The following is a 57,671-nucleotide window of genomic DNA, read 5'->3' on the forward strand; positions in this document are numbered from 1 at the left end:
TTGTGGAAGGCGAAGGACGCAAGAAAAAATACGTGGGCACACCGCCCGAGGAGTTCGTGGAGAGCAGGCGCCGCTTTTTCCACCGGACCTTCGACTCCCTTGAAGAGGGCCTCAAGCAGCTCCCGGTCAAGGTCGATGATGTCTCCTTCATCTGGAACATCACAGAGTACGACTTTCTCATCGACAAGGCCGAGCGGATGATCGAAGGGGCCAGTGAAAGCCTGTTGCTCTCCACCTGGCCCGACGAAGCGGGCACCCTGGAACCCGCCCTGTCCCAGGCCGAAGCCCGTGGAGTCCGCATTGCCACCGTTCACTTCGGAGAGATTAAAACAGCGGCGGGCCGCATCTTCGAACACCCCATCGAGGACACCCTCTTTGAAGAGAAAGGGGGGCGGGGGTTTGTGCTGGTGACAGACGCCACGGCGGCCATTGTGGCCACCATCACCAACACCAACCGCGTGGAGGGGGCGTGGAGCCTCAACCAGGGATTCATCACCCTGGCCGAGGACTACATCAAGCACGACATCTACATCATGAAGATCGTCCATCGCTTTGACGAAAAACTCCACAGCACCTTCGGAGACCGCTATCACCACCTGCGGGATATCTTTAACGACGACGACTTGACGTAAGGAACGATACAAAAGCGATGCCTCCGGCGGCAAGGTGAGCAACCTTGAAAGCTGGTTTCCGCTACCCTTTAACAGACCCAATCAAAAACCAAGGAGACTTCCATGCAGATATACATTGACGGCAACTGGGTTGGCAAAGAGGACGCAAAAATCTCGGTCTTTGACCATGGGCTGCTTTACGGAGACGGGGTCTTCGAAGGCATCCGCATCTACGGCGGAACAATTTTCAGACTGAAAGAGCACGTACGAAGGCTGTACGACAGCGCCCGTGCCATCCTGCTCACCATCCCCATGGAAGAAGAGGAGATGGCGACCCTCCTCTGCGAGGCGGTGGCCAAAAACAACAAAACCGACGGGTACATCCGCCTCGTCATCACACGGGGGATGGGCGACCTCGGTATCAACCCTGCCACCTGCAGCACGGCATCGGTCATTGTCATCGTGGATGACATCAGCCTCTACCCCGAAGAGCACTACACCAAAGGCATCAAGGTAATCACCGCCTCCACCAGACGAAACAGCCCGGATGCTGTGGACCCGAGAATCAAATCCCTGAACTACCTCAACAACATCATGGCCAAGCTGGAGGCCCAGCAGGCCGGATGCCTCGAAGCCATCCTCCTCAACCGGGAAGGCAAAGTGGCCGAGTGCACCGGGGACAATATTTTCTACCTCCGTGACGGCGTTCTCTTTACCCCCGCATCCGATCAGGGAGCCCTCAAGGGCATCACCCGGGATGCCGTCATCGAAGCGGCGGAAGGCATCGGCATGGAGACCAGGGCAACCCCCACCACCCAATACGATCTCTACACCGCCGATGAGTGCTTCCTCACCGGAACCGCCGCCGAAATGATCCCCGTCACCACCATCGACGGCCGCAGCATCGGAGACGGTACCCCCGGCCTCGGCACGGCAAAGGTTCGGGAGGCCTTTCAGGCCTTGATACAAAAAGAGATCTAACCCGGACATTTTCAAAACACAAAATGTAATCCACGGTTTTCGGTTCGATCCCCTCACCCTTCGGGCGAGCCGGGTGCATCCATTTTCTGCGTTATCAGAGCGTTGAGGTAAGCCACATCATCTGCAGCTCTGATGCCTTGAAAATGGGGGCACTCGACTCGTAAAACGTCCGGGTTAGAAACGCCGCATCGTTTTGAATGTGGGCAGCCGAAATCAAAACTGACGATCAACCGCCCTGCTCTTTTCCGTTGTCGAAAAGGCGAGAAGCACATACGCACTGCGCAATGCGTTACACAATCCATTCCATTACCCACCATATTGTGTAGACAATTACACAACCCCTAACCCCATCCCCACGCTAATCAATCCTAATCATAGACATATTTCAACCACCTGACATGGCATATATTTTGCGGATTAAGTAAACTCGAACCAAAGACAAGGCCTCCTATAATCAATAAGGGAGGCCTTCAGCGTTTGCTACCAAGTCGTCAAAAGTAACAATGACAGACAACTACCCCGGATATTTCAGGAGAGAATGACCATTCCAAGGCAATACTATTTCATTACGAATAGTTACTGCGAAAAATCCAGATATTTCAAAAATACAAAATGTAACCCATGGTTTTCTGATCGTCTCACCCTTCGGGCGAGACGAGCGCACTCGACTCATGAAATATCCGGGCTAAAACCCGTTCAGCGGCAAAAGGCAGCAAGACACGCTGCCTTTGCCATCACGTCAAAAACAGCCTGAGCGTGCTTATGCGCACGCTCACTCCCCCCCTTACCCCATGGTCAAATAAAGGAGCCATACCCCCATGAACAGACCGATCCGGATTTTATGTTTCATCGCTGCGCTCTTGATTGCCTGCGGCTCAGCGTACGCAACGCCCTACACCTTCGAAATGGGAGGAGAGTCATCCATTGACGTCACAAAAACAACTCAAGGCCTGTCCATGTGGACGGACATATACCAATCGGTTTCATCCCAGGCGTTTTTACTGGATGTAGGAGACTCCTTTACATTCAAATTTGCACGGATGGGAACCGACGAGAGCTGGATCAATGAGGACGACCTCAAACCCATGGAGGTAACGGCGTACCTGGACTTTGACATGCCGGACATAACCCAGGATATTTCCGGAGAATCCACTGGGTTTTCGGGAAAATTCGAGTTCAATCAAGGCTGGCAGGTCATCTGGGATGACCCTGTGTATGTGGGCTTCGGGGATGGGGGGCGATTCGCCATCGAACTAAGCGACGCCACATTCTCAAGCTCCATGTGGACAGGCCCCCACGGCCCCTGCTGGAGCGAAGGCGACGCCGACATCTTTGCCACGGTCACCCTGGAAGCAGCACCTTCACCGACAACGGCCCCGGTTCCCGAACCGGCCACCGCTGTTCTCCTCGGCCTTGGAGTAGGCCTCCTGGGGGTAACCCGGCTTAAAAGAAAAAAAGCGTCCGAGAACTGATGCCTTTTAAGGGTACAACGACTCCGTAATAAAAAAGCCTCCGGCAAAACTGCCGGAGGCTTTTTTATTTGTGCGGTTTTACAACCACGCCTACCCCGTGCCCGCACCTCCCGGGCGATTGAGCACCAGCTGAAGGTTGGCCAGGGACCGTTCGGCAAACTGGGCTTCACAGCAGGCAAGATAGAAAAGCCACTTGCGTTTGAACACCTCATCGAACCCCAGCACGGCGAGCTTGTCGGCATTGACCAGAAAGCGTTCGCGCCAGGCCTTGAGGGTTCGGGCGTAATGGGGCCCGATGTTTTCAAGGTGCTCCACGATAAACTGCGACGATCGGGTCATGGCCTTGCTGAGCACAGACAGGGAAGGCAGGTGGCCCCCGGGGAACACATGACGCTGAATCCAGTCCTCGTGGGTCCGGTACGCCTCATACCGCTGGTCCGGTACGGTAATCACCTGCAGCACCACACGCCCCTCGGGCGTTAAAAGCCTGTCGCACTGCCTGAAAAACGTCTCAAGGTACTTGTGCCCTACGGCCTCCAGCATCTCAATGGAAACAATCCTGTCAAACCTGCCGGACATCTGCCTGTAATCCTTGATGAGCAGTGTAACGCGATCTTCCAGTCCCGCCTCCTTCACCCGTTGCAGTGCAAAGGCATGCTGGGCTTCGGACAGGGTGATACCCGTCACCCGACATCCGGTGCGCCTTGCCGCCTCCACGGCAAAGGAACCCCACCCAAACCCAATCTCCAGTATATGATGGTCCTTTGAAATCTGAGCCTTGTCGATGAGGTGGTGTAATTTGGCCTTCTGGGCCGTCTCCAGGCTCTCCTGTGGATCACCCCCATGGAGTGCCGCCGAGTACGTCATGGTCTCGTCCAGAAACAGGGCAAAAAAATCATTGCTCAAATCGTAGTGTTGCCGGATATTCCTCCGACTGCCCGTCAAGGTGTTGTGGCGGGCCCTGTCCATAAAGCGCCCCACCCCATGGGCCAGCCAGGCAAGGGGCAGCTGAGAATCCGTTGCCGTATCCATATTGCGGATAAGAATCCGTATCAAATCGGAAGGATTGTCACTTGTCCACAATCCCTCCATGAAACTCTCCCCGAAACCGATGTCACTTCCGAAGACCACACGGGAATAAAACCTGGGATCGGTGATCACCAGATTTGCCTGAAGGGAAGCCGAGGCATCACCAAAAACCTTCTGCACGACGGGTGAATTGCTTTTCGAAGGCCCCGGGAACCGCACCGTCACGCACCCGTTGGTGATGCGGTGAAGCAACCCCATCACCTGTTTTTTGCAAAGACGCTCCATCAGGGACCCGCCCCTGTGGCGGATGGTCATGGGGCTTTTCGGGGCTGGCCGATCGAAAAACGTCAGCCCCTTGACCACAAACAGGCGCAGGGCTTGTCCGAGAATACGGGGAACGGTTTTCCACGGTACCACAGGGTATCTCACAAGTGTCAACAGCTGGTTTTTCGGTGTCAAGGGCATGCTCTCTCCCTGGAGAGAGGCCTTCAAAACCGTCTCCCCACCACGAATCAGGTAAATCCGAATAGACAGCTTTCCTTCAGGGGCCGAGATATAAAACCGATACGTTCCCTCCATGTTGTTGAAGGGAGAGACATGAAAATCCTTGGGGGCGGTGTATACAATGGGGAACCCTGAGCCGGGATTCCTTGATTCGGTGGCGACCTCTTCGCTCCTGGTCAGCAGATACAGGTGCCTGTCGCCAAAGGTGTTGTTGACCTCGGCAACGGTGCACACAGGGGAGCGGTCTTCTGCAAGGCAATAATAAAAACTGACGGGGTTGAACACACGATTGAAATAACTCGGCGACGTGATGAGCATGACATGCCGCACCTTGTCATGGCAGCCCCTGTCTTTGAGAAACCGAAACAACTTCTCCTTTACGCTCCCGGGCTCGTCATGCAGATATCGCCTGTCATACAGGGAAACCGGTCGAAAACGATTGTACCCGAACAAGGGCAGGCGGCGATCCAGATCCTCCAGCTCATCCAGGTCAAAACAGTAAAGGTACACAGGAAACCGGAACCGATGTTCCACCGGTCTCAGGCGTGCATGCTCAACGTATCCCTTGATGATGGCGGAATTCACAGCGTCCCCCCCAAGGCAGCGGCCACATCCACGGCGGAACGGACAGCATCCTCGTGGAAACCGTAGCCGAAATAACTCCCGCAGAAATAGGTATGCCCTTTACCGTTCAACCCCTTGAGCCCCTCCTGTGTGGCCACGGATTCAAAGGTAAACAGCGGATGATCGTAGATCAGCTCCCTGTGGACGGACGGGGCAGGGATCTCCCATGCGGGATTAAGGGTGACGCACCAGGTATGCCGGGTCTTCAGGTGCTGCAGCCGGTTCATAAAATAGGTCACGGTGATGGGCTCCCCATCCCCGGTGGCTTCATCTCGGATATAGTTCCAGGACGCCCTGGCCCTGGGTTGTGAAGGAAGCAGGGATGCATCGGTGTGAAGGACCACCCGGTTGGCGGAGTAGCGCCATGGAGACAGAAGCCGCGTCTCTTCCCGGGACGGATCTTCGAGCATCTTCAGTGCTTCATCCGCATGGGCGGCCACCACCACCCGGTCAAAGGGTTCCGGATGCCCTCCTTCCGTTTTAACAAGCACCCCGTCCTCCGTCCGCTGAATGCCCGTCACGGGCGTCCCTTCCACCACCCTTCCGCTGAAACCATTCAAAAAAGCCTTCACATAGCTGTGGCTGCCCCCGGACACCACCGACCACTGTGGGTGCTCCGTCAAGGTCAACAACCCGTGATTTTCATAAAACCTCGCAAAGGTTTCCATGGGAAAAGCGGCCATCTTGGCATCCGGGGCCGACCAGATTGCCGCGGCCATGGGAAGGACAAATCGATCTGTCACCTCACGTTTTACCCCTTCACGCGTCATGTATTCTCCCAACGTAATCCCGGCGAGCCGCCCTTCGGCCAAATCCATACGCATGCGCTGCATCAATGACCGCACGCCCAGTAAAAAACGCCAGAACGCAGGCCGAAAGATGTTCTCCCGCTGGGCAAAGAGGGTGTTGAGGTTGGTGGAGGCGTACTCCAGACCGGTACGTCGGCAGGTGTAACTGAAGGACATGTCCGTTTCCACAAGGGGCACTCCAAGGCGGGAAAGCAATCGGGTAAACAGGGGATATGTCCTGTTATTCATCACGATAAAGCCTGTATCGACGGGAGTTCCCTCATCGGGCCCCCGGTCAATAACCACCGTATGGGTGTGCCCTCCGATATACCCGTTCTTCTCATAGAGGGTAACCTCGTGATGATCTTGCAAAAGACAGGCTGTCGTAATCCCTGAGACACCGGCACCGATGACGGCAATTTTTAGCGGAGATTTCATGGGAGGGTCCTTTCTCGAAGGCAGGAAGTTGAATAATTCTAAATCACTGTCTTCAAAATTGCAACAACAGGACCCAGAAAAACCCTCCCCACAACAAAACCCTGCCCCAAGGAAAGCAGGTTGCATCTCATATTCAATCAGGGATATACTTTTCTAACTTTACTGTATATAGCCATACATGAACTCGCCTTGAGAGCCCGTGTCGCTCAGATTGATAATCGGATGATACCCCCGGCTCCGGCAGAAGGAAACATTACCCTCAACTGATTCCCATCAGGGAAAACACCTAACAAGACGGAAAAAAATGATGCCGCAGGGGCAAGGTGAGCCACCTGCGACGGCAGGGTTGCGCATGCAGTGCCTGGGGAAAAAATACCCCGGGAGCCAAGTGATATGGAAAGAAACAACTGTGCAAGGCAAAGGGTGTTGCCGTCTCACCACGTCGATAGAACGGCCCATTGCCAACAAAAGCAACACCTGCCCCTGAACGACTCAATGATACCCGGCCCCTTCTCCCCCCCGCTGCCGGCTATCATCATCACACCTGAAAAACGATCGTCAACACATCCATCGTTTCGAACTCAACCTGATTTCGATTTTCCGAATACTGCTTTCGGGATTGTTCTAAAAACTATTTTTTTACCCATTCCCAACGTGGTGGACACGTCCGGACGTAAAAACTCGACCGAAGCATGGAGCAGTTTAAGCTTCCCCTCCCAGCGTCATTACATGAGCGGCGTGAAGAGACATACGGAAACTCAACTACGGCAATTCAAAACCTTGCATTACCGGCTGGCCTGTTTACGGGGTGTTTTACAATCGGAAACCGTACCAAAGCGAATGCGTACATCGCGTTGGGGTCGATTCATGAAAAAGGAGAACGTACCATGACCGCATCGCAAGCTGCACTGAAAATCTGCCAACCGTCACGCCCCGAACCCCAAGACTCAGCGTTCCTTACGAAAGGAAAAGAAGTTGGCCGAAAACACCTGATCAATGCTCTTAACCACATCAACTTCAAAGAAAAAAACGTCATCCTGGTGTTCCAAAGCGTACACGGTAATCCGTCAATGGAAATCGAGGCATTTCCCATGCCTGTATTGAGCGACTACCCCACCTTTCGCTTTTTAAAGCCCCTGCCCGACAACCTGCGCAGCACTGATTTAACCCGACTCATCATCCCCGACGGTCCCGGCGAAATCCATGCAATCCCCCAACTCAGAGCCATGAATTCAAAGGGATTGAGCGTCAACCTTCCCGAAACTGGCCGTCGCATCCAGGGGGCTCTGCGAAATATCAGGGTTCACTTCCAGCAACAAGGAATCGCTTTCAAAGGAAGCTTGACGTCAATTGAGCCCGATGTCATTGAGGTCCAACTCTCTCCACTGAGTTCCCATTATTTCATGGCAACCTCACCGAAGGCGGAACTGAACCTGACCTTCCTAAAAGAAAAAAACCGACTTTTTGAGACCAAGGCCCGGGTGGTCAAACAGGAATCCCATCGCGATAGCGTCATACTACACTTAGAACCGATAGAATCCATACCCACCAACCGCGAAAGGCAACGCTTTGGTAAAAAGGCATTTGAAATGATTCCGGCACCTGATTTTGTTTTTCTTCACCCCTTGACCGGAACCAAATGCACTGTCGTCATTGAGTCTCTGTCAGCAATTGATATGAAATTAACCTTGCATCATGAAATGATACCACTTATTCCAGGTATGAAACTGATGGATGCATCAATTACTCTCGGAGACCTTTACACACTACAATTAACTGCTCAGGTAACGAGATGCAGTACAATAAAGAATAAAAGGGGAGACAAGATTGAATATTGTCATATTTCAATTCTAAACATGTCATCTGAAAATCACCGAAAACTACAAACCATTGTGCACAAATCCGAGAACAGAGATATTCGTGTTTGTAACTCGATAGAAGAAGATGATATGTGGCGGTTTTTCTTTGAAACAGGATTCATTTATAAAAATAAATACAGACTGTTTTTAGAAAACAAAGATAAAATAAAAAAAACCTACGAAACGCTCTATTCGACCCCATCAAACGTTACTTGCCATATGGCTTACCAAGAAAAGGGAAGGACCATGGGGCACATTTCCATGCTACGATATGCAGAAAGGGCTTGGCTTGTTCACCACCACGCCGCTCTCAGGGGAGCATCCATAAGGGTTGGGCTGGGTGTCCTCAAACAAATGGGTAACTATGTCATGGCGTCTCATAACCTCGACCCAAATAGTTTCAAGTATCTACTCTGTTATTTCAGGCCTGAAAATCATTTTCCCAATTACTTTTTCAGTGGATTCACCGAAAAAAAAAAAGATCCAAAAATATGCTCTTCAGACTTGTTCGCATACGTTTACTATAGAGCCGAAAAAATAGGAGATGCCAAATTTCCCGACGGGTGGGTACTTGAGGGTGCATGCGAAACAGATCTGGTCGCACTGGAAACATGCTACGATGCGACATCAGGCGGCATGCTAATAGATGCATTAAATCTTTATGAACGGCAAGCTCCATTCGAAGTTCTCAGCGAGAGATATCAAAAGGCAGGTTTAAAAAAGGAGCAACAGATCTGGGCCATTCGCCATAACGACCTCACGGTAGCTCTATTTATCGTCAACACCTCCGATGTCGCTCTGAATATGTCAGAACTATCCAACTGTATCAAGACCTGCATCATTCGGCCCGACATAATGAATAAACAAATACTTACAAGGGCATTAGATCAATTAAGCGAACATTTTTCGACACACCGAACGCCGGTCCTTATCCACCCGGTTGACTGGGTTAAAAACACGGGGTTTCATTTTCAAAAGCGGTATCACTTGTGGATTCTAAACACCCACTTTCTTGATGATTTCATGCAGCACCTTGATGATAGTTCCAATCTATCGCGTAAAACTAACTGAACCGACAGGCAACGCAAAAAGACAGGCATGAAAGCCCCAACGCATGGGCCACGAACAGAATCAAATACTCTATTATTTAAATAATATAAGGAACAAGTCGACCATGAAAAAGCAGAAACAATGTGATTGTATCCGTATTCAAGCGACTACACTTGAAATCCCCCTAAAAACGACAGTGCGCCATGCCAGTGCGTCACGAAAAAACGGCGAAAGCATCTGGGTACAGGCATGTAAAGGAAATCTTACGGGTTACGGTGAGGGATGTCCACGAGCTTACGTGGCCGGTGATGACCTGACATCGAGCCTGTCCTGGGTTAACAAAATTTTCTGCAGTGAGCCATGCCCCATAACCAATCTCAACAAACTGATCCGATGGGTCGAAGAGAACAAATGCCTTATAGATACGTACCCTTCTGCTTGGTGTGCAGTAGAAACTGCTCTTCTTGACCTGTTTGCAAGGGAGCAGTCCATCTCAATTGAGGCACTCCTTGACCTTCCTGAAGCCAGACGAAGCAGCAGGTACTCAGCAGTTTTGGGCAACGAAAAGCCTTGGAAGTTCAAGGGACAGGCCGACTTGTATTTCGTCAAAGGCATGACGGATTTCAAAGTAAAGCTCTGTGGGGAATTTGCCAAAGACCAGGAAAAACTTATAAATCTTGAAATCCTTGCAAATGACCACCGTGCAAAAAACGTAAGGATACGACTGGACGCGAACAACCTATGGCAGGAAGACCTCACAGAAGCCGTTGCCTTCATCAGAAACCTCAAGGGCAATTTCTTTGCAGTTGAAGAGCCTTTGAAAGCTGGACATGCCGAAGCGTTAAGCAACTTTTCCGTTGAGACCGGCCTTCCTGTGATTCTGGACGAAAGCCTGTGCACGACCCAGGACCTTGAGAAGTTTCGCGATCGTCCCGGACGATTTATCGCCAACATCAAAATTTCCCGTGTAGGAGGGCTTCTCCGGGCCCAGTCTCTTATAAATACGTTGAAATCCATGGGCTGGGATATCATCATCGGGTGCCACGTTGGCGAGACCTCCCTTCTAACCCGGTGTGGCCTTGTCGCCGCCGCCATGGCAGGGGAATCCCTTATCGCCCACGAAGGAGCCTTCGGCTCCTACTTGCTTGACCTTGAGCCGACTTTTCCTATGCTGACGTTCAGCCGTGAGGGTTCCCTGAACTTACAATCCCCATACTTTCTTAAGACAATTCGTGGCCTTGAGTGCGTCACCCCCGAAACATGGGGTACGGGGTTAGGTATGAAATGTCGGATGCCGGTCCAGCCTGATGATGGGGCCCCAAAGATCGCCACCCTTACCATGCCAGACGATTACCCAATCCACTACCGGGTCTGGGGAGAAGACAAAGGGGAGGATGTCATACTCATCCTCCATGGTGGAATGAGCCACTCGGGCTGGCAAGCCCCCCTAGCAGAATCGTTACGAAATCGCCGCGATAACATAACCGTGATGGCAGCTGATCGCAGGGGATGCGGCCTCAATCCAAATCGAGGCGACCTCGGGACTATGCACCAGGTCATCGATGATGTGGTCCGGCATGTAGAGTATCTACAGACCTGTTTTGAGCGGGTCCACCTGGCGGGTTGGTGTCAGGGAGCACAATACGCATCCGTGGCAGCAACAAGGCTCGACAAAAAAGCGGACAGCCTGGTTCTTTTGACCCCCGGGTTCTTTTGGAACGAAAGATTTCGTTCAGTGATCTCTATCTCCGAGCATGTAATGATGGAGATGATCTCTGAATTTGACCTCAAACCTGAACGAAACCGAGCGTGCATAATCATACCAATGGAACCTGCTGATTTTACCTTAGATGAAGCCTGGTTGGACTACATTGACACTGACGATCTCAAAACAACAAAAATCACACTTAAATCGGCAAACATCATGGATGAAATACAAGAACTCTCGGTATTTGCAATCAAGGCCAATACATGTCCAACACTTGCAATTCTGGCAGATCAAGACCGCATTGTTGACAACAAAAAAACCATTGAAGTCTTAGGGCATCAATTCTCTGGCTCGAGTTCAAACACCTTGGAATTTATAGATACGGCCCATGCCGTTCAGTTTGAAAAGCCGGAAGAAGTTGCTGAATATATCGATCGTTTTTTAAATACAATCTAACCATATATCCTAAACCCTCCTGCAAATGGCCTTCTGTCCTTTGCAGGAGGCATGTTGTCACGTAACCGCCCTGGGGTGAATCATAATCAGCCCTGCAGTCCAAAGCCACATTATTACAGGTAAGTATGCTAAAATTTGGATCAACCCATTATCATTGGACAGACTCGCAGTATCGCATAATGCCTAAGACAATAACAATTACACAAGAAAAACTTGACTGACAGAACGAATACTCATAAATATAAAAATTACTGTCCTCCTGCAGGACATGATATTGCCAACCCTTTATAGAGCGTTATTAACAGAGTAATATCCAGACAACTTCAAACTTGGGATGCCAACCTATAAATTTACACCTGAATAATAACCCGCACGGCAATTTTATACCCCAGAATATTCATGAAAAACTCCGTGTGTGGCGGTAGAACCGGTTTTGATTTTGCTCGGAGCCTTTCACTATAATAAATCTGGATGAACTCAACGAATGGTTACGAAATATTATGTCGAAACATGATAAAGAGTTAGAGTTTAATCTGACAAAATCAATTTGCCCGCACACAGGATTAACAACATACACTTGCCCTGAATGGACTGAAATAATCTTCGGAAAAGATTACTTATTTTCATTAAGAATTATCGGGGATTGCATTTTATTTGTCAAAATAAACGGATTCTCATCGCTCGATGTTGTTGCCGAGTCGACGGATTTCACGAAAAGTATCATTCACAAATATTTACCAAAAGAAAAAGAGCTTTTCTATATTGGAGATTTTACAGGTGTTACCGGAGTCACAAAAGAAGCCAGAAAATACTATATAAATTACTTAAACAATCTTAGACAACTTAAAACATTTATACTTTGCTCTCCATCTCCTATCATGATGCTTGCAGCCAACCTCACCAGACAGTTTAGAATTATTAAATTTGGGTTGACTGTTGAAAAAAGCTATTCAGCGGCTGTCAAGCAAGCAGCTTGGAGAGCTCAGACATTTCCCGACACAACAGATAAAAAAAATCCCCTTGAGACCTTTCGCATCCCAGATGCTGCCGACCAAATCACGAGGAAACAAAAATTAAAACAAATACTTATTTCGGGGCTTCCATTCCTTCAAAAAAATAAAAAAGACACCATTTCACTGAAACGTTTTACCCGAGATGATTGGGAAGCAGAATTCTACGGTTACTCAGTGCGTTATGAACTGATTAACGACAACATCATTCACAAAATCTCAAAAGGGTACCTCAGTGCTGAACATGTCAAACCCGTTTACGATCTTCAGGAACAAATTCTCAAAAGCTGCGGCCTCTCAGGGCACCCTTATTACATTGTGAATGATATCAAGGAACTTAGGGGATCTTCTCTGAAAGCAAGAAAGAAACATTCCCGACTGTTCGCGGAATGGATCGAAAAATACCCTGAACTCTGCCAGGTGGTTGTATATGGTGCAAATCGCTTGCTTCGTGCAGGACTAAGCGTAGCAGTCTACAACAGTCCATTCTCATTTGTTTTTTCCGAAAACTTTGAAGAAGCCATGGACAGTGTCCAAAAAAATAAAGAGAATAAATCTTTTGTCAAATCAGGATTTATTCCAAAAAAAATACGTCGCAGGAATTCAGTCAAGCACTATGCGGATGAACTGAATTGTTTTCTTGGCAACATAAACTGGGAAGTTGAAGGCAGTGAGGAACTGGCAGAAACAAAAAGTGATGAGCACCCTTTTAAATCGGTTTACGATGCCATTGCGCTTATCAAGTCGGATATCGACGAACTCTTCCGTGACAGGACAATAGCTCAAGTGGCCCTGCGGGAAAGCGAGGAGGTTGCCAGGGCTCTTCTAAACGCCACCAGTGATCTCGCTCTATTGATTCAATCCGACGGCACCATCATCTCTGTCAACCACGCGTTTACTACTTTTCTAAAACGAAACCAAACCTCCTTGAAAGGTGCCAGGCTGGCAGATTTTTTCCCGCCGCCTGTTGTGGACCGAACCACCACACACCTCAAAGGGGTTCTTATGACTGGAAAACCGGCCCTGTTTGAAACACAGTTAGACGGCCAGTATTTCCAGAACACCATTTACCCTGTTTTCAACGCAGATAAAAAAGTGGATCGTCTGGCTCTTTACTCACGCGATATCACGGGCATAAAGCTGGCCCAAGAGCAGATTCACCTTCTCACACAGGAGCTTATCAAGGCCCAGGAAAACGAGCGGCGGCGAATCGCCAGGGACCTCCACGACAATGTGGCCCAGGACCTGGCGTCCCTCATCATCCGAAGCGATACCCTTTTTGAGGACCACAGGGACATCCCGTGGGAAGTGAGAAAACGAAACAAAAAGTTTTCAGATATCCTGAAAAAAACCATCGCCTCAATCCGAGACCTTGTCTATGATCTAAGGCCACCGGGTCTGACGGACATCGGGCTTGTAAAAACCATCGACCAGTACTGCGTAGAATTCACTTTAAAAACAGAGATAAAAGTCGATCTTTACACGGCAGGGCTTGAAAGAATCCAACTTGACACCGACACGAAAATTAACCTGTTCCGGATTATCCAGGAAGCGTTGAACAATGCAGCCAAACATGCCGAGGCTACCCTTATCAAGGTTCGCCTCTTGGGCTCCCACCCCGACCTGATCCTTCGAATTGAAGACAACGGCTGCGGATTTGACCCGGAGGAGAGAATGGTGTCTGCCCTCAAAGAAAAGCGGATGGGCCTGAAGAGCATGGAGGAAAGGGTCAACCTCCTCAGCGGAAGCCTGACCCTTCACTCCCGGGAGGGATCCGGCACGAGAATCGTGGTGAAATTCCCATCCAATCGTGCCATTCAGGAAGAAGAGATGGAAGTAGAGAGCCCCCTTCAAAAGATCCCCTGAAAAAAAGCGGGAACGACCTTTGTTTAACGATCGCTCCCGTCTCCTGAGAACCAGATGAAGGGATTTACATGTGAATGAAACAGCATGCGCCCTTCCCTTCGTTTCTTGGTGCCGCTGCAAACTGCCAGAAAATCCAAGGCCATGTAAAAACACTCACCTTACCATGGCGGTTGTTCCACACACCAGGAAGCAGGCTCTTCCTGATGCATTGCCAGGTTAGGATTCGTCAGAAGGGGTCTGTTGGGGTGCCTCAGGCATCGGGTTGCGGCCAAAGCCGGCTCCCATGCCACCTCGGCATCGCCCTCCCCCGCCACCGCGTCCGCAACCGCCGCGACCACCCTGGCCACGACCGCCCTGACCGCGTCCCCCTTGAGCACCGGGGCCACCGAATCCGGCCCCTCCTCCCGTCTGCGGGTCCACTTGATTGTTACGTGAGCAAGGGCCGGTTCCCCAGCCGGTTTGCGGTCCTTGTCCCATGGGTCCTGTTCCATTACCTCGAGGCATGGCGTCCTCCTTTGCATTGATGTTGTCCTTTTCCGCGTCCGTCCCTCCTGCGTCGCCTCCTGCCGCAACCCGGCATCCGAAAATGTTCCGGTACCGTTCCGGTGTCGAGGCGTACCCCAATGAGGGTGTCCGCATCGCCTGCGAGAAAATCGTGGGTCACAATCCCCCCTGCCTCCAGCATCATCCGGACCGGCCTTGAGACAGCCCCGCAGATCAGCTCTGATACCCCGGCTGTCACCAGCCAGTGAATCTTTCCTGCCGGATCCTCCGGGACCCTCTCCATGGTCCGGCGCATGACACGGTCTTCATCCAGTTCCACAAGGAGCAGGGTGGTTCCCACGTCAAACACCGGCGCAATCCGATTCTGCCATACGCAGAGAGCGATTATCATCGCAGACCTCCTTTCATACCCGGAGAAAATGCATGAACGATGCCAAGACATGAGACTTCCGTTAACACGCTGATATATTGCACCATAAAGCAGACCTTTCCTCGACCGGCATGGTCTTTACCTGTTGCACTGCTGCGACAGTCCCTGTTGCAAGTGACGCATTCCTGCGACACGTAAGGCTGGTTATCATCATGGGGCATGGTTACAAACTGGTACATTTCGCCATGTCGATTTTGCCCTCCTGTCCCTCTTACCTTTTTTATCACCCGTGTCCTTCTTCCCCATACCTCGCCAGCTTCCGGATCAACGTGCTGCGATGGATACCAAGAATCTTGGCGGCTGCGGTGCGATTGCCGTCCGTACGTGAAAGGGCGTCGCGAATCATTCGGACCTCCGCGGCATCCCGTCCGGACACAAGCCCTTTTGGTTTTGTGCCCGACACACCCGGGGTCTCCATCAGGTATTCAGGCAAAATTTCATCACTCCCGGCCAGTACCACGGCCCGTTCTATACGGTTTTCAAGTTCCCGCACATTTCCGGGCCAATCGTGGGCCAGAAGCCGTTCCATGGCCACAGGGTGAATTCGCACCTCTTCATGCCCTGCAAGGCGACCGAAGCGCCTGGCAAACCGAATGGCCAAATCGGGAATATCTTCTTTTCTTTCCCGCAACGGGGGCAGATGGATCCGAATCACGTCCAGCCGCCACAACAGGTCCTCCCGAAATCGCCCTTTGCGAACCAGCGCAGGCAAATCCTGATGGGTGGCGGCAAGGAACCGGGCATTGGTGCTTTCGGTTCGCCCCGTCCCTAGCGGCTCGTAGGTTCGTTCTTGCAGAAGCCTCAACAACCTGACCTGAAAAGCCGATGAGACATCTCCGATCTCATCAAGGAACAGGGTGCCGCCCCCGGCTTGGCTGATACGCCCCTCCCGCCTCCGATCCGCGCCGGTAAAGGCCCCCTTCTCATGGCCGAAGAGTTCGTTCTCAATCAAGGTATCGGGAAATGCCGCGCAGTTGAGGGCAACAAAAGGGGCTGCTGCCCTTGGCCCCGCACTGTGAATGGCACGGGCCAGAACTTCCTTGCCCGTGCCCGATTCGCCGGTGATGAGCACCGTGCTCCGACTGGCGGCCACCTTGGGGAGCATGGCGAAAATTTCCTGCATTTTCGGGCTTCGGCTGGTGAGATCGCCAAATCGCCGCATGGCTTCCCGAATCCGATCTGTGCCCACCGACTCCCGAAGATCCCGGAAGGTTTCCGCAGCTCCCAGGACCTTGCCACCGGCGTCACGCAATATGGCTGTCGAGAGCCGCACCGGGACCCGTTCCCCGTCGGCATCCACAAACCACGCAGGAATATCCAGTAGCGATTTGCCCTTCTCCATGGTCTGCCTTAACGGGCAGGCCGACTGGCAGAGACTCGCCCGCAGTACCTCACAGCAGGGCCGCCCCAAGGCCTCCTCGCGATCCACGCCGGTAATCTCTTCTGCGGCGCGATTGAAACTGGTAATCCGCCACGCTTCATCCACGGTAAACACACCGTCGGAGATGCTCTCTAAAATGGCGGAGGTCATGGGATCTGTGGATTGTGGTAAGTTCATGGTGATGCCTTAATCGTTACAATTCTACGAATGCGATTCGCATGAAAGCATGCCCAACTCACGATGAGCACAACGTGCCGGTTATATAAGGCACGTACAAAGCGCCCCGGCCCAGCGGTTTTCTCTCATGGTTCGTGCATGGGGCCGGAACCCTTATGGTGAATACGTAAAAACCCGCTTCACACCGACTTCCCCAATAAAGCGCGACCAAACAAGGGAAGCCATTGGCTGCCCCTTGTTATGAGCATATACTCAAAAATATACACCTCTCACCCGTTTGACAAGAGAAAGAGGTGAAACCATATCGTTCGAAACACGTTGATAAAGGAAATGGTCGACAGGTTGGGGGTGTGCGGGTTTTTCTGCTGATAATGGGTAGCAGAGCAAAAAACGGGAAAGAGATGGCGCCGCGGCAAACCGGGTTCCGAAGATCTCAGGCGGTAAGTGGATAAAACAACTGCGGCGGTGAGCGGGTCTCGGTACCGGAGTCACGGTCGTGTTGAGGTGTTCCCCCTGATCCTTTTGGGGGTGTCACTTTCCAGCCTGGACAAACCCGGGAAAAACATCCGCAACCAGCGTTCAGCATCACCGGTTTTCCGATACGCCACCTGCCCCTTCCGCAGCTTTCGGCCCCAAAGCGTCCACAATGGCTCCGGCCAATGTTTTCAGGGCCAGCATGGCGTCGGACAAATCTGCGGACTCTTCCACTCTGTCCATAGAGCGAGACGGTACGGACGGGGATTGAGGTACGGCATCAGCAAGACGGTTCACGCGCGGGGACGGCTTGGGCTGAAGGCGCGGATTTGCCAGAAACGTCAAACGGCCCTGGCTGTTTCCCACCACGATATCTGGATCTGTATCTCCGTCCACGTCCAGAACGGCGGGCATGGAGGCGACGCCAACAGCCAGAGAGGCGAAGGGGCCATCTGCGGCTTCTCTGAGTTCAAAGGCCAGGGCACCACCGGCAGGTGTGGTGTTTTCTATCCAGCGAAGGCCCCCTCGAATCTCCCCGGACACCACATCCAGATCGCCGTCTCCATCCAGATCCAAAACCGCGGGACTGGAGTTGTCACCCACATCAATCCTGTAAAAAGGATTCAAGCTCCCCATCATTTCGGCGTAGTAGGAACTCCCTTCTTCAACAAGGAGGTTCCGGCAATAGCGAAAGGTCCCGGACCGATCCCCAAAAAGGAGGTCGAGGTCGCCGTCTCCGTCAAAATCCCCAAAAGCGGGAGTCCCCTGCCACTCGGACGAAATACCGGCAAAGGGGTTTTCTTCGTCCGGCACCATCTGGAAATCAGGAACCATGGAGGTGCCCTGGTTTTTCAAGCAGACCATCTGGTTCAGGTAGACCGGCGAGATACGATTGTCTATGGAACGAAAATCAAACCAGACAGCGTCAGCGTCCCCGTCGTTATCGATATCAGCAAGGGCCACACAAGGGGTGTCGCTCTCATAGGACATGGTGACCGCATCAAGGGGATTCCTGGCAATACCGGAAGAGGAATAGCCCGAAGCCGTTGATGCAAGGGCAATCATGCGCTTCCCATAAGCCCCCACATACAGCTCGTCCACGCCGTCTCCGTCCAAATCGGCCGCAACCGGCGCGAGGTTGCGCCCAATGTTCCGGCCCACAGACGACATGCCTGTCTTTTTAAATGGCTCCCAGGCAGCACGTGGCGCATCTCCCCCATTGGAGACGGAGGCCTCACCCGAAACCGTAAAGGAGAGAACCAGAAAGCATACAGCCATCATACAGGACAGGGCCCTGATGTGCCGAGGCCTGAAAAAAACCACGGGTATTGAAAAACCAAACTGCGGACACATACGCATCCCCTTCTGCAAAAGAAACACCCACGAAGGGAAAAGGGCCAGAAGCCCTTGAAACAAAACCACCGCGCGGAAAAAACACACCTGCGTCTTCATGGACAGCCACAAAAAAAGGCCCATCCCGTCAAGGATGAACCGTTGTCCTCCCGGGGCAACCCGGCCGTCTTGATGGATCAAGACCCGTGGCTTTCCGTCCCCGCCTCGCGACAGGTTTGGCTTGTTTCCCTTACTTCATTTATTAACCATTCCATAAGGCTCGTTGTGCATCGAAGCAATGCACTCATGCTTAAACCCTTACCACACCCCCACGAGCCAGACAAATTGTATTTCTCCCCCTTTGCCTATCGAAGGCATTTAAAATTAGACCTGTCATTGCAATCAGATAGAATGGCGTGTCCGTAAACCACGCGAGGAAGCCACGTGAACAACGTAAGGCATTTTTTCCCGGACAACTGGATCTACCTCAGCCTGCGCTCCTTGATGACGGACTGCGGGTTTCTTTTGAATACCTGCATCAAATGTCGGGAATCAATGCGGAGATGCCCTTCAATACTTGAACCGCAGCCCTGTACCAACACCCCAGTCATAGGGCTTGTCGCCGCCGATCCCCACAAGGCCATCCAGATACAGAGCAATATTTTTATTGATATGCTTGCCCAGCTGCAATTCTGCATTGGCCGGAATGGCTTCATCATTCTCCCAGTCAACGGGAACCTTGGCATCGAGCTTGATCCACATCTGTTTGGGCAAAGGCTTCAATGTGATCACGCGAAATGCCGTTGTGTTCACGTCTTCACCACTGTAACTCAGATACTGTTGCACCAGGGGAATCAACATCGTTCCCCCCTCAAATCCCAACGCAACGCCCCCGAACGGCCCGATCTGGTCGGACCCCGTACCAATGCCCTTGTCCAGATCGCCCAGGTCCACGATCCAGTCAAAACCCAGCGCTAAACGATACTTCACATTGCCCCAGACACCCTCCGAAGGGAAAAAAATACCCTTGACCAAGGCAGATTCAAAATCTTTCTCGCTGCTGCCGGTCACATTGGTCTCCCAGTAATGGAGTTCGTACTTGATCTTCACCTTTTCATGGGCCATGAACGCGCCGTCGATGGAGAAATCATTCACGTGCCCGCTGTCCAGATCCAGATACTGCCACCTGAGGTCGGTGTTCTTGACCTTTGCAAGGGGGTTACTGGCGTTTTCCCTTCTGCGCTGCTCTTCGGCAGCAACCAGTGCACTTGAAAAAAGCAATGCACACATAGAAACAAACACCACGAAGTATCGAAACACACGTCTTTTCATGGATATTCTCCCGCAAAAGTGTATGTGATGACAGCATGGGCCAAGGAAAAGCAGGTGCAGCCGGTTGTGGGTTTAGGCCTGTAAACATCTCCATAACCCGAACATTTCATAAGAAACGGACAAACCAACTGCGATAACGCATTATTACAGTTGGTTTACCTGAAAAAACCCTGATATTTCAAACAAATAAAATACAACTCACTGTTTTCTGCTCGCCCCATGAAATATCCGGGATAAGCCCGCAATGAAGAGAAAAATGACCATCAGGCAACGCCTTTCCTGTGTGCGGCAACGGCTGCTACCCACCTGAACCTGAGCAACCTTAAAAGCTGTCTGCCGCAGCTCTTTCCCCCTCACTTCTCGGGGTAAAGCGCTGCAGCATTCATGGCTGAGCTGTGCATTTATTTTAAGACTGGGCCCTAACACTCAGACAAGATCAAACCGATCCAAATTCATGACCTTGTCCCACGCCGCAACAAAATCGTTCAGAAACCTCTCCTGGGAGTCCCCGCACCCGTAAACCTCGGAAATGGCACGAAGCTGGGAGTTGGAGCCGAAGACGAGGTCCACGCGGGTACCGATCCACTTGAGATCACCGCTTGCCCGATCAACCCCCTCGAACACATCGGCGTCTTCGGAGGTTGGCTTCCACTCGATCCCCATGTCCAAAAGGTTTACGAAAAAATCGTTGGTAAGAACCTCCGGGCGATTGGTAAGAACGCCGTGCCGGGATTTGTCCACGTTGGCCCCCAGCACCCTGAGGCCGCCCATGAGCACCGTCATTTCAGGAGCGGTGAGCGTAAGCAGTTGGGCCCGATCCACCAGCAATTCTTCCGACCGTACGGAGAACCTGCCTTTTAGATAGTTGCGGAATCCGTCCGATGTGGGTTCGAGCACCGAAAACGAAGCCACATCGGTTTGCTCCTGTGAGGCGTCGGTTCGTCCCGGGGAAAAGGGAACGGTGATATCGTGACCGGCCTTCCGGGCCGCCTCCTCGATACCGACGCAGCCCCCCAGCACAATGATATCAGCCAGGGAAACCGTCTTACCTCCAGACTGGGCAAACCCTTGTTGTATGCCTTCAAGGGCTTGCAGCACGCGTCTCAGCTGAATGGGCTCGTTGACCGCCCAATCCTTTTGCGGTGCCAGGCGAATCCGGGCACCGTTGGCCCCTCCGCGTTTGTCAGAACCTCGAAACGTAGACGCAGAGGCCCAGGCGGTTGCCACCAATTCGGAGACCGACAGGCCCGAGGCAAGAATCTTTCCTTTGAGGGCCTCAATATCCCGGGCGTCCATGATCTCATGATCCGCGTGGGGTACCGGGTCTTGCCAGATGAGCTCCTCTGCAGGGACCTCCGCCCCCAGATAGCGGGAACGGGGCCCCATATCCCGGTGTGTCAACTTGAACCAGGCCCTGGCAAAGGCGTCGGCAAAGGCATCCGGATCCTTGTGGAACCGCCGGGCAATGGGCTCATAGACAGGGTCCATGCGAAGGGAAAGGTCGGCTGTTGTCATGATGGTCGTCACACGCTTCGAGGCATCATGGGCTGCTGGGGCCAGGTCCTCTTCATCGGGATTGGCCGGGACCCACTGCCAGGCACCGGCAGGGCTTTTGACCAGATTCCAGTCATACCCGAAAAGCATGTCGAAATACCCCATATCCCACTGGGTCGGTTTTGGGGTCCACGCACCCTCAATGCCACTGCTGATGGTGTCGTCACCGTGCCCGCTCTTGAACCGGCTCTTCCAGCCGAGGCCCTGTTCTTCGATGTCCGCGCCCTCGGGTTCCGGCCCCACATGGGTCGGGCTGCCCGCGCCGTGGCACTTACCGAAGGTGTGACCGCCCGCCACAAGGGCGACGGTCTCCTCATCGTTCATGGCCATGCGCGCAAAGGTCTCGCGCACGTCATGGCCGGAGGCCACCGCGTTGGGCTCCCCGTTGGGCCCTTCGGGATTGACGTAGATCAAGCCCATCTGCACGGCGGCAAGGGGGTTATCCAAATCCCGCTCACCGCTGTAGCGGGTATCGCCGAGCCACTCGGTCTCGGTCCCCCAGTAAATGTCCTCCTCAGGCTCCCACACATCCTCGCGCCCTCCGCCGAAACCGAAGGTCTTGAACCCCATGGACTCAAGTGCGCAGTTCCCAGCAAGAATCATGAGGTCCGCCCAGGAAATCTTACTGCCGTACTTCTGCTTGACAGGCCAGAGCAAACGCCGGGCCTTGTCCAGATTCACGTTGTCCGGCCAGCTGTTCACCGGTGCCAGGCGCTGATTGCCGGTTCCTGCTCCGCCACGGCCGTCACCTGTCCGGTAGGTGCCTGCACTGTGCCAGGCCATGCGGATGAAAAGCCCGCCATAATGGCCGTAATCCGCGGGCCACCACGGCTTGGAGTCGGTCATCAGGGCGTACAGATCCTTCTTCACGGCCGGAAGGTCCAGTGCCTTAAACGCCTCGGCGTAGTTGAACGCTTCGCCCATGGGGTTGACCATGTGAGAGTTTTGATGAAGCATTTTCAGGTTCAGCTGATTGGGCCACCAATCCTTGTTGGACGTACCTCTGCCTGCAGCGGGGCTGCCTGTTTTACCCGTCACCGGGCACTTGCTGGCTTCGCTCATGGGCCTTCTCCTTTCGGGCTGTTGGTTGCAAACATATATTGGGTGGTTGACACATCCCGCATTATCATTTGGAAAAAACAGTCGAAGCGTCGATGGCCATCTATTTTTACGCTACGCTTCATTCAACAGAGCGTCATAAATTCAACCTTCTCAGAAGTTAGGCGAACAGTTCTTGCGGTCCATGCCGACTGTTGTCGATCCATAACGTGTGCATCCCAGTGGATGAGGGGTAGAAGAGATTCAGGAGGCCTCGCCTCCTCAGCGGGAGCGCAGTAAGCGGGAAGCGTTTTTTAGTGCGAAAAAAATATGGTAAGCATGCCCGAGTGAACCGGAGGCGATCACACGGTATAACCATGAATGGTATGGCTGTAAGGGGCAACGGATACCCATGGGCCTGAGAGGACGGGCATACGCCTTTTCACCGGGCACACGCCACGCAGCCATGAAGGCATAGTATCATATTGATATCTGGTGATAAATCATTTTAAGAGAGAAGAAAAGGCCGGGTAATAAGCTCCTGCCGTTGCCATCCCCTCCGCCCCGTGTTCTCAAACGTTCCGAACCATCGTGCCTCAGCAGCATTGCATCAACCCACAGACGAAACGCTCTAACCCGGATATGTCATGAGAAAACAATCAGACCACAACAATAACAATGTCATTACAGAATATTACTGAGACAAGTTTTAATCGTTTCAAAAATACAAAATGTAATTCACCATTTTATACTCGGTTTCTTCACCCTTCGGGCGAGCCGAGTGCACCCAGACTCAAGTCATCAGAGCTGCAGATGTAGCGGTAGGTGTCAAGATAGTTGTCACCCAAAATGACATTTAAGCAGCGAGCTTGTCACAGCCCTTTTCGAGCGGTTTTTTGGCTTTTGCAGGGTTGAGCTTAACCTCACCGATAGGTTCCCAGTTACGTGTCTTGATAGGCCACCTTTCTGGCGTTCTGTTTTTAGCCTTCAAGTAGACCTCGTTTCGTGCGGCAAGGATCGCCTCTTGGCGGCCATAATGACGGTCATCGGGGGTGACATAACGAATGGCACTGTGAAGGTGCTCCGTGTTATACCACGCCGTAAAATCGTCTACCCATTTTTGTGCATGTTCCAGCGATTCAAAGGGCTTTACAGGATAGCCGGGGCGATATTTCATCGTCCGAAACAGCGATTCAGAGTACGGATTGTCATCGCTGACACCGGGCCTTGAGAATGATGGCATAACGCCAAGTTGCTGTAATGTGGCCAGCATTGTTATTCCCTTCATCGGGCCGCCGTTGTCTGAATGGAGTACCAAGGTATCTGGTTGGATCCCATAGGCCATACAACTTTGGCGGATGAGGCGTGCACTAAGCTCCATGCTTTCACTTTCATGGACACGTGCGGTAATAATTTTACGACTCCAAACATCAATAACCATGTAAAGATAAAAGAACATTCCGCGGGTCTGAGACGGCATATACGTGATATCCCAGCTCCAGACTTGGCATGGGCCAGTCGCCACAAATTCCTTGGGACGTACCTGGTTCGCAGGTTTTGATGGTTCACGATGATGGACCATATCGTGTTCTCTGAGGACCCTGTAAAATGTGGTCTCAGAGGCGATATATTTTCCTCGATCAGCTAATAAGGGAACGATCTGCTTGGGCGACAGATCACTAAAATCCTTGCTTGTTGCAACATCTATGATTTGTCGCTTTTCTTGGAGGGTGAGCTTGTTCGCTGGTTCCCGCATCGGGCCGTTGCGATGATCGTCACCGCCACCTTGATGCTTCCATCGGATAAGGGTTCGGGCGCTGAGACCAATGGTTTTTGCCGCTCTTTTAAGCCGGGCACCATTGGCCACAGCCTCATTGATCAAGGCCAGAATTAGTCGTCGTTCTTCTTGGTTATGCTGTCGTCCTCGTCCCCCCAAATTTGATGGACTTTTTTTTAAGAACCAACAAAGCGGCTGTTTCGGCAAGGGCTTTGTCTTTTCGCCTCAGCTCTTTTTCAAGAGCCTTGATTTTTTTGGCATCTCCGGTCTTGATCTTCATTTTTGAGGGCTTGGAAGGACCCTTATGAAAAGACTCAAGCATCTGTATACGCCACTGCTCGAGATGGGTTTCATGCAGGCCTTTTTTCCGCAGAAAAGCCCCGAGTTCCTCGGGATCGAGCTTCTCGGCTTCAACAATAAGCTTGAATTTTTCTTCTGGGCTCAAGTCCTGTGGACGACGTTTTTTGCGAGGGGGAGTTTCCAATTTTATCCCTTTGTTCTTTGAGCTATTTACAGCTTCTCTAAGCCATTTTGAGAGTGTGCTTTGGGCAACATCGACCTCACGTGATAATGCGCCAGCCGAGATAGCGTTCGTTCCGGTCATCCTTCGGATCATTTTGTCTTTGAACATTTGTGAATATTGCATGTCAACCTTCAACACCCCCAAAAATCAATTTGGTGACAACTCAGAGGTGACAACTATCCTGACACAGGGGGGTAGTGGTTTACCTCAAAGCTCTGATAACGCAGAAGATGGGTGCACTCGATTCGTGAAATATCCGGGCTAATGCAAAGGACGATTTGAATGACGAATTGTATTGATTTTCAATTTAAATTAATCTAATTTTTTAATGATAAGCATACTGATATGACCCTTTATGGATAAGCCAAATTGTGTTCGTTCCTTCCCTGCCTGCATCACACTGTGTGGCGATATTTCATTCCGATACTCATTCTATTTGCACAGCCTGGAATCCCCCGCCATCGATTATATACCTGTGTTTATCACCAAGAAATTAAAAGCTTATCGGCAAACAGTGCATTTCAAGCCAGGCCGACGGCGATCCGTCTGGTCCTGAGCGTAACAGACCTTCAAAACATAAGGGGGGTGGTACCCGATTGGGTTACGACGACGTCATATTTTTGAACCCGGAATTTCAAACAAGGAGAATCACTATGTCTCTATTCAAGTTAACTCGCCTTGAATGTAAGCAAACCAGCGGTTCAGGACAATCAGATGACGATGTCTACCTGAATGTTCAGGTCGACAATGGCAAATTAAAAAAGAAAGTCTGGGGCGGCTCACACGGTGAAAACATTGAACAAGGCGACACAAAAGCCATAAACCTTGTCTATGACGTAAAAGATAAGCTGAGAGTTGACCTGTGGGAGTGGGACGCAAACTCATCCAACGACCTCCTCGGGTCTGCAATGATTTATGCCGATTCCCATTCAGGACAATGTGCCCTGGTAAACCCCGATGAAAATGATGAATACGTACTGTACTTTGAGAAACTATAACAGATCTCTTGGTGGTACCGTCGTGCGGTTCTCCTTCACCTATTTCGGCAGACTGAATGAATTTTTGAAAGGGCATGGGACCGGCCATACAACAGGTTGGATAATGAAATAAAAAACCCCGCTGCCTTCAAAGGCAACGGGGTTTTTGCTAATTCAACACTTATTACGATGTACAAAAAGGGGGAATCTGACCGACACATCCGGCGAACGTAAGGCCTGACCCCAACACCTTTATTCTGTTAACTTTTACTGGATGCCAAAACGTTTTTGTTTATCAAATAAACGGCTTCATTTACCTTATCGATATCAACGGTAACATTTTCGATAACACTGCGCTTAAACGACAATCCCCATAAGGTGTCGCCGCCGTTCTGGACATTCAGCGCCATCTCTTGCTTCAGCACGTATATTGCGGCAAGTACTGCAGCAATAACCAGTGAGGCAATGGCCGCACCCGCACCAGCTTCCACAGACAAAGAAACGCCACCGAACAAAACAGCAATGATGGCAAAAAATAATGCCTTGGGCTTTTGAAAGCCTCCGATCACTCCGGTCATAGCAACCAATGGAATGTTGATGGTTTGCCTTCCGAAGAAACTGGACTGAGTGACTTCAACCCTTTCGTCATTGCATTTGATTTCAGTGGTAGGATCAATCTTCATCAAAGATAACAAGAAGGCCACAACACCACCCTGACGACCGATAACATGCAAGCAATCTTCGCCGTTTTTAGCCTCATTGTTCAGGTGAAATTTCTTCAACACCAGTGCGCCCATCATTCCCTCCTTTTAAAACAATTCACAACCTCAACAACCGTAGCAATAAGGACACAGAACCCAACAAGTTCCTTAGGAATCCACATTCCTTGCCCTGCCAAACCACACTCAACAAAGCACCATATGCATAATCTTAACTTTTCATCAACAAGAATTGAGTCAAAACGAAAAAGCCCCGGCAATTGCCGGGGATAGTATACTTTCATAAACACAAATTACCTTTTACTATTTGGCAAGCCTCTCATTCAAATCTGACGGGGAGATAATAATAAACGACCGCCCCTCTTTGAGATTGCGGGGCATGGTCTACAGTTGCGCCATCGCCCGTGTCAGTACACTCCATACAATTTCCATATGCTCCTCTATCCCTTATGACCCAAACTCCAAGGGGCCTATTTTACGTTATTACCCACGGCCTGAAGCTGAGCCACCGCCACCGCCTTCTGAACTGCCATGATGCCCTCCGGCCAGGATGACCATGGCCGCCTGGCCACATACGCCCAGCCTCAAGGTGCCGAGATGGTCACCCTGAAATGCCCGGTCCTTAATCACATCGCCGTGCTCAATCATCTGCTGCATCACTCATCTCTCCTCATGTCTAAAAGGGTTATGGCCTTGCTATACAGGGCGAAGGCCTGCTTGCCCAAATCCACAGCCCCCCGAAACTATACGGGAGCTGTACGGAAAAGGCTGTATGACAAACATTTTGAGTCCCACCCCAGACCATTTAGGCAAAAAAAGGGCCTCTCGACTTGATCGAGAGGCCCTTCATAAAACCTTAAAAACATAATTCTTTTTATGGTACCCGGAACGAGAATCGAACTCGTACAGACTTACGTCCGAGGGATTTTAAGTCTCTTTAACAAAGTTGTATTATCAGGTAGTTGTACCCAACTGTAATAAAACTGTAAAAAAAAGAGCCCAAAGAAATGGGCGAAAAGGTTTATGACCTGCCTTTCCTCGTGGCATATCTGCAGGTTTTTGGGTCATGAATTCCCCTGGTTCCGAACAAGGATCTTGAGGATGTGAGCATCCCCCATAACTGTGAAAGCTGTGAGAATCGAAACGGAGTCATCTCTGCACTGACGAACCAACCATGACTATCTTATCAACAGATAGTCAACCCACCTCTCAATACCAACACCCCCACCCCTCGCTTGTTTATTAACTGACCATACATGTGCCGCAAGGCAGTAGAGGAACAAGCGTCATGAACAACATGCGGATAGGCATCAGCATTGATTGTCCGACAGCATTTAATTTCACAATTATTTTTTGCCCGAACCCTTACATGCTGCTCTGTAATTGCGAACCCGTACAGGTCGCATTTTTTTGTTTTCTCCATTCTACCAATTAAACCGAAGCACACCCGATATAGATATCTCTTCAAAATCCTTTATATTCAGAGTGATGCATAAATTTAAATATCGGACAGAATACGACGCCATCAATAACTTTATGTAGGGCCTATGATATTTCTAACGAAAAAAATTACTGCATAAAACTTGAATATGGCGACCGCACCAATATTTCAAAGGCATCAAACCACCATAATATAGCCATATATTTACAATTTGAGCTAAGGCCAACCATACATAACAAATAATATATAAACGCCTGAGATCGCTGCTATAGTTAATATACCATGTCGAGTAACAATTAATTATTAATAATTTCTACGCTTGAAATCAATGATAGAATGCCTTATATATCGCACTTCTCAATTGTGAAATATTAGTTACTGACCTGAAGGATATATAATGGAACTCTCTCATGGTAAGTCTGATTTTTTTAATTTTTTAAGATGGATTTCTGCCCTGGTTGTTGTCATTGGCCACTGTTGCATGTTTAAAAGGCTTCTACATCCTGACAATCAGGAAGGCATTTCAAGCATCTATACTTATATCGCATCTCATGCACATTCTGCTGTAATGATTTTTTTTGTATTAAGCGGATATCTTGTAGCTTATTCTGTCTCTGTAAAGAAAGCCACAAAGAGTTATAATATAAAAGATTACTTTTTAGATAGATGGTCAAGGATTTACTCGGTTTTATTGATTGCAATATTGTTTACCTTGCTTCTTGATTTTATAGGCGCAAAATATAGCCCCGATTATTTGAACCCTGAATATGTCCCTCAGGATCGTTGGGGAATAAGATTGTTCGCAAATCTTATATGTTTACAAGGAATTCAGGGATTTAGAATTCAAATGGGGACAAACCCGGCTTTATGGTCTATTGGGTACGAGTTTGTTTATTACATTTTGTTCGGATTGATATCATTTAGGCATGATATATTTAAAAACAACAAACAGTTTTTTTTATGTGTGTCTGGTATTTTATTGGCGGTTGGATTTAAAATGACCAGCTACTATTTTATATGGTTAATTGGTGTGTTTGCATTTTATATATCTAAAAAAATTAATATAAAAATATCTTATTTAAATCTAACACTGTTCCTGGCTGGTTTTTTGATTTTAAACCATTTTGTTGTTTATAAAAATGTATTTCAATTAAACGAGTTCTGGAGAGACTTTACATTGGCTACATATTTGGGCGCAATATTGATTTTTGATATTGAAAGCATTGGAAAAAGATATATCTGTAAATTCAATCGGTTTATGGCGGAATTTAGTTATTCATTGTATGCTTTTCATCTTCCAATTATATTTTTTTATTATTCAGTAATGGTCAAATCGTTCAATTGTACTTCCAATCAATGGGTATCGGGGCTCATATTATCTACTGTATGTTTACTATTTGCTCGTTTGTCTTATCACTTCACTGAAACACAGCAAAAGAAATACAGAGCACTTGGAGAGCATTTAATTAGGAACGTACAAAAATTAAGTTACATAGTTCGACACAGTATGAGAACAGCGCAACACCGTGGGAACGCATGATAAAATTATTGTATAATTATATTTAACCACCATCTCTGCTGGTGCAATCCCCATAAGCTCTGCTGATCAAGCAATGTAAACTTTCTTTCCAAGGGCTCTGAAGGGACAGCTTAGGAAGGACGTTCTAATGAAAAATTACAAGAACCTATCGCAAGCAAAAAACCTACTATGTTGCTAAACTCGGATTGGGCAACAGGCACCCCCCACAGTAAAACTGGGGGGGGGTATGGATTATTAACCGTTCAAAACTGAATCGCAAGCTTCCTCTTTGATAACGGTTTTTATGCAACCCCCGGAATCGTCTCCGTAAAAGAGCTTAGTGGTGTCTGGGTTCATAGACTTTCCTTCATTTCGCCCGTCACCACTCCCCCGCCATCTGTTCGCCATCGACTGCAAACCCTTGCAAACTGTGCAACCCGCCAAAACCATCGGAACCCCAGTATCAAAAGGCTTTACCACACCTGTTGCACCCACCCCTTAATTGCAAAAAAACGCTCCAAAACTGTCGCAGGTGAGGTGTGGAGGAGTGAAATTTTTCCCGGGTCTGGGATTTTTCCCGGATGACGGGGCTTTGGGCAGTTTCCCGCCGGCGCTAAAAAAACGGCACAGGGATTTTGCCTGTGCCGTGGGCTGAGAAGCCCGTTGTTATTGGGGGATCACGGATTCGGGGTGTGGTGGAAGGAGTGGTGTCGGCGGCTGAGTCAGCCGCCGGTTTGCGTTTTAGCCCTGGATGGAGTCGATGTCGGATTTTGCAACGCCCACGGTGGTGGCCTTGGCTGCCACCGTGCCGGCTGCAGAAGACTGGCCCACCCCGGGGTGGGTGTGGCTGGCCAGGGCGGCCAAGGCATCCTTGATGGCGCCCAGGGCGCTGGTCAGGGTGGGCAGGAGAGAGACACCACCCGGGGCCCCGATGGTGATGGCCGGGGCGGCCAGGGTCACGGCGGCGGCATTGATGGCCTTGGGGCCGGTGACGGTTTCGGTGGAGGATCCGCCCACGGTCTCGGCATGGGTGCCGGAGACGGTGACCGTCTTCTCCCCGGATGATTCGGTGCGGGGCCCGCTTGCGGTATCGTCCACGGTCTGGGCCTGAAGCTTGCGCAGGGCCGTGGCCACCTCCTCGATGTTCCGGGCGGCGTCCAGGATGTCCTGGTCTGTTTTCCGCTCCCAGTTGCCTGCGGCATCGTGGAGCTGGTGAACACCCAGGCGCTGTTGCCAGAGTCCGGAGCCATCCGGCACCCCTGGCATGGAGATCCCCATGGTGTAGACGTGCTGGATCACCGGGTGATCGGGGCGGCCCTCGACCCACCGCACGGTGACGATGGTTCCGGGACGGGGCCAAAGAAAAAGCCCGGCGTCGGGCCCTGCTGCCGGCACAGGAAGGGGCACGGCTTCGAATCGGGGGAAGTTCGGGGCGGGCTCGCCCTCGGGGGTCAGGATCTCGATGTCCGCCGCCCAGTAGGGCCGGAACCGATCACAGGTCGCCCCGGCCACGGGCGGGTCGGAGATCTTCACCACCCGGGCGTACCGGTCCAGGTGATAGCCTCCGGAGAGCTCCGGGAACATCCGGAGCACTATGCGTCTAATCGCTTCGCGCATGTCACCACCATAAAGTGTTCTTTGAGTTGCAGGCTTGTGATGTACTGCCCGTTCATCTGCACCCCGGGCCGCAGGCCGGGGACGGCTTGAAGGGTCTTGGTACCGTCCAGCTGGACGTCCTGGAAGAAGGTCTCCGGCACGGTGAAGGGCTTGTTCGCCCACCGGCTGTCCTCCCAGGCGCCCACGAAGACCTGGCCATCGCCCTGCTGCTGCCAGATGTAGTTGGGAATGGCAAACACAGCGCCCATGGAATCCAGGCCATGGATGCCGTTGGCGATGGTCTGGAAAGCAGGGCACGGGGTGTCCGCATAAGCCGCCTCCGGAACCACGAAGGAGAGCCCGGTTTTCCGGGCGTAGACGCCCAGCACGTCCCGCAAGGAGGCGTTCCGGATCGACACGGGCAAGGAGCCCCACAACACCGCCGAGAGCTCCCGGCAAAAAAGGCGCTGCTGCCTGGCGTCCACCGTGTGGCTTCGAACCACAAACCCGGTGAAAAACGCCACCGGGTCCTTCCGGGCATCGCCCATGGCCATCTCCACGATGCCTGAAAGGGGCTTGTCGCTGATCACCGTGAAGTCGGCCCGGCCCGGCGTGGAGATATCCAGGCTCACGTGCTCCCGAACCAGGGGCACCGGTTCCCCGGCCACCATCACTATCTTTTCCAGCTTCACGTCAAGGCCTCCGCGTTTTCCAAAACAGCATCAAAAGAATCCGCCCCGCGCCCGTTCCTCCATGAGGACTGAAGCTTAACCGGCTTGCGCACCTCCACCCGCTCCGGGTTGCTCTTGCACTCCCGAAGGGTAAAGGAGACTTTCCACATCTGAAGCCCCCCTGCCTCCTCCCAGTTCACATGCTCGGCAAACTGCACCTGGCGGATCCCCACGGCATTGGCCGTGGGGTGCGTGATGGTCCAAACCTTCCGGGCGCCCTCTTTGTTTATGGTCTCGGCGGTCTGAATCAATCCCCCCAGGTCCGCGGCCTGGGTAAAGGGGATCTGAAGCGACACCCGCAGGATCTTGGGCTTTGTCCCCTTCTCCACAGCATCGGTCCCCGATGTCTCGCCGGCGATATCCTCCGTGCGAAACTCCAGGTTCCCCTTCACCACCAGGTTCTTACCCGGCACTTTGAAATCATCCAGTTGCATCATAATCCAAACACCTTTTTACAATATGGTTCAGCCACGTAATCCCTATCGCTATTGCGCCGGTGCCAATGGCCAGGGGATTGGATTGACCACTTCGGCCAGCTGGCTCGGCAGATCGCGCAGCGCCTGCCGATAGAATTCCCACTCTGTTTTTTTTTCAGCATCCATTGGAAAGTCCGGCATCATCCTGTAATCACATGCGGTCAGTTTTGAATCCCGCTGGGGTCTCACCACACTCTCCAGCCACAAAGCAAAATCAACCGCCCAATCCGTCCCGTTCCATTTGGAGTTCGACAGCGGTTCCTTTTCCGTCCATGCAGGATCTAGCTCAATTCCGATATCATTGATTTCATGACGCGTTTGTGTCGCCGTGTCAAAATAGACCTCTTTGCGGTGATCTGGTTTTACAACCCACAAGCCATTTTCCAGGACCGCTACTTCATGATCGCCTGTTTCAGGAGGCGGTTGCAGGGATGACGTCTGCGGATTGTACAACCAGCATTCATCGGTATTATGAGTTTCCGGTCTCCACATTGGATTTTGCCTGGCTGCAGAATTCCGTCCTTGTAAATATTCACCTGTCATGTGGTGGGCATTGTATAGTATAACCATTAGTAAAAAATACCTCCCCACTTATATCTATTTATAGGCCTGGTTTCTGATCCGCCCGATGTCCCCCATACTGACCCTGCAAACCATGGTTGACCGATATTTCCATTGCCGACTGTGAGCACACCTAAATTGGCTACAGCTCCAGCACCATAGACCATCCCACTGTTTGTTCCACCTGACCCAAGACTATTGGTGATATAATGTCGATGGTCTTCGAATATAGCACCTTGACCTGTACCGACATTATCTCCTTTTGTGCCATCACCTCTATCTGTCCTACCTGCTGTATCAGGGTCAATACCAGCCCCATGATCCCAAATACGCTCAAAAAGGCCCCGGTCATCCGGCAAACTGAAATGATCTCCATCGATCGCTCCGTACATGGTCGATATTTTCTCGAAAAGCTCCGGGTAATCGGCCCGCAACAAACTGGCACCGTTGCGCTCCAGCATCCTGCGCCGGGTCATCTCGGCATTCGTGGGCACGTATGACAAATTGATATCGTCTCCCGGCTCGTGGAATGACACCCTCGTATCCCCAATACTTACGTTGCCTGCAATGGCCACATTCCCCTGGTCGTCCTTCTCCACAACCTTTTTTTTAAGAGCCTCCAGATCAGCCCGATAATCAAACTGCCACGTCTCCGCCGAAATACTCACACCAGTGAGTGCCTGCGCATCCTGAAACTGCATCATCACGTTGCGGGTAATATTATTGCCCGTGGTATTACTCGCCAGATCCGTTTTTCGCTTGGGCGTCTCCGGTGTTGTGGTCACAGAGATCACATTCCCCGTGACGGCCTCCACCGTCCCGATCCAGTTAAACGAAAAATCCCCCACATCGGAGCCCAGGATCATGGAGTAAACCACCTGGTCCGGATTCACGTAGCCCTTGAACTCCGCCGGGATCTGATAGGTATGAACCACGTGGGCCGGGTCTGGCATCTGCTGGTTGCGGTCCACGGGTTGGGATGGGTCCAGGCCGGGGACCAGGGCAAGCACCATGCGATCGATGACGAGGGGGTTCTCCTCGCCCCGTAGCTGGTTGATGCGTGTCTGGCCCAGGGCGGTGATTGCACTGCTCATGGTTCCTCCAATATGGCTGTTTCGGTCAGGTGATCGTTCGAAAATTCCACCACCTGGATCTCCATGGGGATGGTGGTGATGATCTTCCATTCGTAGCGACGGCAGGTTCTGCCGTAGTGTTGGATCAGGGTTGAAAGAAGGCTTTCGTTTTGGGCCAGCTGGTTGTCGGAAAGGCGGATGGCCACCACGTCCCAGTCGCGGCCCGGCATGCGCTCTTCCAGCTCCACGTAGCCCACGCCCAGGCGCTCGAAAATCTGTTTAAAGCCCTCCACGCTTCCGGCGTCCCGGGCGTTGGCGTAGGCGTATCGGACGCGCAGGCGGAAGAGGTCCAGGGGCTCGCCCTTGAAGCGGGTGATGTCGCGTTGCCAGGCGATGAGCTCCAGCACGGCCTCACGGCAGGTCATGGGGTCCAGTTGCTTCAGGGGCCAGAGGGCCCACTCGCCCAGGCGGGTGAACCAGCGGTGGGCGGCGGCGGCCAGCTTGGCCACCTGGCCCTTGTTCATCCAGACAGGCAGGTCAAAGGCGGGTAGCTCGGTCATCAGGCCACCTCCGTGTTGATGGTGAGGGAGGAGATCGTGGGGATCTCCATGGCGCTCACGATGTCCCCCAGGCTGAAAGAGACGGATTTGAGGTCCGGAAGCTGCTGGTGGAGCTCATAGGCCAGGGTGGAAAAGGAGAACCGGGAAAAGGGCATGGTCCGGGTAATTTTGGAAAAATCCTGGTTCTCGCGAAAGGCGAACCGCACCCGGTCCGACACGGCCTGATTCAGGGCGGCGATTCTCTCTCCGGAGAGAACCCCGTCGTGGTACACGGTCACCACCAATTCCCCGGGTTTCTCCGGCATGGGGAAGCACAGCATATCGTCCCCATGGCCGTGGTGGCCCTGGTCCCGGATGTAGGTGTTGATGCCGTCCACAAAGGACTGGGACGGCTGGCCGGAGTCGATCATCACGAAGGCGTTGGCGCTCCCCGGGCCCCTGGGGGCGTCGTGTTCGAACCAGACGAAGTCGGGCTGGATACCGGCAAACAGGGAGATATCCGCCCGGTATGCGGCGTCGTGGTGGTACTGGCCCACGGCGGAGAACTGATTGCGGCACCGCAGCCGGAGAGAGTCGTCGGACTCGGCATCGGCCCCGGCGATGGTGATCCACTCCGCTTCGTTGGTGACGGAGGCAATCCCGGAGACAGGCTCCGGCAGCACGGTGAAATACCCCGGCCCAAGGTTGTGGGCCGTGCCGGGGATCTCCGCCTCCACCGGCACCTGGGCCGAGATCACCCCGTCTGCGATGATCACCTCTTGCGTGGTGCGCACCCGGTAGATTTTCTTGTTGATGGGCGGCGTGGCCACCAGGATCCCGGCCTCCACCGTCACCTCCCCGTCCGCGGCCTCCCGGGTAAAAAGGAGAAAACCCCGGGTGGTCGCGGCTTTTTTTCTCTCCAGGTCCACGGCCCAGGCCAGCAGCTCCAGCCAGGCCCCGGTGGCGTCCTTCAGGAAGAAGTTGGGAAGCACCTGGGTTGCCAGGAGCTGCACCAGCCACATGGCCGGTTTGGTGGCGATGGCCGTGATCAGCCGCCAGAAGGGGGCCCACTCCGAGTCGTTGGCGATACCCACCTCCTCCTCGGCGTTGATGGCCCGCCACTCGGTTTCCATGGCCTCCTGGGAGACGGGGATCCCCGCGTCCACCAGCATCTGCTCGTATACGTCCGTCATCACACCTCCAGTGAAAAGCCGATGGGGCCAAAGTCCATGGTCTCGGCCCTCAGATAGAATTCCCCGGGTTTCACCTCATCGATGGCGGCGGAGCCCGGCACGATGCGCACATCGTTATCCACGGCCAGGGTGATCATCATCTTGGTGCGATCCACCAGCCCCCGGTTGCGGTTGCCCACCAGAGGCGGTAAAAAGCCCTCTTCCCGGATCATGTGGACCAGGTCCTGGGCGATGACGTCCCGGTCCGTGATGGTGACCGGGTTGCCCCCGGCGTCCAAAACCAGGTCGTCGTCTTCAATCAACAGGTCAAGATACATTGCCATTTACGATGCCATCACCAGCTGGCTGGTGACCTCCTGTGCGTTGATGGGCCTGGATGTGACGATCTTCCCCACATGCACGGTCTGAGACGAGGTTGTGCTGGTGCTGGAGACGGCCGTGGCAATGGATTGAGACACGCCCCCCGCCGGCACCGCCGCCTGCCTGGGCGCCTCCAGGGAAGGCGACGTCTTCGGCGCTTCGGCCACGGGCTCGTCCCCCACCCCGGGTATCCAGGAGAATTTTCCTTTCACCCAATCCCAGGCATCCCCCAGCTTGGCAAAGCCCCCCATCACCCAATCGATGCCCCCCATGATGGCCTTGCCCCAGGATGAGTCCATGAAGGCGGCCTTCAGGTCGTCCCAGTAGTAGATGGCGGCGGCAATGGCCCCGGTGAGAAGCACGACGCCCCCGACAATCAGCAGCACCGGGTTTGCCCACATGGCGGCGTTCAATCCAAACATGGACACGGTCCCTGTTCCCATCACCGCATTCCAGAGGGCCATCCCGCCGGCGGCGACCTTGGTAATGACATTCCACCCCAGCATGGCGGCCTTGCCGAGGATGGACTGCTTGGTAAAAAGCCCCATCACCAAAGCGCCGGTTTTGGTTGCAATGGTCCAGCCGAACATCGCGATACGCCCTATCACCGACTCTTTGGTAAATAGCTTTTTGGTCCAGGTCGCGATGGTCGTCGCATTCGAGTAGCCCCTGGTCGCCATGGTGGCCACACCGCCAACAACGACAAAGGCTGCCACAGCCGCAGAAAGAGCCGTCACACCTATCGCCGCAATACCGATAACCCGGGTAAAGATCGGGTGCTCCTGGGTCCACCGATACATGGTCCCCGCCCCTTGGGCCATGGTCTCCACCACGGGGATCAGCACGGGCAACAGGGCCTGGCCCAGGCCGATGCGAAGGGCCTGAGTCCCCTGGCTCAACCGTTGAAAGGGATCCACCATGGCATCGGCCATGGTCATGGCTTTTTCCATGCCCTTCACCTTACCCAGGGCCGAAATATCGCCCCCGAGTTTTTCCACTTTGGGCATCAGCAGGTTGATCAAGTCCACGGCCTGCTCCGACCCAAAGGCGTCTTTTAAGATGGCAAACTGAGCGTCCGTGCCTAAGTCACCGATCTTTCCTTGAAGCGATTCGAGGATGGTGGTCATGGGTCGCATCTTGCCTGCGGAGTTGAAAAAGGAGAGCCCCAACTTTTCCTGCGCTTGGACAGCTCCGCCGATAAAAGCGGCGTATTTCGTAGCAGACTCCCCGCCGGACATGGTGGCTTGCAGGTTACCCATGATGGCCATCTGCTCATTTAACGAGACGCCCATGGTGGTTGCGGCGGCCCCCAGCCCGCTAAATCCATCTGCCATTTTTGAACCCGTGGTCTTGAACATCTGCACCGCCGTGGCCGTCTGCCCGGTGAGCTGCTCCACCCAGTCCGCCTTGCCCATGGCGTTGGCGGAGTCGGCGAAGATCCCGTACATGGTGCCCATGTAATCGGTGATGGTTGCGGCGTCGGATTTCGTCCCCTTGGCAAGGATGTTGGAAGCGTTGGTGAAGGAGGAAAGCTCCTCTCCGGAGAGCCCGGCAATGGCCGACTGGATGTCGTAAGACGACGACACAAAGTCCTTTGCCGATTCCCCGTACTTCACGGAGAAAGCGATGGCCTTGTCCGCCAGCATGTCCAGGGAGTCCTGGGCAACGTCCAGGCTTCGCACCTCGCCGATGGCCATGTTGAACTCATTGGCCGGCGCGGTCAGGGCCGACACCGCGTAGCCGGCTGCGGCCACCCCGGCGGCCCCGCCCGCCACCTTGCTGAAGGTGTCCGTCACCCCTTCCAGGGAATTTTTGATTTTTCCCGCCGGGCCGGTCACCTTGTCCATCAGGTCGATGGTGAACATCAGTTTTTGAAGCTGGCTTGCCATGCATCACCTTCCGTTGAACGCCATGGCCACGCCTGCGGCAGTGGCCATTCGCTGTTTTTCCCAATAGTCCTTTTCCAGGAAGAGCGCCTCCCCCATGGCCCTGGGCGTCACCTCACGCCCCGGGAACCACTTGTGGGAGAAGGCCGTCATCTGGGACAGAGCGGAGTTCTCTATCCCGGCGGCAATCCGTTCTACTCCCCCACCGCCACCTCGATGGCGGGCACCACCTTGTTGATCAGGTGGGTGCCGATGGCCATCACGTGGGTGGGGTTCTCCAGGAAGGGCTTCAGGGCCTCTTTGCTCTCGGGGGCGACACAGCGCACCAAGAAGTTATGGGTGGGCTCCACCTTTTCGTTGGGCTGCATCTCGTTGATCAGGCGCTCATGGTGGGCGGGGGTGACGTCGAAATCAATGGCGGTGCCGTCGATGGTCAGGGTAATTTTTTTGCTCATGGGTCGTTCTCCTTACGTTATTTATGAATTTTCTCTGACAGCTCCAGCCGTTCCATAAATCGCTGTTCGAATCGGCTGAAGATCTCCTGTAAGTCCTGCTTGCTGGTGTAGTTTTCCGCGACAAACAGCTTGAACTCTACCAGCGCCAATTTTTCATTGGATTCGCGAGAACGGATTGAGTCCAGGCATCGAAACAGGTAAACGTTCCAGGCCAGCACCGCAGGCCACACATAACGAGCTATGAACTCAAAGGTCTCGCTAACCATGGGAATTACACCTCTTCGGCTTCAGGCAGGTTGCGGTTGGAAAGCTCCGTGGCCACCATCCCCACCAGCTCGTCATCCACCGTGTTGGTGGTCTGTTTAGCCAGCTTCTTCAGGCCCAGGATAACCAGGCGGGTGAGGATCTTTTCGCTGGCAACGGCCAGGGCCATGCGGCCGAGGATGTGGGAAGCGGAACTTGCAATGGCGGTCAAAAACATGGGGCGTCTCCTTTTCAGGTGGTGGCCATGCGGATCCCCGTGGCGATCTGGTCGTCGCTGTAGGGCATCTGGCCGTTTTCGTGTTTGATGATCACCGGGATCAGCCGGGGCAAGACCTCGGTCACCACCAGGGGCTCGTCCGGGTCCACGCCCACCACCTGGGCCACATGGTCCACGTAGGCGGCGGTGTCGTTCTCCTTGGGAGGCGCCCACCGGGTGATGATGCCCCGCACGGTCTTGATGCCGTGGCGGCGCTGGTAGTTGGTCAACACCCTTGCCATGGCCCGGATGCCGTACTCCGGGGTTTTGAACAGGCAGAAGGCGGGGTCAGGCTGCACCTTGGCCAGGCCGTCCCAGTTGTCGCCGTGGCGGATGTTGCCGGGGTTGTTGTTGCGAATGCCTCGTGTTGCTTCCATCACATGGTCTCCAATGCTTCCTGACAATCCAGACACAGGGTGCAGCCGGGCATGGCCTGCCTGCGCCCTTCCGGGATCGGTTCGTCGCAATGCGCGCAGATCGCAAGGCCCGGCCCCGTGGGAAGCGCGGCCCGGGCGCTGGCCACGGCAGCGTTGCGCTCGCGGGATTCAAGGATCTGTGCGCGGTCCAATATGTCCATCAGTCGGTGAGCCCTTCCACCCTGGCCGGATCGAGGTAGGGTATGCCGTTGATCTTCACAAAGTTGGGGCTCGTCACCTCAAAGCCGATTTTGACGGTGGCCTTTTTGTCGCTGGTGGGGTCGTAGTCCATGATGTCCTTGAGGTTCAGAAGGCACCCGAAGGCCTCCACGTTCTCCTCCTCCTTGGTCCCCTTGGCGTAGAACTGAAGGTCCACGGGCTCGATGCCCTGCCAGGAGCCCTTGGCCGCCGCCTCTTCCGCCATGATGGCCATGGCCGTGGCGTCCAGCTCGATGTCTCCGGAGGCGCTCACCGCCCCGGGCACCCACCCGTTGGGCACGCCCCCGTCCTGCACGGACTTCCGCCCGTCTTCAATGGAGAGGGAGGCCTTCTCCGCCCGAAGGCGAAAATCCCCCAGGCTAAATGAAAAACTGCTGTTGCTGATTCGCTTCATGGGTCACTCCTATGCGTTGGTGCTGAGATCCAGCATCAGGTTCACGGTGATGTCCTTGGGGCAGTTGTAGGGCCGCGCCTTCATGTAGATGCGCACGGTGTTCTTATCCACCCACTGGATGGTGATGGCGTCCCGGGCCGGGGGGTGGATCTCCCCGGGAAAAATCGTCTTGCCGATGCGCGATCCCAGGGACATTTTCATCAGGGGCCGCATAAAATAATTGGAGTTCTCGGCAATCGACTCCGGCGTGGAGTTCAGGCGCCTGTCCCCGATCCTCGCCACGGTCAGCGGGTACACCTGGCGCATCGCTTTCTGGATCACCCGCAGGTTCTCCACAACCTGGAAGTCGCCCCCGGGTACGTCCAGCATGTTGCAGTCGCCCCAGTACACCCCGGGGTAATCCGGGTACCACTGGGGGACAGAGAACCGATTCGCGTCCAGGGCCTTCAGGTGGGCCATGGAGAGCATCACCCCGTCCTTGTCCGTGGGCCTCTCGCCAAAGGTCCCGATGAGGGGACCGGTGGCCACCCGCATGGGCGTGTCCGCCACGGTGACGGCCCGATTGCACAGACGGCCCGCAAGGGTTCCCTGGTCCGGTCCCCACAGGGCAGGCACCACGCACACCTGGTCGGCGGCCACCCCGTCGGTGATGGGCTCAATGGCCGCGATGTAATCGGCCCAGCCCTCGTCCGCACCACAGCCCCGCACTCTGGCCATGAAGAAAACGGGCCGCATGTAGGTGGCCAGGATGGATTTCGCTTTAGTAAACATGACCTCAATGTCGGTCTTTTCGCTCACGGGATCGGTGATGACGATGGCCTCGCAGCTCGTCACCTCCATGGCGTAGTCCACGGCATCGGCCCAGGACCCGTCGGCGGCGATGGGCAAAACGCTTGCCCCCCAGTTCTGCCCGGCGTTGACCATGGCGGCCTCCACCTGGGTCTTCAGGTTGGAGGCGTTGGCCCCCAGGGCTTCGTCCAGGTCCGTGGCGTTGCTCACGGAAAGCACCTTGCCCTGGTTGACGGTGCCCTCCCCTATAAACAGGAAATGGCGCTCGATCTCGGGCAGGGGGCCCTGCATGAGGTTGAGCCGGTTAATCTGAATCGTTCCAAGTGACATATGAAGGTCTCCTTATGACGGTTGCCCTATGCTTTTCTAATGCGTTGTAAGGCGGTTTCAGCCATTTCGGTAAGGTAGGCGTCGGCGTCCTCCTGGGTAGCGCCGAGGAACGGTCGGGCAGGAACTTTCACCTTCCACCTGTTTGGCTTTCTGGTTTCACCGTTGTGCACCAAAGCGTTCTGAATCAGTCCGGCCTGGCCAAGGGTGACGTTGTCCTTAATCCACCGGGTTGTGGCCCGTCGCCACACGGCCTTGCCATGCTTTCGGGCGATCCGTCGCCTGAAACCATATCGTTTCAGGGCCCGGGCTTGCTTGATCGTCAATGGCTTTCTGAAATAAGAGGGCGAATGCCCGGTATGCATCTTATTTTCTATGGAGTTGCATTCAACGGTCGCCCCATCCTGGTGCGTTTTTGCAATGGCGGCAGGGACGTGATGCGACCACCCCACAACGCCCCTGTGATCATTCTTGAGCTTGGTGCTCAGCTGCTTCGTCAACCCCATGAGCATGCGGCGTCGGGACTTGGAGCGTTTGGTTCGAGGCGTGAACTTTTGCCCCGTGATGGTCTTCTGAGATGCAGTGTTGCGCCGGGACTTGGTCCGGGTCTGGCCCATCATGCTCCTGATTACCCGCTTTCGCTCGCGGGGCTTCATGCTCAGCACATCCAACTGGTCCAGAAGCCTCAAGGTGGCCCGTTTGTCTTCATTGACTTTAACGTCCGTCATACCGTTTCAATCCCCGCCAACGTCTCAGCCACGGTCACCCCGGCGTCACCCACCCGCCACTGCTCGCCCTCATACGCAAGGGGCCCTTCCGGGTCGGGGACGATGACCAGGGGCTCATCAAAAGCCACCACGATCTCCACCCCAACGGTCTGGTCATCCAGGGGCGTAACGTCCACGTCGGGTTCGGCCAGTTCCAGGACATCCCGTTCAGGATCGTTGGCATCCAGCCAGATCAACAGGCTGGAGAGAAGCTGCTCGGCGATCTCCGCTCGGCACCGGTCGATGGAAATCACCGCGTCGTATTTAAAGCGGCCCACCTGAAGGCCGTAGCCCAGATCTTTTCCGTCAGAGATCAATCTCCCCTGATCGGTGAAGGCCTCGACCTGATCCCGGGTGATGCCGGAGAGGGTCAGCATGTGGCTTGTAAGGGCTGAGAGCTTTTTCATCTGTCCTCCTAAAGGGCCTCCACCATAATGCTCAGCGACTCGCGAATTTGGGAAAGGGCTGCAAAGGATTCACTACGCCAACGGTCGGCAGCTTCAGGGGATTCCATGGTGTCTGCCTGGGCATCATTTCTTCGGTGCAATGTGGCGTAATCTGCGAGCAAAAGAGCCTTGGCGTGGCAACAGACAGCACGGGTGTAATGCATCACCTTGGGGTGAACGCCGCCCAGTCTCTCGCCATCGTCCACGGGGACCTCGTCAAGCGTTTGCACTCCGGTCTGCTGCTGTTCGTGCTGAAACCCTTTCAGCTCACCGTTGGCCCACAACATGGCAAGGCTCAGCCGATCCTTCAAAAGCCCATCGCTGTAATCGGGGGGCAAACGATACGCGGCCTGAAACTCGGCCAGATTAATATCGGGCCAAAAGGGAGCATTTTTCACAACAGCGGTGGGGTCGATCTGATTTGAAATTCCGGTAAAACCAGGCATAAAGTTTCCTTTTTGGGTTTGGACCGGCCCCCGCCTGGGCCAAGGCGTTTCACATAGTGTGGACGCACGGCCCGGCGGGATCGGCCGGTGGTGTGGGAGCTCTATTCGGTGCCGGAAGCTTCCGCCCCGGAGGCCTCAGCCGGTTCGGCTGGCTTCTCCTCGGCGGGCTTGGCGCTCTCCAGCTTCTTCCGTGCTTTGCCCAGCACGGTTTTCACCTTGGCGCCGTACTCCTCGGCACGTTCAAAATGGGTTATGGCCTCGCTCCAGGACTCCAGGTCCATGGCCACCAGGCCTTTCAGCTTAAGCATCTTGGCGCTCACCTCGTCAGGAATGTCCCAGCCTTCGGCCAGCTCGCACACCTGGCCGAAGTAGGGCTCCACGGATCGCCCGGCGTCCTGCTCGCCTTCGGCCCACTCGGTGATGGTGTCGCAAAGGTAGATGGGCAGGTCCCGGCGGAATCGCTCCGGCATGGGCACGCCGTGCTCGATGCAATACAAGGCCAGGGCCATGGCCCCGTGGATATCGGCGATGTCAAAGAGCCACACCAGGATCTGGCCCAGCAGGGGGTGATCGGAGCCCGAGGCCTTCAAGGTCTCCACCACGGGCAGGTACTTGGGCACCAGGTGCGCGGCCTTCTCGGCCTCTTTCTGCTTCCGGCTCCGGATCAGCTTGAGCTTGGCCAGGTCGTCCTCCAGCTCCTTTTCAAACCCGGTCAACGTCTGCTGCTTGGCGATGGCCGTGGTGGGCATGGTCCCCAGAACAGCAAAGGACGACGCCCCTTCCCCGTAGCCGGGATCTTCTTTTTTCTTCTCTTGAAAGCGTTTCATCAAAGACATGGAATCCTCCCTTACGCCCAGCCGTCGGAGCCGTTGGGCAGCTTCACTTTGGAGAAGTCCACGGCAACGAATTTTTCGGGCGTTTCGACCACGTAGCCCTCGTTCCGGCTGTTGTAATCCTCCACGCGATCCTTCTCGGGCTTCTCCTTGATCTGGCGACGCCAGGAGCCGGACTGCACATAGATGGAAAGGTTTTCATAGCTGGTGATGACCAGACCACGTTCCGGAAAACTGGAAGGTGTCTCCCAGGGAAGGCCGCCGAAAATAGAGAACGCCGAGGAAGAAAGGAGCTTTTCTGAAGGCGTCTGCCCGTTGGCAACTGCAAGTAAAGTTTTTTCGCGTGCCACCAGCTCGGAGCCCACGAGGACAATCAAATCCCGGCGAAGGTAGGGAGGAATACCTTCGGTGAGTTCCACGACGGCATGGTCGAGGTTTACAAAGTCCCCGTCCATTCCGATACGAATCTCCCCGGCCTGCTTTTCTCCGGTGGTAAGAATATTGGCAGGGACCGTTTCTTTGACGTACTGCATCCACCCCTTGTTCACGTCCTGGAGCATGGAGTTGGCATCCAGGTCGGTCGTGTCGGCGGAGTTGGTGCCATACCAGCCAATGACCTCGCGATCGTTGGCGATACGCTCCTGAACGTAGCGGGTGTAACGTTCCGCCAAATCCGGAAACTTGGCCCAGGCGTCCATGGTGGCATACGTCATGTAAACGTCGGAGTTGGTTTTGTTCAGCCTGTACTTGCGCTGCCCCAGCCCAAGAAGGTCACGAGGCGTACGCTCATTGCCTTCAATAGAAGTATCGATACGGCCTGAAACGGGTCCTGCGGCGCAGCCCAGGATGTTCTGGCCTTCCAGCTCATCAACTGTAAAGACGTTGATCTTGGGAAGGAATGTGGACTTTTCCACAATGGCATCCTGGAGTTTCTGCTCTATGGTGGGCTCCACCGTAAAAGCTTTTTCCACGGTGGGGATGCCATACTGCTTGGCCAAGCGGCCGCACATCTCATTGAATGCCTTCAAGGCAAAATTGTTCATCGTTGGTGCTCCTCAAAAATATAAAAGGGTGTTCGGAAAAAGTGCCTACCAGAGGTTATCCTGCTCCCCCGCAGGGTTGGGGTTTTCCCGAAAATGGGTGCCGGGCACGCGCTGTTCCATGCGCTCGGTCATGGTGTTGAAGGCCTTCACCATGGTGTCCACGCTCGTCTTCAGCTCGGTGTACTGGGCCTCGCCTGCGGCTGCCGGGGTCTCGCTTCCTTCGCTGCCCCCGCCCTCCCCTTCGCCGCCTTCTCCTTTTCCGTCTCCGGCCGGGGGCGTCTTGAATGTCTCCATAAAGGTCTGCATGTTGCCGGCCATGGTTTCCACGGTCTGCTGGGTTGCCTCAAGGGTGCCCTTGACGGCTTCGAATTGCTCTTTGTTCATGGGGTCGTCTCCCGTCTCTTCGTCGTGGTTTTCGTCTGTAAAAAAATGGGCAAGCTTCTTAAAAAAGGTGGTCATGAAGCGGTCTTCGTCGCCCATAAACTCTTTGCTCAGATCCGGCACCTCCTCCCCGGCATACCGGGCGGTGAACTCCCGGCCCTGCAGCTTGGAAAACCGCATCTCATCGGTGCCCAGGGACGCGGGGGAATCGGTCATGGCCAGGCCCGTCAGGTAGGTTTTGCCCGTGGCCGCAAAGTCTTCCGTCACCTCAATGGAAAAATGGAGGTACTCCTCCCACACCTGGTTCATCTGAAGCAGGGACCGGCTCGGGGAGATCTTGGCGTAAAGCTTCACCACGCCGTCCACCTCTTCGGCCTTCAGCTCCCGCACCGATCCATAGGCGGCGTAGCGCATGTGGTCGATCCAGATCTTGGCGGTGTAGGTGGCGGGGCTGTAGGTCTCGGCCATGTCGGTAAACCACTGGGGCTGAAGCACCCGACCGTCCACGGTGGGGCCGGAGGTGGCGACACATTTCCAATCAGTCACAAGGGAGGAAGGCATTTTTTTTCCTTGGTTGCAGGGGCGGTTCTCATGGGTTTCAAGTCATCAACACCCCCAACATAGGTGGCGGGAAAAGGACTGTACACGAAACCAATTCCGATTTTGGCGTTATCGGAATGGAAGTAAATCGGGCTTTGGGTTCGGGCTGGTATGCTCACGGCATGAGCCTTTACACACAGGAAATAAAAGACGCGGCCAAGCGCCTCTACCTTCGCCACCACACCCCCAAGGAGATAGCCACCATCGTCAACGCCCCCTTGCGCACGGTCTACGACTGGCGCACCAAGGGGCAGTGGGATGATCTTCTCTCCACCGAAAGCGTAGAGGAGGCCATGGGCAGGCGCCTGGCCCTCCTCTCCGAGCGGGATGAAAAAACCAAGCTGGAACTGACCGAAATGAACAGCCTGGTGGAAAGCCTGGTGAAGCTTCGGCACAGCCGCATGCTCATGGAAGGAAAGGGACAACCCGGGGAAGGGTCAGAAGGGAAAAAGAAAGGGGAAGGCTCCGGCGGGAAGCGCAAGCGGGGCAGAAAGAAAAACGACGTCACGGGCATCAAGGAAGATGACTTCAAAGTCAAGATGCACAAGTACTACTTCCGGTATCAGATGGAGCTTCGGGAAGCCCGGCACCACCGGTTCCGCATGCTCTTAAAGTCCCGGCAAATCGGGGCCACCTGGTACTTCGCCCAGGAGGCCTTTGAAGACGCCGTACTCACGGGCCGGAACCAGATCTTTCTCTCGGCCACCCGGGCCCAGGCCGAGGTGTTCCGGCGGTACATCGTGGCCATTGCCCAGCAGCATTTCGACATCGAACTCAAGGGCAACCCCATTGTGCTGCACACAGAAAAAGGCCCGGCGGAGCTGCACTTTCTCTCCAACAACTCCAAGTCCGCCCAGAGCTACACCGGCAACATCTACATTGACGAGTTCTTCTGGATCCAGAAGTTCAACGAGCTCTACAAGGTGGCCTCGGGCATGGCCACGCACAAGAAGTGGAGGAAAACCATTTTCTCCACCCCGTCCGCCGTCACCCACGACGCCTACGACCTCTGGACCGGGGACCGGTACAACCAGCGTTTCAAGAAAAAGCGGGTGGAGTTCCCGGGCTTCAAGGAGATGCAGTCCGGCATCCTCTGTCCGGACAACGCCTGGCGCAAGATCATCACCCTGGACGATGCCGAAGCCGGCGGGTGTGACCTCTTCGACCGAAAAGAGCTGGAGCTGGAATACTCCCCGTCCGAGTTCGCCAACCTCTTCGGCTGCCAGTTCATGGACGACACCTTCGGGGTGTTCCGCTTCGCCGATCTGGAGGAGTGCGCCGCCGATGTCTCCGAGTGGAAAGACATCGACTTCACCGACCTGCGCCCCATGGGGAACTATCCGGTCTGGGGCGGGTACGATCCCTCACGCCACCGGGACGACGCCAGCTTTGTCATTGTCGTGCCGCCGCTCACGCCCGGCGGCACGTTCCGGGTGATCAAGCGGTTCAAGTGGGTCAACAAGTCGTTCACCTGGCAGGCCGCCGAGATCAAGAAGCTCTGCGCTATGTACAACTTCACCTACATGGGCATCGATGTCACCGGCCCGGGCATGGGCGTGTTCGACACGGTGAAGACCTTCTACCCCCAGGCCACCCCCATCCACTACTCCGTAGGCAGCAAGACCCGCATGGTCCTGAAGGCCCAGGAGATCATCACCTCAAACCGTATTCAATGGGATGCCCAGGAGACCACCATCGCCCACGCCTTCCTCACCATCAGGCAGACCTACACCCCCAACGGCCAGGTGACCTACTCCGCCAACCGCACGGACACCACCGGCCATGCCGACGTGGCCTGGTCCATCATGCACGCCCTTGTCAACGAACCCATCAGCCACGACCAGGCGCAAGGCGCTTGCGTGGAAGTTTTATAATCCGGAGGCAACACCCATGGGAAAAAAGAGAAACAAACAAGGAAAGAACCACATGAACGACCAGGGCGGCACCGCCGAGGCCTTCAACTTCGGAGAGCCGACCCCCATTCTGGCAAGCCAGCTTCAAGACTACGTGGGCGTCTGGCTCCTGGACAACGGCAGCTACTACAGCCCGCCCGTGTCCCTGGCAGGCCTGGCCCGGCTTCGCGGGGCCAACGCCTACCACGGCCCCCTGCTGGAGTTCAAAACCAACATGATCATGCGGGCCTTCAAGGGATCGGCCGCGGTGCCCATGCTGCAGATGCTCCCCTTTGTCACGGACTACGTCACCTTTTTGAACGCCTACTTCCAGAAGGTCACCAACTGGATGGGAGAGGTCATCGCCCTGGTGCACCTGCCCGCCATCAACATGCGAAGGATGAAGGAGCCAGGCCAGTACTGCATGCTCAACGTGGACGGTAGCCGCACGGACTTCCAGCCCGGGGAGGTGATCCACGTGAAGAACTACGACGTGGCCCAGACCATCTACGGGCTCCCCTCCTACCTGGGGGCCATCCAGTCCATGCTCTTAAACGAAGACGCTACCCTGTTCCGGCGACGCTACTATCTCAACGGGGCCCACGCCGGGTACATCTTCTATTCGTCCGCCGCCACCCTGGGCGACAAGGAGCAGAACGCCATCCGGGACGCCGTGAAGTCCACCAAGAAGCTGGGCAACTTCCGCAACCTCTACCTCCACGTGCCCAACGGCAGGGAAAAAGATTTTCAGATCATCCCCGTAGGGGATTTTTCCACCAAGGACGACCTGGAAAAGATCAAAAACATCTCCCGAGACGACATCATCGCCGCCCACCGCATCCCCCCTGCTCTGGCCAGCATCGTCCCGGCAGAAGCCCGGGGCGGGTTCGGAGACATCGCCAAGGCCGATATCGTCTATGAAAAAAACGAGATCGTCCCCATCCGAAACATCCTCGTCCAGATCAACGACCATTTGACCGGCAACCTGCGGATAGCCTTTGACGAACCTGATTATGCACCATAAATTAAGGCTGAAAGGAATTAAGCCATGCGAATCAAATGCAATCGATGCGGCCAGGCCGCCACCATTCAGTCCAGCACCCAGATCTCCGACGAGTTCAAGCAGCTCTACTGCTCATGCACCAACACCCTGTGCGGCCATACCTTCGTCATGGACCTGGCGTTTTCACATACGTTGTCACCGAGTGCGGTGGATATCCCACCGGAGGCGTTGGCAAAGATCCGTAAAGGGGCGTCACGGTGTGAGCAGAGGGAAATGTTTCAGGTGTTGCAGGCGGGGTGATGGGGATTGAAAATGAGGATGGAAGGGGCTGTGTCAGGTGTCAAGACGAGGTCCCTTTTCCTTTTCATTAGAATTATTTGAAAGGTCCTTAGCAACTAATAGACGAACTTGATTCATTCGGCTCAAGCCCTTGAGATAATCCTTCAACTCATATCGGTCAACACTTGAAGTCACCGAAAAATCATTGTGGTCTATTTCAGTGGTTACTACATATTCACCATTAATGAGAACTGTAATGAAGTCTCCATCTTGATCAGGGGTCCAATGTAAAATATATGCTCTTGAAGTTGGGTGTCCGTTTTGCTCGAGAACTTCCTTTATCTTTGAGCAGGGTTTAGATGCAAAATGATGTTGGTGAGATTTTATTAGCTCTTCCCTAAAATCCTCTTCCATTTTGCTTCCGGTTAGCTTCATTTTTTTGAATCCTTCAAGCATCAGTTTGTCAGATGTGTAGGTCTGACCCCTTCACGCAATCAGTTTCCTGCGAAGCTCGAACTCAGGTGCCAGTTCATCGTAGGCTTCCTTGACTTCGGGGTTCTCCAGGGCCCTCTTTTTAAAATCATCGAAAGTCGGGCAACTCATGATTTTACCTCCCTTAGCCGACGTCTCGCCAGCTTCAATTCTTTGTTCGGTGTCTTCTGTGCCTTTTTCAAGAACGTATGGAGAATGATTAGTTCCTTCCCCTTCATCCTTGCTCTTTTAAGCTAATCGAATCCACTTTTCATCTAATTTGGATAGTTCACTGCGTTCTTCTTTTGATAATTCATCCATCGAAGGCCATATCCCGGTCACAGAAATTGTTTTATCATGTATTTTTTTTATAAGTTTCATCCTGTGAGTACTATTTATCGAAAGTAATAAATGGAGAATATCTGGACGTGTTAGGGATGAGGATATTTCGATTTTGCGCAATTGTCTTGAAGCGATCAAGAAATTTGATATAACTTTGCATTGAGGAATAATAAATTCTTTTGCGCAAATGTATAAAATATACAGCGAACTAAAAATTAAAAACCCAAAAAATATGTATTGAGAGTTAGGAATTGATGGAAGCTGTATAAGTCTTAGTTTACACAGAAATATATCCCAATAATATGATATTTTGTTGAAAAACAAGTCGAAAAAATCAGCCAACCCAATAAAATCAAATAAAAAAAGAATTCCGACCATTCCAAACGAAAGCAATGATAGTATTGGCAGCACTACAATTGCTTTCTTAATCAGGCTCTTATCAAACTTTAATGTGGGCGAAAGGAAGTGATTATCTGATAGAAAGTCAATTTCGTAAATTCCAATATTTCCAATTTGCCTTAATGATATATTTAACCCAAACAAAGAGATAATATGATACGGCCCAAATAAGAGAAGAAAAAATATAAAATATCTCATAAAATAATCCAGTTGCTCTTTAGAATCGGCGGCACTGGGATAAAATATTGGCGTAAAAAAAGTTGTTACAAGAACCAAGTAGCCAAAAAATCGTGTTGGAAGTTTGTCTTGTTTAATAAATTTAGCATTCTTAACTAATTTTAACTTTCCACCGTTAATAATAACAATAAAATACAGAACTATGTAAGATATCGGAAATCTAATTAAAAGTAAAAGATGGACGATAATATGAAATTTCTCAACGACCAATTTCATCCTTAAAAACCGGTTTATAGGCTTGAAAGCCTGCGATAAAGTAAAAGAAAAACTCAACTCATCTTTTTGCAAGATAAGATCTGATAGAGTGCTTTGCTCAAGATGCTTTAGCAGTGCGTCCCGCAAGGACACATCTATTATCCCTAGATGTCGACATGCCCTGATTGCTGTTTCCGTTAACCAAGGGTCATTATTCCTTATGATTGGCACCATAAGAACTTCAAGTTCTTCATCTTGCAAAAGCCCGGTAGCTTCAAGAGCATGTTTAGCTGTCAGAATTGGTCCATTTAGGTGCCATGCAATCCATTTTGATAGTTTCTCACGAAATGGATCAATACACTCTGGGCGTGATCTAAATGCCTGGATCAAAAAACGTAAAGACAATACTGTGCGACGGTAATCATCCTCGTTTTCGTAAGGGTTCAAGCTACTTAATCTGCTCACCTCCTCCCAACAGGATTGGCTAACTTCGATTGCTCTGTCTATCGGGGCTACTTCGCAATACATAATCATACCATCTCTTCCAGATGAATCTTTCGGGACCACATCGAATGTTACCCCATCAGGATTTTGCACAAAATACTGAGAGATGAAGTATTCAGTAAATCGTCTATGTACGAAGCTAACAGTATCTTGATCATCTGCAACCCTTGCAATGAGTGCAAATTTGAGAATTGAAAAATATGGAGTAACATCAAGCCCCAATTTTTGGGAAAGGTCAGTTTTTGACGTCTCTAAACCAAGTTTCGAATCATCGTAGAGGTGAAAACCAACATCTATACAGAATTGAATCAGTTGGTCCTCACATATACCCGTTTTACGCATCACAGCAAGGCACCCCCTACTTGAAAACCTATCATGAAGATAAGTTTGAAACAAATCAGCTTGACTCAAGGGCATCACTTGTTTCTTCTTGAGATATGAAGCCAATAGTGAGGCATTAAAAGGATTTCTTGCTACAGAGATCCAATCGGGCCTTTCACGAAATAGATTTGTAATAATACGGTCGTCAATTTTTGAGTTTCTTATAAACAAATCTCTAATCATAGAATCTGAAAACGGAAGTATTTCTAAAGTCTTACCGGGAAGATAAGCGCCGGTTGGGCATCTAAACTGTCGTGATGCCAAAACACCTCTTGATTCATGGGCCCCACCAATGAACCGCGAAAACAATTGAGAAAGTTCGTTAATCAACCAGGACGACTCCTCTTCATCCAATACTCCTGGGATCTCATCGAAAGAATCAAACAAAAAAATAAAACGTCCGTGTTCGAACATTTGAAAAAAAAATTCTTCAAAGAACTCGTAGACGAAATGGTCTTTTTGCGAAGCTTTATCTACAATGAAGGACTTCAGCTCTTCCATCGAAGGTGGATTGCTTTCCGACCATGGCTGCTTGACTACCCATTCTTTTAAATTAATATAGAGAGCAAGCTTTCCAGTTCGTTTGGTTTCCGATAATATATCAAGTGCAAGCTTTCTCAAGGCGACGCTTTTTCCTGAGCCAGGGTCCCCTAAAACCAAAAATTTACGAGTTTTTTTATCTTTTTTGATACTTTCTACAAGTGTAGAAATGGCTTTAGATTCACCATAAACTTCTATCTTTGCTTCAAGTGGTTCGTAAAATTCAGAATTCCAATATAAATCATGGTCAATGGTAGATATAACTTCTTTAAGGGCATTAGCGACTTTTAGCAGTTTATCGTTGTAACTTTTTTCAGGGAAGTTATCGTCAAAAGGTTTTTTATTGGAAGATAGAATTGGTGTTCTTAAGCTCATAAACAGGTTAACTAAAAAGACAATAAGCGTCGCAGCTATAACGTTTAATGAGGACAAATGAAACAAGGTTGGTGGGGGCAACTGAATTTGCAGATACAATTGAATCAAATGCCAATTATTTTCGAGTAGATGGGCCCATAAAGGTGTTGGGATCAACAGAGCGCTTGCAACTCCAATAGATGCAATGCGAACAGCGTTTTTTTCATAGCCTTCTGGCAACCAGATGCGTCTAGTTAGAGCATATAGCATCAAGATAAAAATGCTAAAAATAACTGCATCAGTCAATTTGAAAAATTTGAGAGTAAATATAAAGCCTACAATCGTAGCAATTATTGATATAGAATATGATGCGTAACGATTCATTTTATGCAAAACTCTCCCATTTATTTTATACAAACTAAGCAAAAAATGACGGGGCACGGCTAAACATCTGACAAACAAATAATCGTGTCAAAAGTATGAGTCTGAATCCCTTCCACACTAAAATTTAAATCATTTAAATGTTAGTATTTATTTTCTCGACCTTACTTTCAAGATCAAGAATTGCTTCATCCGGCTTCTTGGCGCTTGAAAGCAGCTTGTAAATATTGTAGCACCCAATACCAACACCTATTATCAACCCGCATTAAAACGATGAAGGTGGGTGAAGGTGGGGGTCAGACCTACACATCTGACAAGATGCATTTACAACCCAACTTTATGTTTTTTTTAAGATCCTAAACCTTTTGTCAAGAATGTAGGCCTGCCCCCTTTTTACACATCTAACAGTTTCAGTTATGTGGCGATCAACAACTGATTCATCTTTTTGAATGAAGCATAATGTTCATTGTATTTTTTAAATAATTCTTCTGAGTTATCAATGTCACCACTATCAGCCTTATGTACAACTGTTTTTAAATTATTATCTGGCAAAGAGTGATAGGCATTATTTTTACCATCTGAACTTAAGTCGTCTTTACGATAGGCGATAATAGCGGTTTCAAAAGAAACATAAAGAGGACAGACTATCCAACGAAATAAAGAGCTTCCATCTGACCAGACCAAGTGAAGAGCACCAGGCTTCATAGTGCCTGCTTCAAAATAGTTCACAGTCCCCCAAGGATGCCCCAATAAGTTTAATTCAGCGTCAAAAATACTCTTTGTTCGAAGCTGCTTGAAAACAGCCTGTGTCATTTTACGCGAGTTCACTTTCAACACTTTAATTGAGACAGTTTCTTCTATTATACCCGCTGATTCCATAATATATTCCAATTAATTTATTGTTTAAGATTCGGATAATCTAAAAATAAACATATACCTAAACTCAACAATTCATCAACAGTATTCACCTCAAACAAAAACCCATGCACCAAGCCTAAGGCCCGGATACATGGGTTAATTCCCATTACACAGGGAACACAATCATCCTATTCCGCTTATGCCTTCGTGTTGAGTTTTGTGGCTACATCCCCTCCGAACTATTTTCCCCGGCAAACAACCTCCTGAATTCCGAATGCTTCGGAATCACCTCCGCATACACCACCTCGTTTCCAGGTAAAGAATCAAACAGGCGATTAAAAAAAGTTCTCCGGTTCTCCCAGCCCATCACATCCAACACCTGTTGAATGAGTTTGCGGGCGGCCACGCGCTCTTCTTTGCACTCGGCCTTGAGGTGAAGGTAACAGGCAGTGGCAAAGGAGTCACAGCACATAGAGCCGATGTCTTCATTGGTCTGTTTCATCTCGAAAGAAGGGGTCAGACCTACACTCTTGACAGAAAACATCAGTTTGTCAGATGCGTAGGTCTGACCCCTTCACACTCAATTGGACTATGTGTAACAGAAACAGCGAATAGAAAAAGAAAGAGAAAGAGAAAAAAAGGGGGCAGACCCACACTCTTGAAAGAAAATATCAGTTTGTCAGATGTGTAGGTCTGACCCCATCACATTTTGAATAATTACTTCTATGATATTTTGCTTCATTGCAACCACCCATAATTACCGATAGTAACGGTTTATTCAGTATGCTGATGCTGGAACTCTGGGGCTGCCGAACGAAAATAGGGAACTACTGCGTAGCAGTAGCGGTACCTACCAGTGATTTGTTAGAATTTCTTCTTAGAGCCTTTATTTTTATAAGATATCTTTCACCATAAGAAGTAAGATTCCAGTATGTATTAGTGTCAGAGACAGCACGCTTTTTAGTACCCGGCTCCATTAACCCTAATGCTTGAAATTGAACTTTTATTTGATCTTCACAAACATAAGGAATTATTATATTTAGATGGTCATTAAATTCCCTTATGTCGCTTGCTACAGCATGCCAATACGCAAGACTCATCTTCTCTTGGAGCTGGCTGTCAGTACACTCACCTGAAAGCACAGGCCCACAATAAGAGAATAATTTATCCCATGTTACATTTAACACATACTTTTTCTTCTCTTTTTCGCTATTCATATAAAGTTCTTGGTGAATAGAATAAACCTCATCACCACAAATTAGGTCTTCAATATCACTAGGTGGCCCAGAATTACCGATTAATAATTCAATTTCCAATTCGGCAATTCGTGCTCGCATTCGTTCCATTTCAGCTATCATTTTTTGATCAACAGCATAACGCCCAGGAACCCAGCCATCAGAAGGATGTTTTTTTCTAAGTTGTATGAGGCTTCTTGATACTTTACCGCCCAAATCCGGAGCAGAGCTCCAAAACTTGCAATGACGTCCCTTGGCTTTATCTCGAAATTTTTTCAAACTTTCCTTACCTTTATCAGATGTTTCTACTTTACTTGAAGGTAAATCATCTATATTTTCATTAAGAAAAGTAATAATTGGCTTTTTTTGTGAAACAGCGTAATCGAACTCCATTTCAGTGTAGCCAAAACCTTCAGAATTTGTTGAACCATATTTTCCAGCAACAATAAGTATATAATAGTCACAGCCATCAATTACTTCAGTAATAAGAGACCACGCATCTTCATCTGTCGCTGGAAATAGTTCCATTCCTGCGGGGATACAATCCAGCTCAAGAAGAGCATGAATTACTTCCTTACGTTCTTCAATCAAATCCCTGTATGTTGAAGAAACAAAAACCTGATGCTTTTTTTCCATTATATTTCATACTCTCATCATTTCTAACAATTATTATTGTGCAAAAAAAAGGAGTCAAACCTATACATCTGACAAACTGACGGCCCCTGCCTAAAGTGTAGGCTCACTTAATTCATTTTAACTGGGGGCTCTTGTCAAGAGTAGGCCTGCCCCTTTTACAAATTTACGTCTAATTATTTCGTTATGAATTTTTACCATATTGTGTAGCATTTTTTTTGCAATGCTCTCTTACAACATTAATCCACGATTCATACCAATACCATGTTTTAGCTACTTGTACGCCATACCCTTTCCCTTTCTTTTTTGCTTCTATCGATTTCCAAAAAAGTGTATGCTGATATTGTTTAAATAAAATGTAACCATCGTGTTGCATTAGTTTTATTACTTCACCAGGGAGGTATTTTGGTTTTTCCTTTTCTTTAATTAGAACATACTCTTTATTTAATTTTTCAGCTTCAGGCGAATTAGCGGGAAGAAATTCAATTACCTTGTCCGCTTGCCCTTTATGATTCACTGACTTCGGAACATATAAAACACGATATGAATATCTCATATCATTATATTCTTCATCAGGAAGGCTCGAATCATACCCATTTATATAAGCTGATATATTTTCCGGGAGATCACTAAACTGTTTGAGTTGTTTCGCATGCTCCTCCTTAATCGAAGAAAACTGCAATGAAAATGACAAGTACTTATCAATCCCTTGTTTATCATTAAAAAGAGATTTGATGTAAGAGTTATAGTTCAAGCAGCAGGCTTGAAATCTTGCACTCAAATAATTATCAATTCTACTAGTCATCTGATGTTCTATTTCATGCCTTAAGCCTATGAGAAATTTGAGGTTTGATATTGTAATTCTATCTATCGGACAAGCATCGTCACTCAAGCATCTTTCCAGTTCCCAAAATTTGTAGGCGCCTCTTTTTGTTTTATCGAATTTTCTCCTTGCACCATGTTGTTCGAAATACCTGTACTCAACATTTTTTGACCTGTAATAAGCGTGAAGTAAATATGTCCAAGCAATATTCGACAAAACAATAAAACTCTCAGATTTAAATTGAATATTTGGATTGTTAAAAATTTGTACCGCTGTCAGCATTGCTTCTTTTGATTTTGTGATAAGCTCTATTTTGATGGAACCTACTTTTCTATTCCTTTTAGCCATAATCTATTTTTTTCCATATTGCGACACATAAAGTAAAAATCGCACAGCTAAATATTTAGGATTATGAGATTAATATGAAGTCATAATATAGAGTCAGGCCTACACATCTGACATTAAAAATACGCATTTGAAATAAGTGTAAGCCAGCTCACTAATTATTCAGCAGTTTCCGGCTGGTCATAAAAACCCGCAATATCCATAAGTTCATTGTTAAATTTAAAAATATCATCAATAGAGTCGATGGGGTGACGAGTCTCTTTTTTGTCATGATCGAACAGGCCAATGTATTTCTGTTTGCCGTTAAAATGGAGTCGGCATATCGGCTTCCGGTTGTTGTCATCAAGAAGTACCCCGAAGTAACTTTGTGTATCCCGGTGAGCCACCCGATCAACCGCTACTTTTTGACGGACGATGGCTTTGACAACATTGAACCCCTCAATCTCTTCTTCGGTGGTCACAATTTTTGATGCCTTTTCAGATGGGCTATCGCGAACCTCTTCTTCAGTTGAGGGCGCCTTTTCAGCCTTGATCTGTACGTCCGGGCCGATGGCCGACTTAAGCCGATCATTGATGCTCTCGTTTAAAAACTGCTTCAACGCCTTGGTTGTCATTTCCAAAAACTGGCTTTTGACCTTGGGGGTCAGCATGCCATCGTAAACCCTTGAGGCAAAAAACCTGACGAACTCTTCTTCGGGTGCTTCAAACTGCTTTCGCAGCTCTTTTTTGATCTGGTTGAGATACTTCAGGTCACCGGCTGCATCAACGATCGAATCGACATCAAAGGCCGACTTGGTCAGTTTCTTGATTTCGGGAACGACATACTCGTCGATGTCCTCCAGGTCGAGCATGAGAAAGGGCTTTTCGTCCATGACATTGGGTGCGTCGAGGTCGGTGAAGAACTGGTACATGGAACCGTTTGTGAGGATGGCAAGGCGGGCTTTGGTCACAGAAAAATATCGGAAGAGTTGGCCGGTATGTTTCTGCGTCAGGTTTTCACCGAATTTTTTGCACTCGATCAGGATCTGGACCTCATCATCCTTGACCAGGGCGTAGTCCACTTTCTCGTTCTTTTTCGTGGCCGTGTCTGCGGTAAACTCCGGGACCACTTCGTTGGGGTCAAAGATGTCGTAGCCAAGGACGGTATGGAGGAAAGGCATAACCAAGGCGTTTT

Annotated in this window: 54 protein-coding genes and 1 riboswitch (2 of these 55 only partly in view); of the genes, 13 read left to right on the top strand and 41 right to left on the bottom strand. The window is 51.5% G+C overall.

Translation table 11 applies throughout. The features are described 5' to 3' along the window. The 3 genes from BLQ12_RS13660 to BLQ12_RS13670 form a co-directional block, all read left to right on the top strand. Window positions 1-632, top strand: the 3' portion of a protein-coding gene (locus BLQ12_RS13660; RefSeq protein ID WP_175469772.1) for a TrmB family transcriptional regulator. 184 nt of this gene lie to the left of the window's left edge; only the last 632 of its 816 coding nucleotides appear in the window; its start codon lies beyond the left edge, outside the window; the stop codon is at window positions 630-632. A gap of 102 nt (window positions 633-734) precedes the next feature. Further along, window positions 735-1,592 carry a branched-chain-amino-acid transaminase gene (gene ilvE, locus BLQ12_RS13665; protein ID WP_092211220.1) on the top strand — a complete coding sequence of 286 codons (858 nt, stop codon included), beginning with the start codon at window positions 735-737 and terminating at the stop codon, window positions 1,590-1,592. 818 nt (window positions 1,593-2,410) lie between these two features. After that, window positions 2,411-3,064: a PEP-CTERM sorting domain-containing protein gene (locus BLQ12_RS13670; RefSeq protein ID WP_092211221.1), complete on the top strand. Its 654-nt coding sequence runs from the start codon at window positions 2,411-2,413 to the stop codon at window positions 3,062-3,064. Between the two features lie 90 nt (window positions 3,065-3,154). On the opposite strand, the gene BLQ12_RS13675 is transcribed toward BLQ12_RS13670, so the two are convergent. Both BLQ12_RS13675 and BLQ12_RS13680 read right to left on the bottom strand, forming a co-directional pair. After that, window positions 3,155-5,182 (bottom strand): DUF1365 family protein, encoded by a 2,028-nt coding sequence (locus BLQ12_RS13675; RefSeq protein ID WP_092211222.1) that lies wholly within the window; start codon window positions 5,180-5,182, stop codon window positions 3,155-3,157. After that, window positions 5,179-6,447: an NAD(P)/FAD-dependent oxidoreductase gene (locus BLQ12_RS13680; protein WP_092211223.1), complete on the bottom strand. Its 1,269-nt coding sequence runs from the start codon at window positions 6,445-6,447 to the stop codon at window positions 5,179-5,181. The genes BLQ12_RS13675 and BLQ12_RS13680 overlap by 4 nt, the downstream gene beginning before the upstream one ends. A gap of 393 nt (window positions 6,448-6,840) precedes the next feature. On the opposite strand from BLQ12_RS13680, the gene BLQ12_RS27035 reads away from it, so the two are divergent. The 5 genes from BLQ12_RS27035 to BLQ12_RS27460 all read left to right on the top strand — a co-directional run bounded on the left by BLQ12_RS27035 (window position 6,841) and on the right by BLQ12_RS27460 (window position 14,831). Next, a complete protein-coding gene (locus BLQ12_RS27035) occupies window positions 6,841-7,338 on the top strand; it encodes a hypothetical protein (RefSeq protein WP_139163981.1) in 498 nt (165 codons plus the stop codon). Further along, window positions 7,335-9,377: a hypothetical protein gene (locus tag BLQ12_RS13685; protein ID WP_092211224.1), complete on the top strand. Its 2,043-nt coding sequence runs from the start codon at window positions 7,335-7,337 to the stop codon at window positions 9,375-9,377. Before BLQ12_RS27035 ends, BLQ12_RS13685 begins: the two co-directional genes overlap by 4 nt. A gap of 103 nt (window positions 9,378-9,480) precedes the next feature. Continuing rightward, the gene (locus BLQ12_RS13690; RefSeq protein ID WP_175469774.1) at window positions 9,481-11,520 is read left to right on the top strand and encodes an alpha/beta fold hydrolase; all 2,040 of its coding nucleotides are present in this window, start codon (window positions 9,481-9,483) and stop codon (window positions 11,518-11,520) included. A 500-nt stretch (window positions 11,521-12,020) separates the two neighbouring features. Further along, a complete protein-coding gene (locus BLQ12_RS13695; protein WP_092211226.1) occupies window positions 12,021-14,396 on the top strand; it encodes a PAS domain-containing sensor histidine kinase in 2,376 nt (791 codons plus the stop codon). A gap of 240 nt (window positions 14,397-14,636) precedes the next feature. Next, window positions 14,637-14,831: a hypothetical protein gene (locus BLQ12_RS27460; RefSeq protein WP_175469775.1), complete on the top strand. Its 195-nt coding sequence runs from the start codon at window positions 14,637-14,639 to the stop codon at window positions 14,829-14,831. Window positions 14,832-14,886: 55 nt separating this feature from the next. On the opposite strand, the gene BLQ12_RS13700 is transcribed toward BLQ12_RS27460, so the two are convergent. From BLQ12_RS13700 to BLQ12_RS13725, 6 genes are all read right to left on the bottom strand, one after another. Then, a complete protein-coding gene (locus BLQ12_RS13700) occupies window positions 14,887-15,291 on the bottom strand; it encodes a NifB/NifX family molybdenum-iron cluster-binding protein (RefSeq protein ID WP_092211227.1) in 405 nt (134 codons plus the stop codon). A 262-nt stretch (window positions 15,292-15,553) separates the two neighbouring features. Then, window positions 15,554-16,888, bottom strand: coding sequence for a sigma-54 interaction domain-containing protein (locus tag BLQ12_RS13705; RefSeq protein ID WP_092211228.1), 1,335 nt, complete (start codon window positions 16,886-16,888; stop codon window positions 15,554-15,556). A 585-nt stretch (window positions 16,889-17,473) separates the two neighbouring features. Beyond that, on the bottom strand, window positions 17,474-18,643 hold the full coding sequence (locus BLQ12_RS27040; RefSeq protein ID WP_175469777.1) for an FG-GAP repeat domain-containing protein: 1,170 nt from the start codon (window positions 18,641-18,643) through the stop codon (window positions 17,474-17,476). Between the two features lie 222 nt (window positions 18,644-18,865). Beyond that, a riboswitch (cyclic di-GMP riboswitch) is annotated at window positions 18,866-18,945 on the bottom strand. A gap of 319 nt (window positions 18,946-19,264) precedes the next feature. Beyond that, a complete protein-coding gene (locus tag BLQ12_RS13715) occupies window positions 19,265-20,026 on the bottom strand; it encodes a hypothetical protein (RefSeq protein WP_092211229.1) in 762 nt (253 codons plus the stop codon). A gap of 426 nt (window positions 20,027-20,452) precedes the next feature. After that, window positions 20,453-22,642: a catalase/peroxidase HPI gene (gene katG / locus BLQ12_RS13720; protein ID WP_092211230.1), complete on the bottom strand. Its 2,190-nt coding sequence runs from the start codon at window positions 22,640-22,642 to the stop codon at window positions 20,453-20,455. Between the two features lie 832 nt (window positions 22,643-23,474). Continuing rightward, window positions 23,475-25,041 (bottom strand): IS3 family transposase gene (locus BLQ12_RS13725; RefSeq protein WP_092211283.1). Its coding sequence is split into 2 segments (ribosomal slippage): window positions 23,475-24,564 and window positions 24,563-25,041, totalling 1,569 coding nucleotides; the frame shifts between segments, so codons are not numbered across the junction. 530 nt (window positions 25,042-25,571) lie between these two features. Here BLQ12_RS13725 and BLQ12_RS13730 point away from each other — a divergent pair. Next, window positions 25,572-25,916, top strand: a complete 345-nt coding sequence (locus BLQ12_RS13730) for a C2 domain-containing protein (RefSeq protein ID WP_092211231.1) — start codon at window positions 25,572-25,574, stop codon at window positions 25,914-25,916. A 239-nt stretch (window positions 25,917-26,155) separates the two neighbouring features. Here the strand turns inward: BLQ12_RS13730 and BLQ12_RS13735 are convergent, their stop codons facing one another. Both BLQ12_RS13735 and BLQ12_RS27465 read right to left on the bottom strand, forming a co-directional pair. Then, on the bottom strand, window positions 26,156-26,695 hold the full coding sequence (locus tag BLQ12_RS13735) for a hypothetical protein (RefSeq protein ID WP_139163983.1): 540 nt from the start codon (window positions 26,693-26,695) through the stop codon (window positions 26,156-26,158). A 402-nt stretch (window positions 26,696-27,097) separates the two neighbouring features. Beyond that, window positions 27,098-27,271: a hypothetical protein gene (locus tag BLQ12_RS27465; RefSeq protein WP_175469779.1), complete on the bottom strand. Its 174-nt coding sequence runs from the start codon at window positions 27,269-27,271 to the stop codon at window positions 27,098-27,100. A gap of 1,181 nt (window positions 27,272-28,452) precedes the next feature. On the opposite strand from BLQ12_RS27465, the gene BLQ12_RS13740 reads away from it, so the two are divergent. Next, window positions 28,453-29,595 (top strand): acyltransferase family protein, encoded by a 1,143-nt coding sequence (locus BLQ12_RS13740; RefSeq protein ID WP_092211233.1) that lies wholly within the window; start codon window positions 28,453-28,455, stop codon window positions 29,593-29,595. 720 nt (window positions 29,596-30,315) lie between these two features. Here BLQ12_RS13740 and BLQ12_RS13745 read toward each other — a convergent pair. The 23 genes from BLQ12_RS13745 to BLQ12_RS13850 all read right to left on the bottom strand — a co-directional run bounded on the left by BLQ12_RS13745 (window position 30,316) and on the right by BLQ12_RS13850 (window position 45,586). Next, window positions 30,316-31,191 (bottom strand): hypothetical protein, encoded by an 876-nt coding sequence (locus tag BLQ12_RS13745; RefSeq protein WP_092211234.1) that lies wholly within the window; start codon window positions 31,189-31,191, stop codon window positions 30,316-30,318. Next, on the bottom strand, window positions 31,167-31,862 hold the full coding sequence (locus BLQ12_RS13750) for a hypothetical protein (RefSeq protein WP_092211235.1): 696 nt from the start codon (window positions 31,860-31,862) through the stop codon (window positions 31,167-31,169). The genes BLQ12_RS13745 and BLQ12_RS13750 overlap by 25 nt, the downstream gene beginning before the upstream one ends. Next, window positions 31,859-32,338 carry a baseplate complex protein gene (locus BLQ12_RS13755; protein ID WP_092211236.1) on the bottom strand — a complete coding sequence of 160 codons (480 nt, stop codon included), beginning with the start codon at window positions 32,336-32,338 and terminating at the stop codon, window positions 31,859-31,861. The genes BLQ12_RS13750 and BLQ12_RS13755 overlap by 4 nt, the downstream gene beginning before the upstream one ends. Before the next feature lie 48 nt (window positions 32,339-32,386). Further along, a complete protein-coding gene (locus BLQ12_RS13760) occupies window positions 32,387-32,947 on the bottom strand; it encodes a tail fiber assembly protein (protein WP_092211237.1) in 561 nt (186 codons plus the stop codon). After that, entirely contained in the window at window positions 32,947-34,032 is a 1,086-nt protein-coding gene (locus tag BLQ12_RS13765; RefSeq protein ID WP_175469781.1) for a phage tail-collar fiber domain-containing protein, read from the bottom strand. The genes BLQ12_RS13760 and BLQ12_RS13765 overlap by 1 nt, the downstream gene beginning before the upstream one ends. Continuing rightward, window positions 34,029-34,571, bottom strand: a complete 543-nt coding sequence (locus tag BLQ12_RS13770) for a phage tail protein (protein ID WP_092211239.1) — start codon at window positions 34,569-34,571, stop codon at window positions 34,029-34,031. Before BLQ12_RS13770 ends, BLQ12_RS13765 begins: the two co-directional genes overlap by 4 nt. Continuing rightward, window positions 34,571-35,743, bottom strand: coding sequence for a baseplate J/gp47 family protein (locus tag BLQ12_RS13775; RefSeq protein ID WP_092211240.1), 1,173 nt, complete (start codon window positions 35,741-35,743; stop codon window positions 34,571-34,573). The genes BLQ12_RS13770 and BLQ12_RS13775 overlap by 1 nt, the downstream gene beginning before the upstream one ends. Continuing rightward, window positions 35,743-36,066 carry a DUF2590 family protein gene (locus BLQ12_RS13780; RefSeq protein ID WP_092211241.1) on the bottom strand — a complete coding sequence of 108 codons (324 nt, stop codon included), beginning with the start codon at window positions 36,064-36,066 and terminating at the stop codon, window positions 35,743-35,745. Before BLQ12_RS13780 ends, BLQ12_RS13775 begins: the two co-directional genes overlap by 1 nt. After that, the gene (locus tag BLQ12_RS13785) at window positions 36,067-37,992 is read right to left on the bottom strand and encodes a phage tail tape measure protein (protein ID WP_092211242.1); all 1,926 of its coding nucleotides are present in this window, start codon (window positions 37,990-37,992) and stop codon (window positions 36,067-36,069) included. It abuts the gene before it with no gap. A gap of 3 nt (window positions 37,993-37,995) precedes the next feature. Next, a complete protein-coding gene (locus BLQ12_RS27470; protein ID WP_175469783.1) occupies window positions 37,996-38,142 on the bottom strand; it encodes a DUF6890 family protein in 147 nt (48 codons plus the stop codon). A 41-nt stretch (window positions 38,143-38,183) separates the two neighbouring features. Beyond that, window positions 38,184-38,444, bottom strand: coding sequence for a putative phage tail assembly chaperone (locus BLQ12_RS13790; protein ID WP_092211243.1), 261 nt, complete (start codon window positions 38,442-38,444; stop codon window positions 38,184-38,186). Window positions 38,445-38,461: 17 nt separating this feature from the next. Then, window positions 38,462-38,710 (bottom strand): hypothetical protein, encoded by a 249-nt coding sequence (locus BLQ12_RS13795; protein ID WP_092211244.1) that lies wholly within the window; start codon window positions 38,708-38,710, stop codon window positions 38,462-38,464. A 5-nt stretch (window positions 38,711-38,715) separates the two neighbouring features. Then, window positions 38,716-38,925, bottom strand: a complete 210-nt coding sequence (locus tag BLQ12_RS13800; protein WP_092211245.1) for a hypothetical protein — start codon at window positions 38,923-38,925, stop codon at window positions 38,716-38,718. 14 nt (window positions 38,926-38,939) lie between these two features. Then, complete coding sequence (locus BLQ12_RS13805) at window positions 38,940-39,341, bottom strand: structural protein (protein WP_092211246.1); 402 nt, start codon at window positions 39,339-39,341, stop codon at window positions 38,940-38,942. Then, complete coding sequence (locus tag BLQ12_RS13810; RefSeq protein ID WP_175469785.1) at window positions 39,341-39,541, bottom strand: TraR/DksA family transcriptional regulator; 201 nt, start codon at window positions 39,539-39,541, stop codon at window positions 39,341-39,343. Before BLQ12_RS13810 ends, BLQ12_RS13805 begins: the two co-directional genes overlap by 1 nt. After that, the gene (locus BLQ12_RS13815) at window positions 39,541-39,993 is read right to left on the bottom strand and encodes a phage protein (RefSeq protein ID WP_092211248.1); all 453 of its coding nucleotides are present in this window, start codon (window positions 39,991-39,993) and stop codon (window positions 39,541-39,543) included. The genes BLQ12_RS13810 and BLQ12_RS13815 overlap by 1 nt, the downstream gene beginning before the upstream one ends. A gap of 9 nt (window positions 39,994-40,002) precedes the next feature. Beyond that, window positions 40,003-41,112, bottom strand: coding sequence for a DUF2586 domain-containing protein (locus BLQ12_RS13820; RefSeq protein ID WP_092211249.1), 1,110 nt, complete (start codon window positions 41,110-41,112; stop codon window positions 40,003-40,005). Between the two features lie 26 nt (window positions 41,113-41,138). Then, window positions 41,139-41,837 (bottom strand): phage virion morphogenesis family protein, encoded by a 699-nt coding sequence (locus tag BLQ12_RS13825; protein ID WP_092211250.1) that lies wholly within the window; start codon window positions 41,835-41,837, stop codon window positions 41,139-41,141. Then, window positions 41,834-42,283 (bottom strand): phage tail protein, encoded by a 450-nt coding sequence (locus tag BLQ12_RS13830; protein WP_092211251.1) that lies wholly within the window; start codon window positions 42,281-42,283, stop codon window positions 41,834-41,836. Before BLQ12_RS13830 ends, BLQ12_RS13825 begins: the two co-directional genes overlap by 4 nt. A gap of 8 nt (window positions 42,284-42,291) precedes the next feature. Continuing rightward, window positions 42,292-42,768 (bottom strand): head completion/stabilization protein, encoded by a 477-nt coding sequence (locus tag BLQ12_RS13835; RefSeq protein WP_092211252.1) that lies wholly within the window; start codon window positions 42,766-42,768, stop codon window positions 42,292-42,294. A 101-nt stretch (window positions 42,769-42,869) separates the two neighbouring features. After that, window positions 42,870-43,604, bottom strand: coding sequence for a phage terminase small subunit (gpM, locus tag BLQ12_RS13840; RefSeq protein WP_092211253.1), 735 nt, complete (start codon window positions 43,602-43,604; stop codon window positions 42,870-42,872). Window positions 43,605-43,615: 11 nt separating this feature from the next. Next, entirely contained in the window at window positions 43,616-44,644 is a 1,029-nt protein-coding gene (locus BLQ12_RS13845; RefSeq protein ID WP_092211254.1) for a phage major capsid protein, P2 family, read from the bottom strand. Window positions 44,645-44,689: 45 nt separating this feature from the next. After that, complete coding sequence (locus tag BLQ12_RS13850; protein WP_092211255.1) at window positions 44,690-45,586, bottom strand: GPO family capsid scaffolding protein; 897 nt, start codon at window positions 45,584-45,586, stop codon at window positions 44,690-44,692. 161 nt (window positions 45,587-45,747) lie between these two features. Here BLQ12_RS13850 and BLQ12_RS13855 point away from each other — a divergent pair, with 161 nt between their 5' ends. From BLQ12_RS13855 to BLQ12_RS13865, 3 genes are read left to right on the top strand one after another with little or no spacing between them, the layout of a single operon-like run. Further along, window positions 45,748-47,499, top strand: coding sequence for a terminase large subunit domain-containing protein (locus tag BLQ12_RS13855; protein ID WP_092211285.1), 1,752 nt, complete (start codon window positions 45,748-45,750; stop codon window positions 47,497-47,499). A gap of 16 nt (window positions 47,500-47,515) precedes the next feature. Beyond that, a complete protein-coding gene (locus BLQ12_RS13860) occupies window positions 47,516-48,541 on the top strand; it encodes a phage portal protein (protein ID WP_217640313.1) in 1,026 nt (341 codons plus the stop codon). A gap of 24 nt (window positions 48,542-48,565) precedes the next feature. Beyond that, a complete protein-coding gene (locus tag BLQ12_RS13865) occupies window positions 48,566-48,820 on the top strand; it encodes an Ogr/Delta-like zinc finger protein (RefSeq protein ID WP_092211256.1) in 255 nt (84 codons plus the stop codon). 33 nt (window positions 48,821-48,853) lie between these two features. On the opposite strand, the gene BLQ12_RS13870 is transcribed toward BLQ12_RS13865, so the two are convergent. From BLQ12_RS13870 to BLQ12_RS13905, 8 genes are all read right to left on the bottom strand, one after another. Continuing rightward, window positions 48,854-49,234 carry a hypothetical protein gene (locus BLQ12_RS13870; RefSeq protein ID WP_092211257.1) on the bottom strand — a complete coding sequence of 127 codons (381 nt, stop codon included), beginning with the start codon at window positions 49,232-49,234 and terminating at the stop codon, window positions 48,854-48,856. Between the two features lie 164 nt (window positions 49,235-49,398). Further along, entirely contained in the window at window positions 49,399-49,509 is a 111-nt protein-coding gene (locus BLQ12_RS28365) for a type II toxin-antitoxin system RelE/ParE family toxin (protein ID WP_092211258.1), read from the bottom strand. A gap of 10 nt (window positions 49,510-49,519) precedes the next feature. Next, on the bottom strand, window positions 49,520-52,606 hold the full coding sequence (locus BLQ12_RS13880) for an NACHT domain-containing protein (RefSeq protein ID WP_092211259.1): 3,087 nt from the start codon (window positions 52,604-52,606) through the stop codon (window positions 49,520-49,522). 411 nt (window positions 52,607-53,017) lie between these two features. After that, entirely contained in the window at window positions 53,018-53,482 is a 465-nt protein-coding gene (locus BLQ12_RS13885; protein ID WP_092211260.1) for a hypothetical protein, read from the bottom strand. 202 nt (window positions 53,483-53,684) lie between these two features. Continuing rightward, a complete protein-coding gene (locus BLQ12_RS13890; RefSeq protein ID WP_092211261.1) occupies window positions 53,685-54,005 on the bottom strand; it encodes a hypothetical protein in 321 nt (106 codons plus the stop codon). A 283-nt stretch (window positions 54,006-54,288) separates the two neighbouring features. Beyond that, window positions 54,289-55,332, bottom strand: a complete 1,044-nt coding sequence (locus BLQ12_RS13895; RefSeq protein ID WP_092211262.1) for a DUF4062 domain-containing protein — start codon at window positions 55,330-55,332, stop codon at window positions 54,289-54,291. Window positions 55,333-55,513: 181 nt separating this feature from the next. After that, window positions 55,514-56,500 (bottom strand): DUF3644 domain-containing protein, encoded by a 987-nt coding sequence (locus BLQ12_RS13900; RefSeq protein WP_092211263.1) that lies wholly within the window; start codon window positions 56,498-56,500, stop codon window positions 55,514-55,516. Window positions 56,501-56,655: 155 nt separating this feature from the next. Continuing rightward, window positions 56,656-57,671 carry the 3' portion of a type I restriction endonuclease gene (locus BLQ12_RS13905; protein ID WP_092211264.1) on the bottom strand. The gene runs 82 nt beyond the window's last position, so only the last 1,016 of its 1,098 coding nucleotides appear in the window; its start codon lies off the right edge, out of view — the gene reads right to left on this strand; the stop codon is at window positions 56,656-56,658.

Origin of the sequence: Desulfoluna spongiiphila (genome assembly GCF_900101345.1) — a bacterium.
Classification (GTDB): Bacteria; Desulfobacterota; Desulfobacteria; order Desulfobacterales; family Desulfolunaceae; genus Desulfoluna; species Desulfoluna spongiiphila.

Coding starts and splice junctions, on each gene's coding strand:
- BLQ12_RS13870 (WP_092211257.1), bottom strand. CDS start 49,234: ATGAAGCTAACCGGAAGCAAAATGGAAGAGGATTTTAGGGAAGAGCTA.
- BLQ12_RS13745 (WP_092211234.1), bottom strand. CDS start 31,191: ATGCGCGAAGCGATTAGACGCATAGTGCTCCGGATGTTCCCGGAGCTC.
- BLQ12_RS13800 (WP_092211245.1), bottom strand. CDS start 38,925: ATGTTTTTGACCGCCATTGCAAGTTCCGCTTCCCACATCCTCGGCCGC.
- BLQ12_RS27465 (WP_175469779.1), bottom strand. CDS start 27,271: ATGCAGCAGATGATTGAGCACGGCGATGTGATTAAGGACCGGGCATTT.
- BLQ12_RS13820 (WP_092211249.1), bottom strand. CDS start 41,112: ATGTCACTTGGAACGATTCAGATTAACCGGCTCAACCTCATGCAGGGC.
- BLQ12_RS13770 (WP_092211239.1), bottom strand. CDS start 34,571: ATGACCGAGCTACCCGCCTTTGACCTGCCTGTCTGGATGAACAAGGGC.
- BLQ12_RS13775 (WP_092211240.1), bottom strand. CDS start 35,743: ATGACGGACGTATACGAGCAGATGCTGGTGGACGCGGGGATCCCCGTC.
- BLQ12_RS13865 (WP_092211256.1), top strand. CDS start 48,566: ATGCGAATCAAATGCAATCGATGCGGCCAGGCCGCCACCATTCAGTCC.
- BLQ12_RS13700 (WP_092211227.1), bottom strand. CDS start 15,291: ATGATAATCGCTCTCTGCGTATGGCAGAATCGGATTGCGCCGGTGTTT.
- BLQ12_RS13670 (WP_092211221.1), top strand. CDS start 2,411: ATGAACAGACCGATCCGGATTTTATGTTTCATCGCTGCGCTCTTGATT.
- BLQ12_RS13830 (WP_092211251.1), bottom strand. CDS start 42,283: ATGAAAAAGCTCTCAGCCCTTACAAGCCACATGCTGACCCTCTCCGGC.
- ilvE (WP_092211220.1), top strand. CDS start 735: ATGCAGATATACATTGACGGCAACTGGGTTGGCAAAGAGGACGCAAAA.
- BLQ12_RS13815 (WP_092211248.1), bottom strand. CDS start 39,993: ATGAAGCGAATCAGCAACAGCAGTTTTTCATTTAGCCTGGGGGATTTT.
- BLQ12_RS13730 (WP_092211231.1), top strand. CDS start 25,572: ATGTCTCTATTCAAGTTAACTCGCCTTGAATGTAAGCAAACCAGCGGT.
- BLQ12_RS13795 (WP_092211244.1), bottom strand. CDS start 38,710: ATGGTTAGCGAGACCTTTGAGTTCATAGCTCGTTATGTGTGGCCTGCG.
- BLQ12_RS13765 (WP_175469781.1), bottom strand. CDS start 34,032: ATGAGCAGTGCAATCACCGCCCTGGGCCAGACACGCATCAACCAGCTA.
- BLQ12_RS13705 (WP_092211228.1), bottom strand. CDS start 16,888: ATGAACTTACCACAATCCACAGATCCCATGACCTCCGCCATTTTAGAG.
- katG (WP_092211230.1), bottom strand. CDS start 22,642: ATGAGCGAAGCCAGCAAGTGCCCGGTGACGGGTAAAACAGGCAGCCCC.
- BLQ12_RS13880 (WP_092211259.1), bottom strand. CDS start 52,606: ATGAATCGTTACGCATCATATTCTATATCAATAATTGCTACGATTGTA.
- BLQ12_RS13810 (WP_175469785.1), bottom strand. CDS start 39,541: ATGGACATATTGGACCGCGCACAGATCCTTGAATCCCGCGAGCGCAAC.
- BLQ12_RS28365 (WP_092211258.1), bottom strand. CDS start 49,509: ATGAAGGGGAAGGAACTAATCATTCTCCATACGTTCTTGAAAAAGGCA.
- BLQ12_RS13885 (WP_092211260.1), bottom strand. CDS start 53,482: ATGGAATCAGCGGGTATAATAGAAGAAACTGTCTCAATTAAAGTGTTG.
- BLQ12_RS13760 (WP_092211237.1), bottom strand. CDS start 32,947: ATGGTTATACTATACAATGCCCACCACATGACAGGTGAATATTTACAA.
- BLQ12_RS27040 (WP_175469777.1), bottom strand. CDS start 18,643: ATGATGGCTGTATGCTTTCTGGTTCTCTCCTTTACGGTTTCGGGTGAG.
- BLQ12_RS13900 (WP_092211263.1), bottom strand. CDS start 56,500: ATGGCTAAAAGGAATAGAAAAGTAGGTTCCATCAAAATAGAGCTTATC.
- BLQ12_RS13715 (WP_092211229.1), bottom strand. CDS start 20,026: ATGAAAAGACGTGTGTTTCGATACTTCGTGGTGTTTGTTTCTATGTGT.
- gpM (WP_092211253.1), bottom strand. CDS start 43,604: ATGTCTTTGATGAAACGCTTTCAAGAGAAGAAAAAAGAAGATCCCGGC.
- BLQ12_RS13895 (WP_092211262.1), bottom strand. CDS start 55,332: ATGGAAAAAAAGCATCAGGTTTTTGTTTCTTCAACATACAGGGATTTG.
- BLQ12_RS13695 (WP_092211226.1), top strand. CDS start 12,021: ATGTCGAAACATGATAAAGAGTTAGAGTTTAATCTGACAAAATCAATT.
- BLQ12_RS13780 (WP_092211241.1), bottom strand. CDS start 36,066: ATGGCAATGTATCTTGACCTGTTGATTGAAGACGACGACCTGGTTTTG.
- BLQ12_RS13785 (WP_092211242.1), bottom strand. CDS start 37,992: ATGGCAAGCCAGCTTCAAAAACTGATGTTCACCATCGACCTGATGGAC.
- BLQ12_RS13755 (WP_092211236.1), bottom strand. CDS start 32,338: ATGATGCAACTGGATGATTTCAAAGTGCCGGGTAAGAACCTGGTGGTG.
- BLQ12_RS13845 (WP_092211254.1), bottom strand. CDS start 44,644: ATGAACAATTTTGCCTTGAAGGCATTCAATGAGATGTGCGGCCGCTTG.
- BLQ12_RS13735 (WP_139163983.1), bottom strand. CDS start 26,695: ATGATGGGCGCACTGGTGTTGAAGAAATTTCACCTGAACAATGAGGCT.
- BLQ12_RS13685 (WP_092211224.1), top strand. CDS start 7,335: ATGACCGCATCGCAAGCTGCACTGAAAATCTGCCAACCGTCACGCCCC.
- BLQ12_RS13890 (WP_092211261.1), bottom strand. CDS start 54,005: ATGTTTTCTGTCAAGAGTGTAGGTCTGACCCCTTCTTTCGAGATGAAA.
- BLQ12_RS13825 (WP_092211250.1), bottom strand. CDS start 41,837: ATGACGGACGTTAAAGTCAATGAAGACAAACGGGCCACCTTGAGGCTT.
- BLQ12_RS13855 (WP_092211285.1), top strand. CDS start 45,748: ATGAGCCTTTACACACAGGAAATAAAAGACGCGGCCAAGCGCCTCTAC.
- BLQ12_RS13850 (WP_092211255.1), bottom strand. CDS start 45,586: ATGCCTTCCTCCCTTGTGACTGATTGGAAATGTGTCGCCACCTCCGGC.
- BLQ12_RS13740 (WP_092211233.1), top strand. CDS start 28,453: ATGGAACTCTCTCATGGTAAGTCTGATTTTTTTAATTTTTTAAGATGG.
- BLQ12_RS27035 (WP_139163981.1), top strand. CDS start 6,841: ATGGAAAGAAACAACTGTGCAAGGCAAAGGGTGTTGCCGTCTCACCAC.
- BLQ12_RS27470 (WP_175469783.1), bottom strand. CDS start 38,142: ATGACGGCCTTCTCCCACAAGTGGTTCCCGGGGCGTGAGGTGACGCCC.
- BLQ12_RS13860 (WP_217640313.1), top strand. CDS start 47,516: ATGGGAAAAAAGAGAAACAAACAAGGAAAGAACCACATGAACGACCAG.
- BLQ12_RS13790 (WP_092211243.1), bottom strand. CDS start 38,444: ATGAGCAAAAAAATTACCCTGACCATCGACGGCACCGCCATTGATTTC.
- BLQ12_RS13680 (WP_092211223.1), bottom strand. CDS start 6,447: ATGAAATCTCCGCTAAAAATTGCCGTCATCGGTGCCGGTGTCTCAGGG.
- BLQ12_RS13805 (WP_092211246.1), bottom strand. CDS start 39,341: ATGGAAGCAACACGAGGCATTCGCAACAACAACCCCGGCAACATCCGC.
- BLQ12_RS13690 (WP_175469774.1), top strand. CDS start 9,481: ATGAAAAAGCAGAAACAATGTGATTGTATCCGTATTCAAGCGACTACA.
- BLQ12_RS13835 (WP_092211252.1), bottom strand. CDS start 42,768: ATGCCTGGTTTTACCGGAATTTCAAATCAGATCGACCCCACCGCTGTT.